This window comes from Kribbella sp. NPDC050820 (assembly GCF_040653975.1).
Taxonomy (GTDB): Bacteria; Actinomycetota; Actinomycetes; order Propionibacteriales; family Kribbellaceae; genus Kribbella.
The window spans coordinates 1-46739 of record NZ_JBFAHB010000073.1 but is presented as its reverse complement, the minus strand read 5'-3'; the positions used below and the strand labels follow the sequence as shown (position 1 = coordinate 46739).

The window sequence follows — 46739 nt, the reverse complement described above, 5'->3', positions numbered from 1 at the left end:
TCGGAGGGATATCCGTTCGAGTTGTGGGTTCTCCTCTCGTCTGCGAGGGGAGAACCCACAAGCGAAGGGGCTATCCCCTCCCGCGGCGAGGGTGGGGGAGCTGAGGCGGGGCGGTCATGGCTGGGCTGGGTGGGGTTAGTTGAGGAGGCGGAGGGCGGTGAGGGTGTAGGTGCGGGTGGCGGTTAGTAGGTCGGCGATGGGGACTGACTCGTCGGCGCGGTGGGCTTGGGCGGTGACTGAGCCGGGGCCTAGGACGACGACGGGTACGGCGAGGTCTCGGGCGACGTAGCCGCCGTCGCAGGCGGCGGTCCAGCCGGCCAGGGGTACGTCGGGACCGCCGGCGTCGACGCGGGCCGCCTCGACCACCCGGACGAGGTCCGCGTCCGCAGGCGTCTCGAAGGCGGGCATCTCCATCGGCATGTCGAGGTCGACCGACAAGCCGCGGTCCTCGAGCCGCAATGCCGCCACGCGGGCGCGCAGATCGGAGAGTACGGCGGCCGGCGACTCACCCGGCAGCAGCCGCCGATCCGCCACGATCACGCACTCGGCGGGCACGATCGAGCCACCCGTACCGCCGTTGATCTGACCGACGCTCCACGTCGCCGGACCGAGCAACGGATGCGGGTCGGCAGCAAGCGACGTATGCAGCCGCTCGATCTCGGCCACCACCGCGGCGGCGCCGTAGATCGCGTTCGCCCCGTCGTCCGGGTTGCCCGCGTGACAGGCCCGTCCGTGGATCGCGACGCGCAGGTACGAGTCGCCGCGCGCCGCGATGATCGTCTGCAAATCCGTCGGCTCGGCAGTGACGCAGCCGGCAAACGCCCGCGGCCCACGCGCGACGTACGACCGGATCCCCTTGCCGGTCTCCTCCTCGTCGACCACCGCCGCGAGCTCGACCGGACCGCTCAGCCCGGCGCCGCGAAGGGCGGCCATCGCGACCAACGCAGCCGCCAGACCGCCCTTCATGTCCGACGCGCCGCGCCCGTAGATGCGGCCGTCCTTCACGACACCGCCGTACGGGTCGACGGTCCAGCCATCGCCTACCGGTACGACGTCGGTGTGTCCGAGGATCAGCAACCCCGGACCGTTGCCCCCGGCAAGCGTGATGCTGAGGTTGTCCCGCCCGGGCTCGACCGTCGAGGTGACCACGTCGAGCCCGAGGTCACGCCCCGCCGCCGCGAGTACTGCGACGGTCGCGGCCTCCCCGCCGGGTGGGTTCTGTCCGGTTGCCTGCAGCAACTGACAGGTGAGCCGTACCAGCAGCTCCTCGTCGATCCGGTCGAGCACACTCTGTTCGGCGGGCGTCATGAGGACCAAGCTTAGGGCGACCCCGAAGCCAGGTACGCGCGCCAGCCGCCAAAGCTAGTGATGTCATGCGTCGGGTCCGCGGCATCCGCCGTACACACGAATCCTAGGATCCAGCGCCCGTCCGACAGCTCGAGTGGCCCGATCGCCAGCGGCGGCTCGATCGTCTGCGCGAACCCACCGAGCTCCGCCGCGGGCAGGCTCCACACCTCCACTTCGATCCCGGGACCGGTCTCACGGGAAGGCGTCAGCCCGGGCCGCGGCCCTTCGACCAGATACATCCGGTACGACGAGGCCGTCCGCGCATTGAAGGCTAGCCGGGCGCCACGTCGTACCAGCTCCGCATTCAGAGGCTGGCCCGACAGATGAGCACCGGCTACCGCCAGCAGCACCTCGTCGTCGGCCGGCTCGGGTGGCGCGGTCTCCTCGCCGCACCACACGGCGGCGAGGTCGATCAGCACCCGATCGTGACCCGCCGGCGCGAGCAACTGGATGCCGAACGGCAGCCCGTCGGCCCGATCCGGCCCTGGGAAGGCGACCGCGCACAGGTCGAGCAGGTTGACCATGTTGGTGAACCGCCCGAGCCGGCTGTTCACGCCGATCGGGTCCGCCGCCACCTCGGCCAGTGTCGGATGTCCGTACGTCACCGGCAGCAACAACGCGTCGAGCTGCGTCCACAGGTGCTCGCTGGCCCGAGCGAGCGTGGCGAGTCGATCGAAGCCGGCGAAGGCGTCCGCCGCGGTCAGGATTGCCCCATTGTTGACAATCGACCGCACGGTCGGGTCCACCGCCGGATCGTCGTCCAGCTTGTCCCCGAACGCGAGCCACCGCTCAGCCAGCCACGGCCCGGAGTACAGCAACTCCGCCGCCTCGAGCAGCGGCCGCACATCCACCTTCACCACGTCCCCGAGCCGATCGACCTGACCGAGCGTCTCCTGCCACGCGGCCTCATGCAGCGGCTCCAGATCCAGATCCAAATCCGGTACGCCGATCACCGCGCGACCCAACGCCCGTCCGGAGACAACACCGGCCGACCGTGGCCCCAAGCGTGCAGCAGGCAGTGAAGGGGCACGCCGCGACCACGGGTCGTCCGGGTCGAAGGACACCATCACGTCGAAGGCGGCCCGCGCCGTACTGACCGTTCGCGCCATCACCGTGACGCAGTCGAGCGATCGGCACGCCGGTACGACGCCACGCGCCGACACGAGACCACGCGATGGTTTGATGCCGACAATCCGATTGAAGGCAACCGGCACCCGCCCGCTCCCGGCCGTGTCGGTGCCGAGCGCGAAGTCCACCTGCCCCGACGCCACCGCGACTGCACTGCCAGAGCTCGACCCACCCGACACGTGCTCCTCCGAGAACACCGAGTGACAAGCGCCGTACGGCGACCGCGTGCCGACCAACCCGGTCGCGTACTGGTCGAGATTCGTCTTCCCCAACGGAACGGCGCCCGCCTCGATCAACCGGTCGACCACGAATGCGTTCCGCTCGGCCGGCTGATCGTTGCGCGGATCGCCGGCAGTCGTCGGCACCCCGGCAAGGTCGATGTTGTCCTTCAGCGCGAACGTCAGGCCGTGCAGCTGTCCCGGCGCCGGCGCGACCGGGTCGACCCGGGTGATCCAGACGTTCACGCACCCCACCTCGCCCGCTCCGCCTCGAACGCGGCCCGCCGTCGGGCCCGCACTGTCGCGATATCCACAGGTGCCTCCTGTTCGATCCGGCGTACGTCGGCGATCGAGAAGGTCGCCGGGCTGACCCGCAGGTCGGCCCGCCCGGCCGCGAGCTCGGCCCGCTCGTGAGCAAGCTGCTCCGCACTCACCGGAGTGAATCTGATCAAGTCGAACTGCCGCAGCAACCACGGCTGCTCGTCGGCAGGCGACAACCGCCACACCGGGACGGTGCGCCCGACCAACTGGTACCCACCCGGCCCTTCCATCCCGTACACGCACAGGTAGATCCCGCCGATGCCGACCGCGTTCTGCGGCGTCCAGGTCCGGGCCGGGTTGTACTTCGTCGTCACCAGCCGGTGCCGCGGATCGATCGGTACGGCGACCGGCGCGCCGAGGTAGACGTCGCCCAGCCCGACCACCAGGTACGTCGCGGCCTGGACGATCTCGAACACCTCATCACGCTCGCCCAGATCGTTGACCCGCCGGATGAACTCCACGTTGTCCGGGCACCACGGCGCGTCCGGCCGCACCGACGTCGCGTACCGCCGCATCGCCTCGTGCGCCTCCGGGTGGTCGAACGCGATCGGCAGGATCACCTCGCGCGCAGGCAGCACCACCGTCTCCGGATCCGCCAGCCCGGCCGCGAGGAACGCGAGCCGCTCGGCCAGTTCGACCAGGCCGAGTCGATCCGAGTCCACGGCGACGAGGAGCGATCGCACACCCTCGACGATCTCGGCAACGCCCGCCGGCCGATCGTCCCGCAACGCCTGTGCCAGCAGGTGAATCCACACCCGCACAGTCAGGTCGAGCTCAGCCGGTCCGGCCTCGACCAGCAGATGCCGTTCGCCCGCACACCTGATGGTGTACGGCGGTACGCCGTCCGACCGATGCAGCACGTCCGGCCGCGCAGACCCACTGACTGGAGCCACCGCAGGCGCCGGTGTCTGACGGAGATCGGCCAGCCAAGCACGCCGTACGGCGATCGCCTCGGCGGCCGCATCCATAGACACGGGCACCAGCCGGACGGAGTCGCCGGCGCGCAGCTGACCGAGCATCCAGCGATCGGCCTCGATCACCACCGCGGGTACGACGAAGCCGCCGAGCGAAGGTCCGTCCTTGCCGACGATGACCGGGGTATCGCCGGACAGCATGATGCCGCCGACCGGGTATGCGGAGTCGTGCACGTTGGACGGGTGCAGACCCGCCTCGCCGCCGTCGGTCCGGGCCCATTGCGGTATCGGGCCGACGAGCCTGATCCCGGTGCGGTCCGAGCGATGGTCGACAATCCACTCGGTCCCGAAGAACACCTCGACGCCTTCGTCGGTCAGGTGGTCCGGAGCACCGTGTGGACCGGGGATCACCCGCATCTCCCAGCTGTTCGAGATGGTCGGCAGTTCGACCGAGATCGGGCTGAGCAGGTTCTCCCGTCGGCCCAGCGGTAGGTTGTCGCCGGCCGCGAGCGGTCGGCCCTCGTGACCGCCGAAACCGCCGAGCACAAAGGTGGATCGGCTACCCAGTACGCGCGGAACGTCCAGACCGCCTTCGATCGCGAGGTAGCCGCGCGTCCCAGGCCCGTCAAGCGGGCCGACATCCAGGACCGCGCCGGCCGGGAGCCGGACGACCATGCCGGGCCGCACGCGCAGGCCGTCGATTGTCGCATTGTTGACAGCGCCGCCGACGCAGACGAGTCGGTCCTCGTCGCACGTGAGTACCGGCCCGGCCAGGACGCACTCCAGACCTGCTGCGTTGTCGGGATTGCCGACTGCGGCGTTGATCAGCGCGAAGCTGAGTTCATCGGCCGCGCCGGAAGGCGGTACGCCGACATCCCACAGCCCGGGGCGGCCGGCTCGGTCCTGGACGGTCGTCTGGATTCCCGGGCTGGAGATCGTGATGATCGCCAACGTCACCACCAGCCCAGGAGCTGCACCGGCGTCGGGTTCCAGCCGTTGCAAGGATTGTTGACCTGCGGACAATTGCTGATCAGCACCAGGATGTCCCGGCTCGCGGTGATCTCGACGTACCTGCCCGGGGCGGACAGGCCGTCGTCGAACTTCAGGTCGCCGGCCGAGGTGACCGGCACGTTCATGAAGAAGTTGACGTTGTGCGTGAGTTGGCGCTGGCCGATGCCGGCCTTCATGCCGTAGTACAGGAAGGTCTGGCGGCAGGCGTGCTGGTGTCGGGTGTGCTCGCCGTACCGGATGACGTTGCTCTCCTGCGAGCAGGCGCCGCCGACGGTGTCGTGCCGGCCGCAGGTGTCGCCGGTGATGACTGCGAGCTCGTCGAGCCTGGTCGAGAGCAGGCGGGATCCGGTCGTGAGGTAGACGGCGCGCTGTTCGCGGATCGTGTCGAAGGCGGAGTAGCGGTTGTCGATGTCGTGCGCGTCGTAGAACAGAGTGTCGACGGCCTGATTGCCGTGCAGGTCGACAATCCGCAACCGGCCGCCGGCCGGGACGGTGACGAGCGCGCCGTCGCCTGGTTGGACGACGGTGTCGAGCCCGGTGGTCGTGACCTCGCTGGTGGTCGTGTCGAGGACGGTCATGCGATCAACTCCCGGGTCAGCTCGAGTGCCCGCACTGCTTCTTCCCGCAACGGCGGGTCCGTCTGGTCAGCTGTGCCGAGCTGTACGGCGATCGCGCCGGACGGGCCGTCGGACATCGGGTGTGGCGCGGTGCAGATGAACACCAGGAGGTCCTGATCGGCCCGCAGTACGACGGTGTCCCCGGCTCGTGCGTGGTCGGGGACGAGTGTCAGCGAGGCGCGGTGGTCGTCGGCGATGGCCACCTTGGAGAAGAAGTTGATGCAGGCATGCAGGTCGGCCGGCCCGAGGCCGTGCTTCGCGAGCTCGATGAGCAGCAGCCGGTCGGGGAGCACCCCGGTCAAGCAGTCATGCCAATCGAGGCTGGACTCGACCACGGTCGCGAGGGCGAGACCGCGGTCGGACATCAGTACCATGCCGGCCCGAATCCGCGCCGACATCTGCGCCTTCAACGTGTCCGGAATGTTCAACCGATCAAGCCGATCGGCCCCCACAACAAGCAAGGACGCATTCGCCCCATCAGCAAGCGCAGTCAGCCTGAGACTGCGCCCCGCACGAACCGGAACCGACCACACCGCCCCACCGGGAACCTCACGGTTTGCCCGAGCGGGAGTCTCGCGGCTGGTGTCAGAGGAGTCCTCCTGGCCCGTGCCGGCGAGAGTTTCGTGGGTCATGCGCCGGCTCTTTCCGTCTCGGCGACGGCGGTGGGAGTCGCGGCCGGCACGTGGAGGCCGATGGAGGCGTGGTACGCCGTGCGCTGGGTGCGGTAGGCGATGACGCCGCCTACAGCGACGATGGTGAGGACGATCAGTGGGAGGTAGTGCAGGTACCAGCCCTCGCCTGCCGGGTCGTAGACCTCGGCGCGCGGCCAGCCCAGGTTGATTGCCATGGCAAGCCCGTAGGTGACCGCGATGATGTTGACAATCAGACCGAATCGGCCGAGCGAGAACAGTGGCTTCCCGTTCTCGTCGACGCCGGATGCGAGTCCGTTGCCGGTCAAGCGCCGTACCAGCAAGGGTGCGGTGACCATCAGGTACGCGACGTACAGCAGCATGATGCAGACGCTCGCGAGACCGAGGAACAGACCGGCGTTCCCCACGTTCACCAGCAGGCACACAGCGGCGAGAACCCCGGGCACGATCGTCGCGGCAACGGGGGTGCCGGTACGACGGGACACCTGACGCAGCAGCTCCGAAGCGGGCAGCACATTGTCGCGCGCCATCGAGAAGATCATCCGGGCCGCCGCGGTCTGGATCGCCAGCGTGCACACGCACACCGCGATCGCCACATCGAGCAGCAGCAGCTTCCCCGGCGCCGTGCCGAGCCGGCTGGTCAGCACGTACGGGAGCCCCTGGGTGGCAAGGTCGCCGTCAGTCAGCGACGGCGCGGCCATCAACGCCGCGACGATCAGGAACGCACCGCCGATCCCGGACGCGACGACCGCCCGGATGATCGTCCGTGGCGTGGTCGCGCGCGGCTTGTGCGTCTCCTCCGACAACTCACCCGCGCTGTCGAACCCGACCAGCACGTACGCCGCCATCAACGCCGAGATCAGCAGCGGTACGACGTAGCCGGTGCTGCTGTCGAGGCCCGTCGTGTGCAGTACGACGGACGGCCCGCGCTCGGCGTGCATTGTCAACAACACGACAATCAACACGACACCGACGAGCTCACACGTCACGCCGGCCGAGTTGACGATCGCGGTGATCCGCACGCTCGTCGCGTTGAGTAGTGTGGTCGCCGCGAGCAGCAGACATCCGAGTACGACGGCATTCGCAGCGCCATCGCGCGACGCGAGAGTGGAGTCGGTCCCGATCAGCTGGAAGCCGGACCAGACCGCGGGCAGCACGACCTGCAAAGCAATCGCGGCCGCGGCCAGCGTGATGATCTGCGCGATCACCATCGTCCAACCGGCGATCCAGCCGACGATCGCCCCGCCGAGGCGCCGCGCCCACTGGTAGATCGCGCCGGACAGGGGATAGCGCGCGGCCAGTTCGGCGAAGCACAGCGCGACCATCAGCTGGCCGGCCAGAACCGCGGGCCAGGTCCAGAAGAACGCCGTACCGCCGAAGCCGAAACCCAGCCCGAACAGCTGGAACACCGTGGTCAGGATCGACACGAACGAGAAGCCGGCAGCGAACGACGCGTAGCTGCCGACCCGGCGCGAGAGCTGCTGGGTGTAGCCGAAGCGGCCCAGGTCCTCTGCGCTTGGTGAGGTCAGTGTTTCAGGGGTGGCTGACATTCCGGCCTCCGTCGGATCGGCCCGGAATGCACACGGCAACCCGGGGCCTTCAAGGCCTCCCGGGCTTTTGTCCCGCCGTGGAACGGCGCCGTCGCGAACAGCGCCGCCTCCCCTCTCGGACCAGTCCTGCCGGTGCCGGCAGCGGAACCCTAGGGGCGCCCCGCCAACGTCGGCGGGTCCCGTTCAGTTCAGGGCGTGCGGGTTTCAGCGGCGCGCGTGGTGTGTAACACCTGCGTAAACGAATCCTCTCAGTCGCCCTGGCCTGTTGAGAGAACTGCGTGAGGAGTTGCCTAGGGCAACAGTTTGTCGGCGGCGCGGCGCAGGCGAGCGACGCCCTCGTGGATGCGGTCTGGTGGCGTGGAGGCGAAGCACAGCCGGAGGGCGTCGGTGAAGCGTCCGGTGGGGGAGAAGGCCGGGCCGGGGATGAACGCGACGCCTTCGGCGAGCGCGATCTCGAACAACTCCGCGGTGTTGACGCCGTTCTCGAGCGTCACCCAGAGGAAGAAGCCGCCCTCGGGATCGGTCCACCGGGCGATGTCGCCGAAGTGTTCCTGCAGTGCCGCGTGCATCGCTTCCTTGCGTCGCTTGTACTGCGCGCGCTGCGTGACCAGGTGCTCCTCGAGATGCCCGCCCTGCAGGAACCCGGCGAGCAGCCGCTGGGCCGGCAGGTTCGTGCAGGTGTCCATCGCCTGCTTCGCGTTGATCAGCAGCGGCTGGAGCTCGGGATCGGTGTCGACCCACCCCACTCGTAGTCCGGGCGCGACGATCTTTGAGAACGTGCGTACGGCGAACACCAGCGGATCGCCGGCCGCGAGTTGTCGGATTGTCGGCAATGGATCGCCGGCGAACCGCAGCAGTCCGTACGGATCGTCGTCGATCACCATCGAGCCCCAGGAACGGGCCAGCTCGAGGAGCCGGTGACGTCGCTCGAGGGAGAGGGTTGCGCCGGACGGGTTCTGGAACGTCGGGATGGTGTAGATCGCCTTCGGCCGGCGTCCGTCGAGGAGCCGTTCGAGGTCGTCGACCATCATGCCGTCGTCGTCGACCGGGATCTCCAGCAGTTCGGCGCCGTACGAGAGTGCGGTCGCGCTGCCGTTCGTGTACGTCGGCGACTCGACGACGACCAGGTCGCCGGGGTCGACGAAGAGCTTGCAGAACAGGTCGAGGCCCTGCATCCCGCCGGCGGTGATGGTGAGGCGGTCGGCGGTGGTCTCGTCGCTGGTGCCGCGGAGCGTCTCCAGGAGTGCCTCGTGGAGCGGCGGGTCCCCTTCGGTGGCGGCGTAGTCGTACGCGTCGGCGCGGCTGAGTTGGTCGGCGGCGATGCCGGCGAGGATTGCCGACGGAACGGCCTCGGCGGCGGGGGAGCCCATGGCGAACCGGACGATGTCGTGGGTCTGCTTGTGCAGCAGCGACGTGCTCGAGTCGATCACCGAGCCGACGAGTCCGGTGACGCGCTCGGCGTACGGGAGAGTCTTCACTGCATCGCCACGGGTTTCCTGCGTCACCTGGCTACCTCCTGATCGTCAGTTCGTGGGACAGGCCGGCCAGTCGCTCGACGCCGTCGTCGGTGACCACGATCGGCTCGGACAGCTCGTATCCCCAGCCGTCCATCCACATCCCGAGAATCACGTGGAACGCCATCCCGGCCTGGAGCACGGTGCTCTCGCCGGGGCGCAGGCTCACCGTGCGCTCACCCCAGTCGGGCGGGTAGCCGATGCCGATCGAGTACCCGATCCGCGAGTCCTTCACCAACCCGTGCGCGGCGATCACGTCGTTGAAGGCGGCGTGTACGACGCTGCCGGTGACACCTGGTCGGATTGTCGACAACGTGGCGCGCATCCCGTCGGCCACGACCTTCGCCGTCTCGCGCAACCGCTGGGGTGGGTCGCCGAGCATCACCGTGCGGGCGAGCGGAGCGTGGTAGCGGCCGAACACGCCGGCCAGTTCGATCGTGGTCGCCTCGCCGGCGTGGAACGGGCGGTCGGTCCAGGTGAGATGCGGCGTACCGGCTGCTTCACCGGTGGGCAGCATCGGGACGATCGCCGGGTAGTCGCCGCCGTGTTCCGGGGTGCCGATCGCCTGGGCGGCCATGATCTCGGCGACCAGGTCGCATTGCCGGCGGCCGGGGCGGAGTTGCTCGAGGGCGATCCGCATCGCCTGCTCGGCGATCGAACCGGCGATCCGGAGTTGGCGCAGTTCGTGCGGGGACTTGACCAGCCGGATCCAGTTCACCAGCTCGGCCGAGTCGACCAGCCGGTGCCCGGGCAGACCGTTGCCGAGGGCAAGGTATGCGCGGGCGGAGAAGCAGTGCGCGTCACCCTCGATGCCGACGTCGCCGCCAGGCTGGATGAGCTCGCGGATGCCGACGGCGATCCAGTCGTAGGGGTGGACGTCGGGTCGGTGGACGAGGTCCTCCGGGTAGCCGTGGATCTGGTCCGCGCGCAGGTTGCAGGTGTACGCCGCCCCCGCCGCGTCCATCGCTCGCGCGAACAGTTGCGGCTCTCCGTCGGCCGGCACGAGGAGGCACTGCGGGGTGTAGAACGACCAAGCGTCGTACCCGGTCAGGTAGAAGAGGTTCGCCGGGTCGCTGACCACCAGGGCTGCGAGGCCCCGCTCACCCATCGCCGCCCGAACCCGCCGCAGCCGGCCGGCGTACTCACCCGGCTCGACCGCCTGCTCCAGCAGGTCCGGCACACCCTCACCCCTGTCGATTGCAGATTGTCAACAATACGACGGAGCTTAACCGCAGATGCGGGGGAGAAGAAGCCCCGAATGGCCGGTTGCTGCCACGACCCAGCGCGATGCGGTTGGCGAACCAGACTGGGGCGATGGCGACGTGTGACTTCTGCAATGAGAAGACCGACGCGGGGACCCGGTACGCGGCCCGCGCGGTGCAGCAGGCGGCCGTGAGCGGGTTCCGTCCGTCCGGGCTGGCCGGAATGGATGCCGTGGCTCGAAACCTGGGGCTGACCAACCTCGATCCTGCTCGCGAGTGGGTCACCCAAGTAGTGGCCGACCGCACAGACTGGCTCGCCTGCCCAACCTGCGCCGGGCAATTGGAGCAGTACCTGACCGCGGGAGGACACCCTGGGGCACCGTCGCCGTCGTCCGTGCGGTCGTCGGGGGCCTCGCGGGCTGACGTGGGGGCGGGGGCAGGTCTGTCCGGGGACGGCAGCGGGGTTCCGGGGGTCGGCGAGGTGCCCGGGAGGTGGGGGAGGGTTGTTGGGTGGGTGGCGGCTTTGGTTGTGGTCGGGGCGACGGTTTGGTTCTTGCTGGTCAGGTGAGGAGGCTTTGGCCGGGGCCTATGGGGGTGTGGGCGGTTAGGGAGAGGGCGGACCACATGGTGACTTGGTTGGCGGTGAGGACTGGTTTGCCGAGGAGGGCCTCGAGGCCGGAGATGACGTCGTACGTGGGGAGGTTGGTGCAGCTGATGAAGATTGCCTCGGCGGAGCTCGTGTCGATGCTGCGGACGAGTTCGACGATCGCCTCGTAGGGGACGGTCCAGATCTGGGCGATGAGGCCGAGGCTCGCGGTGGCGACCACCTCGACTCCGGCTTCGGCGAGGAAGGCGGTCAGGAGGGCGGTGAGGTCGTCCGTGTACGGCGTGACCGTCGCGATCCGGTTGATGCCGAGGTGACGCAAGGCGTGCAGCAGCGCGCCACTCGTCGTCACCGCAGCCGGCGCACCCGCGGCGACCATTGCGTCGACGAGCGCGACCTCCCCGGCGAGCCCACCGACGAAACTGCCCGAGGTGCAGGCGTAGGCAACAGCGAGCGGCGCCACCGGCAGGATGTCGGTCGCGGCGCGCGCGATCAGCTCCGGATCCGAGATGTGCACGGCCATCTCGAGGGTCGCGGCGAGCGGTGCGTACGGCGTCCGGGTGAGATGCAGCGTGACGTCGTCCGGGACCCATCGCCACAGCTCGCGATCGAGCGCGAAGTCGTACGGCGCGACCACGCCGATGCCCGTCTGCAGCAGCGGAGGCGTCGACGCCGGCAGCGGGTGGGTGGAGGGGCGGAGCGTCATGAGAGTCAGTGTGCGACCGGGGCGGCCAGGACAGCAAGAGATTGTTGACAATCCTACGGTTCGGTTCCTAGCCTCGATGGGTGCCTGCCCCCACTGAGCGTCCTGTCGTCACGGTGCTCTGCGAGCAGGCCACCGACCGGCCGCCCGGGCTGGAGGACCTAGATGGGGTCGAGTTCCGGTACTGCGATGCGGAGGGGCTGCGGGAGGCGGTTCGAGGGGCGAGGGGCTTGCTGCTGTGGGACTACTTCTCGACGGCTGTCCGCGAGGTCTGGGACGACGCAGGCACGCTGGAGTGGATCCATGTGACTGCGGCTGGCGTGGACACGTTGTTGTTCGACGAACTGCGCGACTCTGATGTGGTTGTCACCAATGCGCACGGGGTGTTCGATCGGCCGATTGCGGAGTACGTGCTTGGTGCGGTGATCGCCCATGCGAAGGACAGTCGGACGAGCTTCGAGCTGCAAAGCCGGCACGAGTGGCGGCACCGCGAGACACGAAGCGTGCGCGGCGCCAAAGCGCTGGTCGTCGGCACCGGCGGCATCGGCCGCGAGATCGCCCGCCTACTCAAAGCCGTAGATGTCGAGGTCCGCGGCGCCGGCCGAGTAGCCCGCACACCCCACCCCGACTTCGGTCAGGTGGTTGCCAGTAGCAACCTCGCTCAAGAGGTCGCCGACGTCGACTACCTCGTGCTCGCGGCACCCCTGACCACCGCCACCCGCGGGCTCGTCGGCGCGGAGGTGCTTGCTGCGATGAAGGAGGGCGCGCATCTGATCAATGTTGCGAGGGGGCCGATTGTGGATGAGGCGGCACTGCTGAAAGCCTTGCAGGACGGGCGGATCACCGCGACGCTTGATGTCTTCGACCGCGAGCCGCTGCCACCAGAGCACCCGCTCTGGGACGCGCCCGGCGTCACGATCACCGCGCACATGTCCGGCGACGTGCTCGGCTGGCGGGAGACGCTCGCAAACCAGTTCGCCGCCAACCTGCACCGCTGGCTCGCCGGCGACCAACTGCTCAACGTGGTGGACAAGAAGCTCGGCTACATCCCCTCGGGAGCCCGATGACCCAGCCAGACAACTTCACCCCGGCCACCGACCTGCTCGAAGGCTTCCGCGCCGGCACGATCTCCCCGGTGGAGGCCACCCAAGCCGCCCTCCAAGCCATCGACCGGTACGACGAAGACGTCAACGCCTTCGTCCTCGTCGACGCCGAAGGCGCGCTCGCCGCGGCCAAGGAGTCGGAGGTCAGGTGGCACCGAGGCGAGCCGCTCGGCCCGGGCGACGGAGTCCCCACGTCGATCAAGGACGCGTTGTGGACCAAGGGCTGGCCGACGCTTCGCGGCAGCACGATGATCGACGAGGCCGGCCCGTGGGACGAGGACGCTCCCGCAGTGGCGCGCCTCCGCGAGACCGGCGCCGTGATCCTCGGCAAAACGACGACCCCCGAGTATTCCTGGAAGGGCGTCACCGACTCCCACAAGTACGGCGCGACCGGCAACCCCTGGGATCCGTCGAAGACCTCCGGCGGCTCGAGCGGGGGTTCGGCGACCGCGGTCGGGCTCGGCATGGGCGCGTGGTCGCTCGGCACCGACGGCGGCGGCTCCGTCCGGATCCCCGCCGCGTTCACGGGCACCGTTGCGCTCAAACCGACGTACGGGCTGATTCCGCTGTTCCCGCCGAGTGCGTTCGGCACGTTGTCGCATGCCGGACCGATGACGCGGACCGTCCGGGACAACGCCGCGCTGCTCGATGTCGTGTCCGGATTCGATGCGCGTGACTGGTCGGCGATGCCGACACCGAGTACGTCGTTCCTGTCCGGGATCGACGACGGGGTTGCCGGATTGAAGATTGCCTTCTCGTCCGATCTTGGGTTTGTCGACAATCAGACGGAAGTCGAGTCACTGGTCCGGGCTGCCGTCGACGTGCTCGCCGACGCCGGAGCCGAGGTGACCGAGGTCGATCCCGGCTTCGCGGATCCGGTCGACGCGTTCAACGTGTTGTGGTGGTCGGGTGCGGCCAAGGTGCTGTCGGCGTACACGGTCGACGACCGGGTCGATCCCGGACTGCGCCGGGTCGCCGAGCTCGGGTCGTCGTACTCGGCGTCCGACTTCCTCGATGCGACCGCGGCCCGGATGGAGCTCGGGCTGCTGATGGGCCGGTTCCACGAGCAGTACGACGTACTCATCACGCCGACCCTCCCGATCACGGCGTTCCTCATCGGACAGGACGTGCCCGACGGCTGGTCGTCACCGGACTGGACGAGCTGGACGCCGTACACCTATCCGTTCAACCTCACCCAGCAGCCGGCGCTCAGCGTGCCCTGCGGGTTCACGTCGGCCGGGCTGCCGGTCGGCCTGCAGGTGGTCGCGCCTCGGCACCAGGACGCGCTCACGCTGCGAGTCGGCCAGGCATACCAGGCGGCCACCGATTGGCACACGCGGACACCGACCTTGGAGGCACGTTGAGCAGGTTCGTCACCGTCCGTCTGGACAAGCGCGGCGTGAGTTGTATGGCCAAACTGCTCGACGACGTCGCACCGCGGACCTGCGCGGCCGTGTGGGATGCGTTGCCGTTGTCGGCGCCTGTCTTCCACGGCAAGTACGCCCGGAACGAGATCTACACGTTGCTGCCCGCCTTCGCGTCGGCGGACCCGGGGAAGGAGAACACCACGGTCACCCCGATCCCCGGGGACCTGTGCTGGTTCTCGTTCGACTCCGACGATCTGGGCAATCCGGCGTACGGGTACGAGAACAGCACCGGGACCGGGACGACCGGGGCGATCGTCGACCTCGCGGTGTTCTACGGGCGGAACAACCTGCTGATCAACGGTGATCAGGGCTGGGTGCCCGGCAACGTCTTCGGCGCCGTCACCGAGAACCTCGAGGAGTTCGCCGCGGCCTGCCAGGACCTGTGGATGGGCGGAGCCCGCGGCGAAACCCTCACCTTCACCCGCCTCGACTGAGCGAGTGGCCGGCCGGCGACCTGCCCGGCCTAGAGGCCCTTCCGGAAGCCTTCCCGCCAGGAGGCGTACCCCGGCTCCCAGTCGAAGGTCTTCTGGGCCAGCGTGTTGTCCACGCCCCGGATCGTCGTGAACGCAGCCACCCCGGTGTCACCGATCGCCAGCCGCGCCAGCCACACCGGGATCCGCCGCGGCGGCTTCGCGCCGAGAATCCGAGCGAACTCGGGCAGCCACACCGAAGCCGCAGCCGGGTCGTCGTCGGCGATCTGGTAGATCCCCGTCGCGTCGCTCTCGATCGCCTTCACCGTCACGTCGGCCGCGTCGTCGTAGTGGATGAACGACCAGACCCCGGCGCCGTTGCCGACCAGCGGCAGCTTGCGCTTCCGGATCATCTCGACGATCGACCCGCCCTTGCCGATGTCGCCGGTCGGCCCGTAGAAGGCGGCGTACCGCAGGGCGACCCCTTCGATCCCGTCGGCTGAAGTGACGGCCGACTCGAGGTGCTTGATCCCGGCCATCGTCTGCCGTTGCGCCGGCACCGGGTCGGGGTCGAGCGGGTCCGCCTCGGTCTTCGTCGCGGATCCTTCTTGGAGCATGTTCCAGCCGGCGTACGACTGGACGACGAACCGTCGTACGCCGGCAGCCTGGGAGGCGGCGAGGAGGTGGTCGGTGCCCTCGGTGCGCAGCCGGTTCGTCAGCGCGAAGCTCTGGTCGAACTTCTTGAAGTCGATCCCGCCCTTGAGCGCCGTCATCTGGTGTACGACGACCTCCGGCCGGACCGCATCCACGGCTGCCATCACCGCGGCCGCGTCGAGTCCGTCGGCCAGGACGACGTCTGCGCCCTGTGCACGCACGCCCGCCGCGCCCGACTCCGACCGGATCATCCCGGTCACCTCGTGCCCGGCCGCGATCAGCTTCGGTACCAGCGATCGGCCCAGTCCGCCGGTCGCACCTGCCACCAACACCTTCATGAGATTCCTCCGTTATTCGTCGTCAACCCGGAGGACACGCGCACCCGCCGGGTTGTGACTGTGACGGAGGTCACTCCGATTGCAGCGTGAACGAAGTCGGTCCGAAGGAGACGTTCAGTTCGACGTCGAGGGTCATCGAGTCGCCGCTCTCGCGGCAGGTCGCGGTAGCGACGAACGGGGTGTCGAGCCAGCGGAAGGTCGCGACGAACGCGTCGCCGTCGCCGTACGCGCTGGTCACGATCCGCTGCCCCGGCTCGGCGCCCCGAGATGGGCTCCGCTGCTCACGCCACTCACCGGCCGCGCACACAACCTCATGCGGGGCATCGGAATCGAAGGTGAACGTCCCAGTCCCGTCCGGGTCGAGCCGGATCGTGGTCAGGCCGGCGTCGTTCTTCGCGAAGCGGTAGGTCTGTCCGCTCCCGCCGCGCGGCGCCGGGCCGGCCGGCGGCAGCAACGCCAGCCGCGAAGGCCGAGCCGCCGGCGTGACCTCCTTGCCCTCGAGCACCGGAAGCAAGTGCTCCCAGACCGTGTCCAGGACGGCCTGCATGTCGAACGTCGCACCCGTGACGATGAGCGCCGCGTCGTACGACGGGAAGATCAAGCAGAACTGGCCGAACGCGCCGTCGCCACGATAGGTGCCGTGCCGGCCGCGCCAGAACTGGAAGCCGTACCCCTGCTTCCAGTCCGGGTTCTCCTCGGTGTCGTTGGCAACCTGCCTCGACGTCGCGGCCTCGAACCACTCGGCCGGGACCAGCTGCTTGCCTTCCCAGACGCCGTGCTGCAGCAGCAGCTGCCCGAAGCCGGCCAACGACTCGGTGTTGAGGGACAGGCCCCAACCGCCGGTGGTGATGTCCTCCGCCGACACCTGCCAGGTCGCCTCAGTCGCGCCGAGCGGCTCGAACAGCCGCGGCTTCAGGTAGTCGACCAGCTTCTCGCCGGTCAGCCGTTGCAGGATCGCGGACAGCATGTACGTCGCGCCGCTGTTGTAGACGAACACCGTGCCCGGCTCGTGCTCGACGTCGAGGCCGAGAAAGATCTTCACCATCCGGCGGTCCCGGGTGAGCGCCTCGACGGTGTCCTGGCCGTGGCCGGACGTCATGGTCAGCAGGTGCCGGACCTTCATCGCGGCCAGGTTGTCGCTGATCGTCTCCGGCAGCTCGTCGGCGTCGAAGAACGAGATCACCGGGTCGTCGAGCGACAGCAGCCCGGCGTCGATCGCGAGCCCGACCGCGGTCGAGGTGAAGCTCTTCGACACCGAGAACAACGCGTGCGGATCGCTCAGCCGGTACGGCGACCACTCCTCCTCGAGGACCACGTGACCGTGCCGCAGCAGCATCACGGTCTGGATCTCCTGGGCGGACGAGTCCAGCGCGGCGACGAATGTGTCGAGAGCGGTGCTGGATAGTCCCTGGGTTTCTGGGGTACTCCGTGGAAGGCTGCTCACTCCGAGCACGCTATCCCCCCGAACGGACAAAATCAGGTGAGTTCCGCCCGTCGAGCAGCTGTCATCCTCAACCCGGTGAAAGTGCCGGACGTCGAGGAGTTCCGTCGTACCGTCGACCAGGCGCTCACCGAGCGCGGGTTCGACGACTCGCTGTGGCTCGAGACCACCGAGGACGACGCCGGGTCGACGATGGCCAAGCGTGCGATCGACGAGACCGCCGACCTGGTCGTCGTGGCCGGCGGGGACGGCACGGTGCGCGTGGTCTGCGCCGAGCTGGCCCGCAGCGGGATCCCGGTGGCGGTGCTGCCGGCCGGGACCGGCAACCTGCTGGCCCGCAACCTCGGCATCTCACTCGACCTCGAGATCGCACTGACCGAGCTGCTCGGCGGCAACGAGCAGCGGATCGACAGCGTCGAGATCGAAGGCGACGAGCTGCCGACGGACCGCTTCGTGGTGATGGCCGGCCTCGGGCTGGACGCCGCGATCATCGCGGACGCACCCGACCAGCTGAAGAAGCGGGTCGGGTGGGCCGCGTACGTCGTCGCGACGCTGAAGAACCTCAACCACCCGTTCGTCCGGGTCGAGATCATCGTCGACGGCGAGCCGCCGGTACGGCGCCGCGCGCGGACCGTGGTGATCGGCAACGTCGGGACCCTGCAGGCGAACATCCCGCTGCTGCCGGACGCCGTACCGGACGACGGGCTGATCGACGCCGTCGTCCTCGCGCCGCGCCGGATCAGCCAGTGGCCGCGGCTCGCGGCGAGCCTGGTGGTGAAGCGCCTGCGTGAACGCCACGTCGAGCGCTTCACCGGCAAGCGGATCCAGGTGACGGCCGCCAAGACCGTACGACGCCAACTCGACGGCGACACGATCGCCGACGGCCGCACCCTGAGCGCCTCGGTCGACCCCGAGGCCCTGATCGTCCGCATCCCCTGAGGGACTTTCCGGCCTCGTGAAAAGGTGGGGCATGCAGAGGTTTCTCGATTCACTGGTGGAGGAAGGCGCGGCCGGGGTGCTTCTGCACTCTCGGTCGCCGGAGCGGACCTGGGTCGGCTCGAGTGGAGTCGCGGAGCTCGGGACGGATCGCCCGGTCGATCCTGACGGGTGGTTCCGGGCCGGCAGTCTCACCAAGACCTTCACCGCCGTCGTCGTTCTGCAGCTTGTCGGAGAGGGCAAGCTGCAGCTGGATGCGCCCGCGCGGGACTGGTTGCCGGAGGTGCCGGCTGGGATCTCGGTTCGGCAGCTGCTCAACCACACCAGCGGGCTACACAACTACACCGACGACCTTCCGGACGCGGCGGGAGTCTTCCGGGACCGCCACCTGCACAGGGATTCCCGCGAGACGCTCCGGGTCGCGGTCGGCAAGCCGCGCCAGTTCGAACCGGGCGGCTCATGGTCCTACTGCAACACGAACTACATCGCCCTCGGCCTGCTGATCGAAGCGGTCACCGGAGGCGCATACGGCGATCAGGTGCGCGAGCGGATCCTGGACCCGGCCGGACTTCGCCGGACCGTGCTGCCGGGAGACGACGTGGAGCTGCCGGAGCCGCACGCCCACGCCTACCTGAACATCGACGACGAGTACGTCGACATCGCCCGGTGCAACGCCTCGCAGGCCTGGGCGGCCGGCGAAGTGGTGTCGACGGCGGCCGATCTCAACCGGTTCTACGCGGCCGTCCTGGGTGGCGAGTTGCTTGCGGAGGCCGAGCTGGAGGCGATGCTGACCGTCGTGGAGGCGGACGACTCGTTCGGGTACGGCCTAGGAATCGTGCGGCGGCGACTGCCGGACGGACAGGTCGTCTGGGGCCACCACGGCGGGTTCCTCAACTACCTGACGATCAGCTTCCACTCGGCAGACCTGTCCACGCAGCTCACCTTGTCCGCCACGGGCAGCAAGTCGGGCCAGCCGGAGACCGACCAATGGCTGGTCGGTCTCCTGACCTGACTACTTCTGCACGAGTACGGCGACCGTGCGGGCCGGAACTGTGACGGTGCCGGACGCCGCGGTCCAGGTCGTCTGCTTCACCACCGGGTCCGATCCGGCGGCCTGAACCGGGGACAGGGACAGGTTGGCGCCGGCCAGGCCTGGGACCTGTTGCGTGACGGCCGAGCCGGTCGAGTTGAAGACGACCAGGACACCCTTGAGTGCCGGGTCGACGTTCGGGCCGACGGTGTCGTCGATCCGCATCGTGATCACGCCGGGATTGGCGCCGCTCAACGGGAAGCTGAGCTTCGCGTTGATCAGGTCGGCCGACCCGAGCCGGAACAACGGCGTCGAGAAGCGGAGCTTCAGCAGGTCCTGCGCTGCCGCTGACGCCGTGCCGACCTCCGTTGCGGTCGGCTTCAGGGCCGGGTCGGCCAGCAGCGGCTTCATGAACGACCACTTGGCCTCGTTGTCCGGCTTCGGCGGCAGGCCGTGGCCGAAGCCGTTGTCGGCGCCGGTCCAGTCGAGCGTGTTGAACCAGTCGCCGGAGTCATAGGAGTTCCGGTCCAGCGACTTGCTCCGCAGCAGGTCGGCGCCCGCGTGCCAGAACGACGGGGTCTGGGCCAGGGCGGTGGTCGCCAGCGACACCGTGTTCATCCGGATCCGGTCCGACATGGTCAGTGCCGTCGGCAACTTGTAGGTCAGCGCGTCCCACAACGTCTCGTTGTCGTGCGCGTCGACGTACGTGACCACCTCGTCCGGCTGGTCGGCGTACCCGGCCGGGTTGCCGTTGTAGTCGACCGCGTCGCCGCGGACGACCGCGCCGGTCTCGGCGGAGCGGAACGAGAAGCTCCGCAGGTTCGCCGCGAGCCCGAGCTGGATCAGGTCGGTGTCGTGGGCGAGCCGCTTCGCGCGCTCTGCCGGGGTGCCGTTGACCGCGTCGCCGTTCGGGTCGCTCGCGGCGCCGGACCCGAAGCCCTGGATCCGCGGGTTCTCGTCGAACGGGCCGCCGCCGCGGACCCCGTCGCGCAGCCGGTCGGAGAACGTGCCGATGCCGGTGCCGCCGAGGTTGCCCTGCCGGGCCTGCACGAACAGCGCGTCGTCCGCGACCTCGCCGAAGTTCCAGCCCTCGCCGTACACGTAGACCTTCTTGCCGTCGACGCCGTCCTTGGCCAGGGTCAGCTTGTCGAGCGCGGCCCGGACCTTGAGCATGTTCGCCTTGCTGTGGTGGCCCATCAGGTCGAACCGGAACCCGTCGACCCGGTAGTTCCTGGCCCAGCTGACGGTGCCGTCGACCATGATCTTCTCGGCCATCGCGTGCTCGGTGGCGATGTTGCTGCAGCACGTCGACGTCTCGACCTTGCCGGTCGCGTTCAGCCGCTGGTAGTAGCCGGGCACGACCTTGTCCAGCACCGACGTCGGCGCCTGGCCGGCCGACGGCGTGTGGTTGAAGACCTGGTCCAGTACGACGCGCAGCCCGGACTTGTGCAGTCCGCCGACCATCGTGCGGAACTCGGCGACCCGGGCCAGCCCGTCACGCTGGGTCGCGTAGGAGCCTTCCGGCGCGAGCCAGTGGAACGGGTCGTACCCCCAGTTGAAGCCGTCCTTCGCCGCGACCGCGGTGACGCAGGCCTGCTGCTGCTCGGAGTCGGGCGGGAACGACTTGAGGTCACACGCCGGCGACTGCTGACCGGTCTCCGGGATCGACGCGATATCGAACGTCGGCAGCAGGTGGACCGTGTTCAGCCCGGCGGCCGCCAGCGCGCGCAGATGCTCCGTCCCGTTGCCCTCGTCGGCGAAGGCGAGGTACGTGCCGCGGTGGGCGGCCGGAACCGTGGTGTCGTTGATCGAGAAGTCCCGGACGTGCAGCTCGTAGATCGTCGAGTCGACCGACCTTGCCAGCTTCGGCGTCGGCGTGTCCGACCACAGGGCGGGCTTCCCGGTCGGATCGTCGAGGTCGACCGCGACCGAGTGCGTCGAGTCGGTCGTGAGCGCGACCGAGTACGGGTCGGTGACGACGTTCGTCTCCACCTTGCCGGTCGACGGCGCGAACACGGTGACCTCGTAGCGGTACGGCGCGTTCTTCCACGACTGTGGTCCGGAAGCCGTCCACGAGCCGTCGTCGTTGCGGCGCATCGGGACGGTGGACGATCCGATCAGTAGCTTGACGTTCTGCGCTGTCGGAGCCCAGAGGGTGAAGGTCGGCTGACCCTTCCAAGTGACTCCGTACGAGCGCCCGGTCGCGCTCCCGTAGACGTCGTCGAGGACACCGGGTATCTGGACGCCGGTCGCGTCGAGCAGTCGCCCGGCGTCGTCGTACTGCGCCAGGCCGAGCTGGCCGGTGAGGATCTTCTTCACATCGGCATGGTCGAGCCGCAGCGTCGTGTACCCGGGACGGACCTCGCGGGTGTCGTAGCGCAGACCGGCCGACGAGCCGCCGATGTCGTCCGCGTCGACCTTGAGGGAGCCGTCGTACGACCAGTGCAGCCGCCAGCGGAACCGCTCCGGGTGCGCGACCGCCGGTACGGCGAGGGTGTCCTTGCTGAGCCAGTACGCCTTGGCCTGGCTGAGGTCCGGCTGGGCGCCCGGTGTGGACGTGGTGACCGTCAGCACGTGCGTCGCAAGGACGTAGTTGAACGTGACGACCAGGCCGTCCGCGGGCACGGTGATCGGAATGTTGTTGGCCGGGTAGCTCTCGTCCCAGGACAGGTTGTGCGCGACCTTGGCCTCATAGCTCCCCGCTCCGATCTCCGTCGTCGACCAGGTGTACGTGCCGTCGCCGTCCTGGTCTGTCAGCCAGGGTCGCATGCAGGCCGGATCCCAGTCGTTCGTGCAGCCGAGCGCCTTCTGGAAGGTGCCGGGCACGGTGATGAGCGGGCCCTCGGCACTCGACGTGACGTAGTGGCGGCCGTGCTCGTAGTAGAAGCTGACCGGGCCGTTCGGTGCGATGTAGGAGATGTTCGCGCCGTTCTGGTTACCGCCGGCGCCGTAGTTCTCGTCCCAGGTCTTGTTGATCGCGGCCTTGTAGGCGTGCTCACCGGCCGGGATCGTGTACGTGCCCTTCCAGACCTTGTCCTGCGGGTCCAGCGTCAGCTGCGCCTGGTCGCAGTCCGGAGACCAGTCGGCCGGGCAGCCCATCTCGCTGTTGTGGTCGCCGGGCACGCTCACGTTGGCCGGCTGGACGACCGGTCCGGTCCCGCCACCGCCGCCACCGGGCTTCGGTGCGTCGCCGACCACGCCGTACGAACCGGACACCGAGTAGTTGCCGGACACATCCTTCAGTACGGCGCGGTACTCGAGCAGAGTGCCCTTCGGCAGCGCGGACACGTCCTGGAAGACCCGGTACGGCGCGTTGTCGTCGGAGCCGAGTCGCTGCCAGGCCGTCGTACCCACCGGGCGGTAGCCGAAGGTCACGGTCACCGGGGTGTTCTCCGGCACCTCGGCGCCGATCTCGGCCCGCCCACCGACCGTCGCGCCCAGCTCGGGCGAGCTCATGTAGACGGCAGGCGCCTTGCTGCGGTTCGGGACCTTGTTCGCGGCCTGGTACACGGTCACCGACAGCGGTGGCTGGCTGATCACGACGCGGCCTTCGCGGTCGGTCTTGACGGCCTGCGAGCCGCCGTAGACCGGCTTCAGCCAGGTGTTCGGACCGTACGTCGGGATGGTTGCCGATTGTGCAGTTGTCGCATTGTTGGCAATCACCACGTACTCGACGTTGTCGGCGCCGAGGCGGCTGAACGCGTACAGCCCGCCGGAGTTCGACGAGTACCGGTGGACCTGGCGGCCGTCGGCGAGGGCCGGATACTTCGCCCGTAGCTTCTGCAACGCCGCGATGTGCTTGTACATCGGCGCGTCGACGTCGTACCGGTCCTGGCTGCCGATCGTCGTCGTCCCCGTGCCGTCGACGATCTCGTCGTCCTTGTAGTCCGTGGTCTGCGTCGCGAACATGTCCTGCCGCGCGTCCTTGTCACCGCCGGGACCGGTGAAGCCTTGCTCGTCGCCGTAGTAGATGACGGGCTGACCGCGGGTGAGGAACATCAGCGAGTGCGCCAACTTGTCGCGGGCCAGCAGCTCCTGGCCGGCGGCGCCGCCCTGCTTGAGGAAGGTGCCGACCCGGCCCATGTCGTGGTTCCCGAGGAAGGTCGGCAGCTGGTACGCGTTCGAGTCCGCGTCGGTGTAGTAGTCGTCGTTCGCGTAGAGGTCGCGCAGCTTGGTGCCGGGGTCGCCCTTGGCGAACGCGACCGCGTTCTGCTGGAAGCCGAAGTCCAGCGTCGCCTGCAGCGCGCCCTGGGTGGTGTAGGTCGACATGAACTTCGGGTCGGCGTCGAAGACCTCGCCGAACATGAAGAAGTCCTTCGACCCCGCGCCCTGCGCCGCCGCCAGGATCTGCGGCGAGAACTTCTGCCAGAACTCCATGTTGACGTGCTTGACGGTGTCGATCCGGAACCCGTCGATGCCGAACTCGGCCCACGTCCTGTAGACGTCGATCATCCCGTCGCGGACCTTCGGTTGCTCGGTGAACAGGTCGTCCAGCCCGACGAAGTCGCCGTACTCGGCCGACTCACCGGCGAAGGTCGAGTCGCCGCGGTTGTGGTACAGCGTGGGGTCGTTCAGCCAGGCCGGGACCTTGACGGTCTCGTCGGCCGGGGTCCGGAACACCGGGACGTTCGGGAACGAGGTGTTGCGGTCCAGCGGCGGGAAGGTGTCACCGGCGGCGTAGTCCTTGTCGTCGAAGACGGTGCCCGACGCGTCCTTGTACGGCGACGTCGCCTTGGAGATGTAGCCGTACTGCCCGGACTGGTAAGCGATCACGTCCGCGGTGTGGTTGGTGATGATGTCGAAGAAGACCTTCATCCCCTTGGCGTGGGCGAGGCTGATCAGCCGCTTCATGTCCTCGTTCGTGCCCAGGTGCGGGTCGATCTGGGTGAAGTCGGTGATCCAGTAGCCGTGGTACCCGGCGCTGACGTCGCTGCCGGCGCCCTGCACCGGCCGGTTCTTGAACGACGGGGTGAGCCAGAGCGACGTCGTACCCAGGGACTTGATGTAGTCGAGCTTCTCGATCACGCCGGCCAGGTCGCCGCCGTGGTAGAAGCCCTTGTCGGTCGGGTCGAGGCCGGTGGCGAGGCGGTCGCCGGTCAGTCCGCCGGCGTCGTTGGACGTGTCCCCGTTGGCGAACCGGTCCGCCATCACGAAGTAGAACCGTTCCTTGGTCAGGTCCTGCCGCAGGCTCGGTGTCGACAGCGCCTTGTCCGCCGGCGTCACGGTCGACCCGGCCAGGTCGACGGGCTTCACCGAGACGACATGGCTGGTGTCGTCGTAGCTGAAGACCAGCTTGGCCGGGCCCTCGATCCGCAGCGGGATGTTCGGGCCGTTCAGGACACCGCCGGCGCCGTAGTTCTCGTCCCAGCTGCCGTTGACGGTGACCTTGTACTCGTACGAGCCGGCCGGGACGTCGAACGTCTTCGCGTACGGCGCCGCCGTACCGAGGCTCGTCGCCGGACACGCGGGATCCCAGTCACCCGGGCACCCCAGCTCGCTCTGCAGCGACCCCGCCAACGTGATCACCCGATCCGCTGCCGACTGGGCCGGCGCCGGCGTCGCCGTACCGAGCCCGAGCACGATCACCGCAGCCGCGGTGAACCCCGCCGTCCATCGCCTGACCCCACGCATCACGGTCCCCTCCCGTTGATCCTGCCGCGGACGCTAACCCGCCCGATTCCCCCTGAGGAGACCTCAAAGATCACGGAACGGTCACTCCACCCCCACGCCTGGGCCGTCGAGTCGTCAAAAATGGCGCCGCCGAGCCAGAAATCCCAACCAAATTCGACAACTCGCCGCCCCGACTAGCACCCTCCCGCAGCGGAGCCCGCGAAACCACACCCGCGTCGTACCGCCAACCCACAACCCGCGCTCACCCCAAGCCTCAGCCGAGGAGCCCCGGGAGCGTCGTCTCGATCGGGGTGTGTAGGACGGTGGTCGCCTGCTCGTCGTACGGCGTGGGCTCGGCGTTGAGGATGATGAGGGGCTTGCCGAGGCCGAGGGCGATGTCGCACAGGCCGGCCGCCGGGTAGACCTGCAGCGACGTGCCGACGGCCAGGAACAGGTCGGCGGCCTCCGTGGCGGCGACGGCCGCGTCGAGGACGCGCTGGTCGAGCGATTGACCGAAGGAGACCGTGGCGGACTTCAGGATGCCACCGCAGACCTCGCACCCCGGGTCTTCCTCACCGGCGTCGAGGCGGGGGAGTACGTCGGCCATCGGAACCCGCCGGCCACACTCGAGGCAGTCGACGAACCAGATCGTGCCGTGCAGCTCGTGGACGATCTCGGGGGAGGACCCGGCCTTCTGATGCAGGCCGTCGACGTTCTGGGTGATCAGGCCGGTGAGCCGGCCCCGGCGTTCCAGGTCGACCAAGGCAAGGTGGCCCGGGTTCGGCTCGGCGGTCCAGGCGGGCGCGGCCAGCCGGTGCTTCCAGGCCTCCACGCGGACCGCCCGCGAGGCGACGTACTCGTCGATGTCGAACATCGCCGCCGCGGCCGGATTCTTCGTCCACAGGCCTTGCGGCCCGCGGAAGTCGGGGATCCCGGACGCGGTGGAGATCCCGGCCCCGGTCAGTACGGCAATGCGCTCGGCGTGGATCACGCGTCAGAGATTAGCTTTCCACTCCGGTGCCAGGACCGACATCACGATCGAGTCGACCCACTCGCCGTCCCAGTAGAGCTCGTCGCGGAGCCGGCCCTCGACGACGAAACCGGCCTTCTCGTACGCGCGCTGGGCCCGCGGGTTGAACGCGTACACGCCGAGGCTGATCCGGTGCAGCCCGATCTCCTCGATGCCGTAGCCGACGATCAGCTTCGTGGCCTCGGTGCCGAGCCCACGACCCTGGCCGGACGGGCCGATCAGGATCCGGAAGTTGCAGGACCGGTTGTCCGGGTCCCACTCGTTCAGCACCGCCTCGCCGACGGTCGCGCCGGTCGCCTTGTCCACGATCGCCAGGTCGAGGCGGTCGGTCTGGTCGTTCCGGGTCCGGTACCACTGCCGGGCCTTCTCCTCACCGATCTCCCCATGGCTCCCGGTCAGCCTGGTCACGTCCGGGTCCGCCATCGCCTCGGCGAGTGCTTCGTAGTCGGCCTCGTCCACGGGACGCAGGATCACGAGCTCACCGGTCAGCGTGGGCTTGTACGAGAAGTCGGTCACGGACCGCAGTGTGCCAACGGAGCCGACGGCACCGCGAGAGGTTTTAGCCAAGTCGTCGTACGACGCTGTGCTCAATTGAGACGTCGTACGACGTAGTGCGGGGAGTCTGCGGAGACGAGCTCCTGGCCGCGGAGGCGGCACCAGGCCGGGATGTCGGTGGCGGCGGCCGGGTCGTCGGCGAGCACGGTGATCGTGTCGCCGATCTCGATCGTCGGCAGCAGTTTCGCCAGCTTGATCACAGGCAGTGGGCAAAGCAGGCCGAGGCAGTCGAGGTCGGTGTTCACAGGCCGACCTCCGCCCGGATCCGCTGCACGATGCCCGGCAGGACGGTGGCGAACCGGTCGATGTCGCCGTACGTCGTGCTCCGGCTGAGCGAGACGCGGACGTTGCCGTGGGTGAGGACGCCCATCGCGGCCAGGACGTGGGACGGTCGCAGCGTGCTCGACGTACAGGCCGAGCCGCTCGAGACGGAGAAGCCCTCCGCGTCCAGAGCGGTCACGAGGGCCTCGCCGTCGACGTACAGGCAGGAGAAGGTGAGCACGTGCGGGAGCCGGTCGTCCGGGTCGCCGACCACCTCGACGTCCGGGACGCCCGCGGCGACGCGGTGCCGGAGCTCGTCGATCCAGGCCCGGTGCTGCTTGTTCAGGTCCTCGGCCTCGGCGAGCCGGGCCTGCAGGGCGGCCGCGGCGGCCAGGGTGTTCGGGACGTCCGGGAACCCGGGGGAGAGGCCGTCCTCCCGCTCGTCCATCGGCCAGGCCGGCGCCAGCCGGGTCCCTTTACGGACGGCGAGCAGCCCGACACCGGCCGGTCCACCCCACTTGTGCGCACTCGCGGCCAGCGCCGACCACCCGGCCGGTACGGCGTCGTGCCCGATCGAAGCGGACGCGTCCACGAACAGGGGTACGTCGCCACACGCCTCAGCCGCCGCCTCGACCGGCTGCCGCGTGCCGACCTCGTGGTTGGCGGACTGCAGCGCGGCCACCGCGACTCCCGGCTTGCCCACCTCAGCCTTGAACGCGTCCAGGTCGACCCGGCCGACGCTGTCCACACCCACCTCGACCCCGTCGCTCGAGGCCGTGTGCAGTACGGCGGAATGCTCGACGGCGCTGTGGACAACCGCGGTACCGACGCGCCTGCGGGCGGCCCGGATGGCGGTCAGCCCGGCGTGGACGGCCGCCGTACCGGAGGTGGTCAGGAAAAGCTCGTCCGGCCGCACTCCGACCGCGTCCGCAAGCACCGCTCGGGCGTTGTCCAGCAGCAGCCGCGCAGTCCGTCCCTCGTGGTGCAGCCGGACCGGATCGGCCCAGCCGGAATCGACTGCCGAGAGCAACATTTCCCGCGCCGCCGGATGCAGAGCCTCCGCCGACGCAGCGTCCAGGTATGCACGCTCGCTCACACGGGAAACGCTAGAGCATGTCTGCCCCTCCGGTGCCGTCGCGAGGAGGTGCTCGGTGGAGTGGCTCGGTGTGCTGGAGTGAGGGGCTCGATGCGGAGCATCGTGACCTTTGCTCCAGTGCAGCGAGACGCCCACCGAGTGCCCCGCAGCAGGCAGCGGAGGGGCAGACATGCTCTCGGCCCTACCTATGCGCAGGACGCCGGAAGGTGTCCAGTAGTGTTTGGTCGTCAGTCTCACTTGGGAAGGGAAAGGCGCCCCGTGGGTTCGAACGGCACGCCCGGAGTGGACGAGCGCGCGGCATATCCTGCCGACGCCACACGTCCGGGAAAGCGACGCCTGCTGGTCGGTACGGGAGTGGTGCTCGGCACCCTGCTGCTGACCGGTTGTTCGTCGGAAACCACTGAGCAGTGGAAACGACTCGGGCTTCCCGAGGGCGCATCGGACCGGACCGAGGCTGTCCGCAGCCTCTGGATCGGCGCCTGGATCGCCGCCCTGATCGTCGGCGTGATGGTCTGGGCCCTGATCCTGTGGGTCGTCGTGCGGTACCGCAAGCGCACCGACGACGCTCCCAAGCAGGTGCGGTACAACCTGCCGCTCGAGGTGCTGTACACACTGGCGCCGTTCGCGATCATCGGTGTGCTCTTCTACTACACCGTCGAGCACGGCAACCAGATCACCGCGATGTCGAACCAGTCGCAGCACAACATCAACGTGGTCGGCCAGCAGTGGCAGTGGACGTTCAACTACAAGGAGAACGTCGACGGGCAGGAGGGCGTCTGGGAGACCGGCACGCTGGACAAGCCTGCCGAGCTGTGGCTCCCGGTGAACGAGTCGGTCCAGTTCGACCTGACCTCGCCGGACGTCATCCACTCCTTCTGGGTCCCGTCCTTCTACTTCAAGCTGGACGTCATCCCGGGCCGGACCAACAAGTTCGAGCTGACCCCGACCAAGACCGGGACGTTCGCCGGCAAGTGCGCGGAGCTCTGCGGGCTCTACCACAGCCGGATGATCTTCTCCGTCAAGGTCGTCACCCGCTCCGAGTACGACGCGCACCTGCGGGACCTGGCCGCCAAGGGCCAGACCGGCGCCGCGACCGGTGGCCAGGACGCCACCACCATTCCTGGTCATGGGCCAGAGGAGGGCGAGAAGTGACCGACTTCGCCGAGCGCACCGGCGCTATCGGTGCTACTACCGCACTGCCCCGGCGGCGCAGCAAAGGCCAGCTCGCGGTCAAGTGGTTGACCACCACCGACCACAAGCTGATCGGGCACATGTACCTGATCGTCTCGTTCGCGTTCTTCCTGATCGGCGGTGTGATGGCGCTGGTCATCCGCGCCGAGCTGGCCAAGCCGGGCCTGCAGATCGTGAACGAAGAGGTGTACAACCAGCTCTTCACCATGCACGGCACGATCATGCTGCTGCTGTTCGCGACGCCGCTGTTCGTCGGGTTCGCGAACGTGATCATGCCGGTCCAGATCGGCGCCCCGGACGTCGCGTTCCCGCGGCTGAACATGTTCAGCTTCTGGCTGTTCCTGTTCGGCGGCCTGATCACGATCAGCGGGTTCTTCACCCCGGGCGGCGCGGCCGACTTCGGCTGGTTCGCCTACGCTCCGCTGTCGAACGCGGTCCGTTCGCCGGGCGTCGGCGGTGACCTGTGGATCATGGGCCTGTGGATGGCCGGTCTGGGCACCATCCTCGGTGCGGTCAACTTCGTCACCACGATCATCACGATGCGGGCGCCGGGCATGACGATGTTCCGGATGCCGATCTTCACCTGGAACATCCTGGTGACCTCGATCCTGGTGCTGATCGCCTTCCCGATCCTGGCCGGCGCGCTGCTGATGCTGGAGGCGGATCGAGCCCTGGGGGCTCACGTCTTCGACGCCGCGAACGGCGGGCCACTGCTGTGGCAACACCTGTTCTGGTTCTTCGGGCATCCCGAGGTGTACATCATCGCCTTGCCGTTCTTCGGCATCATCACCGAGATCCTGCCGGTCTTCAGCCGCAAGCCGGTCTTCGGCTACATCGGCCTGGTCTGCGCGACGCTGGGTATCGCGGTGCTGTCGGTGGCGGTGTGGGCGCACCACATGTTCGTCACCGGCGCGGTGAACCTGCCGTTCTTCTCGTTCATGACGTTCCTGATCGCAGTCCCGACCGGGGTGAAGTTCTTCAACTGGATCGGCACGATGTGGGGCGGGTCGGTGTCGTTCGACACGCCGATGCTCTGGTCGGTGGGCTTCCTGACCACCTTCCTGTTCGGCGGCCTGACCGGCATCATCCTGGCTTCGCCGGCGCTGGACTACCAGCTGTCCGACTCGTACTTCGTGGTCGCGCACTTCCACTACGTGGTGTTCGGCACCGTGGTGTTCGCGATGTTCGCCGGGTTCTACTTCTGGTGGCCGAAGATGACCGGCCGGATGCTCGACGAGCGGCTCGGCAAGCTGCACTTCTGGCTGCTGTTCATCGGCTTCCACACCACGTTCCTGGTGCAGCACTGGCTCGGCGTCGAGGGCATGCCGCGGCGCTACGCCTCGTACGGCGCCAACGAGGGCTTCACCACGCTGAACGAGGTGTCCAGCATCGGCGCCTTCGTGCTCGGCCTGTCGATGCTGCCGTTCTTCTACAACGTCTACAAGTCGCGCAAGGCGCCGCTGGTGGGCGTGGACGACCCGTGGGGCTGGGGCCGCTCGCTGGAGTGGGCGACCAGCTCGCCGCCGCCGCGGCACAACTTCGACCGGCTGCCGCGGATCCGGTCCGAGAGCCCCGCGTTCGACCTGCACCACGCAGACCTCGCGCTGGCCGAGTACCCGGACAACCGGGCGCCGAAGGACAACCTGCTCGACGCCGGTGAGGACGAGGGCCGGGTCGAGCACCTGGAGCGGCAGGCCGCGACGAGCGAGACCGAGGGGAAGGACAAGGCGTGAAGGTCGAAGCCTGGGTCTTCGGGATTCTGAGCGTGTTCGTGCTGGTCGTCACGCCGATCTACTGGCTGATGTCGGAGGACCCGACCGGCACCACAGCGCTGGTGATGACGTTCTTCCTGTCGCTGCTGGTGGCGTTCTACCTGAGCATCACCGCGCGCCGGATGGACGCCCGGCCGGAGGACCGCAAGGAAGCGGAGATCGTCGAGGGGGCCGGTGAGCTCGGCTTCTTTCCGCCGTACTCGTGGTGGCCGCTGTGGTGCGGGCTGACCCTGTCGGTCGTGGTGCTGGGTGTCGTGTTCGGCTGGTGGCTGTTCATCGCCGGCTGCGGGATCGGCATCGTGACGCTGTCGGGGTTCATCTTCGAGTACTACCGAGGTGACCACGCTCACTAGCTGAGCGCCGTACGGGCGCCATCCGGAAGCCAACCGGATGGCGCCTTCGTGCGTCTTAGGGGGTGCCACCCGGAGTACGGTCCGTTGTGGTCCGTACCACTTGAGTGGCGATGCGTTGCCGGGATCTGTCGGTTCGGCGGGTTACTCTGGGCGGCGGTTGGTTTGAACAGGGGAGAGCTGGGGAATGGTGATCGGTTCGGTGCGGAAGCACGGCCTTGCCGTGGCGGGGATCTGCGCGATGCTGCTGGTCGGCACCGCGTGCAGTGACACCGAGGCGGGCGGCTCGCCGTCGACGACCGGCGCGACCCAGAGCAGTGGTACGCCGGGGGCGTCGACCACTCCTGGTGCGTCCACCACGCCGACCCAGGACCCGGCCGCGGCCAGCGTGTCCGTGGTCCCGGCCAAGGGCGCGAGCTCGGTCAAGCCGGACACCGAAGTGACCGTGAAGACCTCGGTCGGCACGCTGAAGGACGTCACCCTCGAGGATGACGACGGCGACAAGGTGGCCGGCAGCTTCAACACCGACAAGAACGAGTGGACCGCCGTACCGCAGCTGAAGCCGGGTGCGACGTACACGCTGACCGGCTCCGCCGAGGGCACCGACGGCGCCAGCGTGCCGATCAGCTCCACCTTCAAGACCCTGAAGGCCGCCAAGAGCCTGAAGGCCTCGGTCGCTCCGCTGAACGGTGAGACCGTCGGCGTCGCGATGCCGATCCAGATCTACTGGAACAACCCGGTCACCGACCGGGCCGCGGTCGAGAAGCGGCTGAAGGTGACCACCTCAGTCCCGGTCGACGGCAGCTGGCACTGGGTGAACAGCAAGCAGGTCAACTACCGGCCGAAGAACTACTGGCCGGCCGGCACCAAGGTCACGGTCAGTATCGACACGCAGGGCGTGAACGCCGGCAAGAACACCTGGGGCGCGGCCGGACGGAAGATCTCGTTCGCGATCGGCAAGTCCGTGGTCACCAGGATCGACGTCAAGCGGCACACGATGTCCGTCGTCATCAACGGCAAGCTGGCCCGGACCATCCCGATCACGGCCGGCAAGTCCGGCTTCACCACCCGCAGCGGGGTGAAGGTGATCATGGAGAAGTTCCCGGTCAAGCGGATGGACGCCCGGACCGTGGGCATCAAGCCCGGCGACCCGGAGTACTACGACATCCACGACGTGAAGTGGGCCCAGCGAGTCACCAGCTCCGGTGAGTTCATCCACGGCGCCCCGTGGTCGGCCGGCAGCCAGGGCAGCGAGAACGTCAGCCACGGCTGCGTCGGCATGAGCCTCGCGAACGGCCAGTGGTACTTCCAGCAGACCCTCCGCGGCGACCCGGTCATCGTCACCGGCACGACCCGCACGATGGAGCCCGGCAACGGTTGGACCGACTGGAACACCACCTGGGCCAACTACAAGGCCGGCTCCGCCCTGTCCTGAGCCCGGCGCCAGTACTGGTAGGTGAGGGCCGCCAGGAGGGGGCCCCAGGCCATCATCGGGGCGTAGGCGAGTAGTTGGACTGTGGTGGCTGGACCTGGGGTCATGGTGGTGTCGAAGGTGCGTTCGTAAGGGCTGCGGCTGGGACGCCGATGGTCCAGATGGCGGTGAGGGCCAAGGAGCTCGCTGCGGCTGGGATGACGGCTATGAGGCGGGGGAGTGGGCGGCCGGCGAAGCGGGTCGGGAGCCAGTCGGGGTAGGTGTCGCCCCAGCGTTGGATGAGGCCGAAGGCGAGGAGAGCGAGGGCCTCGCTGAGGACGCAGAGGAACAGCAGGTAGAGCGCTCCGTGCAGGGTGTTCAGCTCGGAGCGCTCGATCCAGCCCTCGTCGTACCCGGCGGGGAAGCGGACGATGATGCCGATCCGCCAGACGGCCGACGGGATCGTGCAGAGGGCGATGACGTGGGCGGCGGCCGGGGCCCAGGACGGTACGCCGGGCGCCAGCTGAGTCCAGCGGGATTTGGTGTCGGTGTGCATGGATCGACCGTCTCGTGACCGGCGGACCCGGCCCAGGTGCCGATCGGCACATCTTCAGGACGGTGGGCGACGTTGCGACCAGACCGCGGCAGCGATTCCGACCCGGTTCCGGACGTCGAGCTTGCGCTGGATGCTGGCCAGGTGGTTCTTCACGGTGCCGGGGGAGAGCACGAGTTGCTCGGCGATGTCGGCGTTCGTGCCGCCGTCGGCGACCAGTTCGGCGACCTCCTTCTCCCGTTCGGTCAGCGAGGACCATCGTGGTCGGCAGGTACGTCGCGAAGTCGGCTCAAGAGTCGCGTGGTCAGTTGGGGGCTGACCAGCGTGTCACCGGCGACGGCCGCGCGGATCGCCTCGACCAGGAGCGCGGGACCGGACCGCTTGAGGATGAAGCCGGCGGCGCCGTACTGCAGAGCCGTGTGCAGGTACTCGTCCAGGTCGAAGGTTGTCACCACGACCACCACGGTCATGTCCGGCTGGGCGTCGACCACCGCCCGGAACGCCTGCCGGATCGCGGCCTGATCGTCGGCCAGCAACACCCGAATGGTCATCGCGGCACCACCAGCTCGACCCGCCATCCGCCGGCGCTCGGGCCTGCAGTCAGGGTGCCGCCAAGCGCTTCGGCCCACTCGGTCAGCATCCGCAACCCGCCCTCGGAGCCTGTCGCTGTTGCCGCCGACCCGTCGTCGGCGACCGTCACCACCACACCCTCGCCTTCGGACCGGATCGTGATCCTGACCTCCTGCGCGTCCGCCGCGTGCTTGCGCAGGTTGGTCAGGCACTCGGTCACCATCCGGTACACCAACGCCGACCCCTCCGCAGACGGCTCGACGACCTCAGGAGCCACCAGTACGGCGCGCGGCCCAGGCGTCCCGTTGAAGCGCTCGACCAGCCCCGGCAACGCCTCCAGATCCCGCCCGGCTCCCTCCGGCACACCGTCGATCCGCAAGGCCCGCACTGTCGCCTCCAGCGACTCCAGCGACCGGACCCCAGCCTGCTCGACCCGCTCGAGCTCCTCAGCCCCACCACCCAGGTACCGGGCCGCCTGCACTCGCGCCACGACCTCACTCAGGTCATGCGCCACGAAGTCGTGCAACTCGGCCGCCACCGCCAGCCGCCGCCGGTAGGCCTCCGCCTGTCGAGCAGCCGCCCGCGCACGCTCCAGGCCGCGCAGGCCCCAGCCGAGCAACCCCGCCGCAGCACCCGCAGCACCCCAGAGCCCGACCGCCAGAGCCTTGCCCCCAGCATCAAGCGCCGGAGCCTCGGAGTACCGCAGCACCATCATCGCCAGCGCCACCACGACGACCAGGGCTCCCACGACTAGCCGCTCCGCCCACCGAGCGATGCCAAACGCCAGCCCGAGCAGCACTATCGGCTCAACCAACGCCGCCACATCCGGCCCACCCACCACCGGCCGCACGACCAGAGTGACCAGCACAGACCCAAGCCCGGCCACCGCACCCACCGGCCCCAGCCACCGCGCAGCCACCCTCCGCATGCGACCAGATCCTAGGGGCCCGCACCTGCCGTCAGGCTGACAGCGCCTTGAGCACCTCGTCTGCGTGCAGTGCCGGCAGCGAGTGGTGGGTGGCGTCGTCGATCTGTACGACGGTCGCGCCGGCGGTGGTCGCTCGTTGCGCGAGCTGGCCTGGGTCGTGGGTCTTGCTGCGGCCGGCAACCGCCACGACGAGGTCGGTCGTCAGATCCTGGAGGTTCGACGGGCGGCGGGGGCGTACTGGGCGAGTGGTGGGCTCCAGCGTTGCCAGGGCGGAGAGCTCGACCCACATGGGGTCCAGGGGCAGTCCTTGGGTCTCCCAACGCAGGAAGGACTTGTAGCGGGCTGGGGAGGGCTTCACGAGCAGGGGGAGGGCTCGGGCGACGTACGGGAGGCGGAGGCCGGTGAAGCAGTCGGTGGGGTCGAGCAGGGCCAGGCGGCTGACGCGGTCCGGGTTCTGGAGGGTGTACGTGAGGGCGATCCAGGCGCCGTACGAATGACCGACGAGCATCGGGCGCTCGAGGTCCTCGAGTACGGCGGCCAGCCAGGTCATCAGGTCGTCCACAGAGCGCGGTGGAGTGGCGGTCGAGCGGCCGGCGTCGCCGGGGAGGTCGACGGCGTAGACGCGATGCCCTTCGGCGAGGCGGGGTGCGACGGCGAACCACACCGGTGAGGTCGCGCCGTGACCGGCGAGGAGGACCACGGGCGGGGCGTCGACCGGGCCGCACGCGTTCACGTGAGTGCCGCGGATGTCGAGCTGCTCCACCGGGACATCCCACCGCTCGAGCATGGCGTCGTACGCGTCCTGAAAGCTCATGACGCGAGAATAGCTCACTGAGTGAGATAAATTGTAGGGCATGCGTGAAGGAGTGATGCCGGCGGACCCCGAGCGGGCGGCCGCACTGGAGCTGATCCACCGGCTGCGAGAGGTGGCGCTGCGGTTGGAGCTGGCGATCGGGGAGTTCGCGCGTACGGCGGGACTGCACGCGACCGACGTACGCGCGCTGATCCGCCTCCTCGACGCCGAGCGGGCCGGCCTGGAGGCAACACCGGGATGGCTCGCTGGACAGCTCGGAATGACCTCTCAGGCGACGACGGCGGTCATCCACCGGTTGGAGGCCGCCGGGCACATCGAACGCCTCAGAAGCCGCTCAGACGGCCGCAGCTCCCGGCTCCAGGTCTCCGACAGCGCGGTCGCCCTCGGCTGGCAGTTCTTCGGGCCCCTGCTCGAGCGCCTGATCACCACCACCGAGGCCCTCACCCACGACCAGCAAACGGTCCTCAGCGACTACCTGACCACCGTCGCCGAAGCAATCGACTGAACCACCGCTGATAGCACCTCGACCGGGATAACCTCAGCCGCTGCTTCGACGTGCGAGGTGAAGGCGGCGGACGCAGCTGCACCGGGCAACCTGGTCGGCCGATCGACCCGGCCGAGACTGCGGTGACCGCGACCGGGACGTTCATCGTCTCGGCGGAGTACATGGCGCCGGAGCGATTGCGCGGTTCGGACACCCCGGCGGGCGCGCCAGCAGGTACCAGCTCGACGATGAGACCCGAAGGGCGGCCTGCAAGCGGGTTGTGACGATGGATCCCTCCGGCTCGGAGGTCTTCAAGCTGAAGGACTCCAAGTCCGTGGTGTGCGTCGGACCTCGGTAACGCAAGAAGCCCCGGCGGGGGCCGGGGCTTCTTGACGGTGCTGCTGATCAGGACCTGTCGCTGGTGACCTCGCGATAGGTGTCCGTCTCGGACAGGTCTTGGATCTCGTCCGTGTCGTGCGCGTGCTCGTGTGCCGCCTCGAGCTCGTGCGTCGTCGGCTTCTGCACCGCGTCCGCGTAGTAGAAGCGCGACAGCCGGGCGCGGAGCTTGTTCAGGGCCCGGCGCGGGGCGCGGACGCCGTTGTCGTCGGTCTCCGGACCGATTTCGAGCGGAACGACCCGGTCCCGAGCGGTGAGCTCGTAGGCCTCGTAGGTCCCGATCGGCTGGTGCTTCTCGGAGTACTTGCCCTCGGGGGAGCGGACGATGACGCCGGTCTCCAGGCCGTGCAGGATCCGCTCGTTGTCGGCGCGCTGCAGCGAGATCGCGATCCGCCGGGTGATCCAGAACGCCAGGATCGGGCCGAGGATGACCGCGAACCGCAGGAACCAGGTCACGTTGTTCAGCGAGATCCCGAAGTGGGTGGCGATCAGGTCGTTACCGCCACCGACCCAGAGCAGGCCGTAGAACGTCATGAACGCGACACCGATACCGGTCCGGGTCGGGACGTTGCGCGGCCGGTCCAGCAGGTGGTGCTCGCGCTTGTCACCGGTGATCCAGCCCTCGATGAACGGGTAGAGCGCGACCAGCGTGACGAAGGCGGGCGGGATGATCAGCGCCGGGATGATCAGGTTCCAGCTCAGCGTGATACCCCAGAAGCTCGACTCGAAGCCGGGGAATATTCGGACCGAGCCTTCCAGCCAGCCCATGTACCAGTCCGGCTGGGATCCCGCCGTCACCTCCGCCGGGTTGTACGGGCCGTACAGCCAGACCGGGTTGATCTGCATCAGGGCGCCCATCAGAGCGGTGATGCCGAACACGACGAAGAAGAAGCCGCCGGCCTTGGCGGTGTAGACCGGCCACAGCGGGTAACCGACCACGTTGTTGTTGGTCCGGCCAGGGCCCTGGTACTGCGTGTGCTTGTGGTACACGACCAGGAACAGGTGGACCGTGACCAGGGCCAGGATCAACCCCGGGATCAGCAGCACGTGCACGATGAAGAACCGCGGCACCATGTCGTCGCCGGGGAACTCACCGCCGAAGATGAAGAAGTTCATGTACGTGCCGATCACCGGCGAGGCCTGGATCATGCCCTGGGTGATGCGTAGACCGGTTCCGGAGAGCAGGTCGTCGGGGAGGCCGTAGCCGATGAAGCCCTCGATGATGCCGAGGAACAGCATCGTGAAGCCGATCACCCAGTTCAGCTCACGCGGCTTGCGGAACGCGCCGGTGAAGAAGATGCGGAGCAGGTGCACCATCATCGCGGCGATGAACAGCACCGCCGCCCAGTGGTGGATCTGCCGCATCAGTAGGCCGCCGCGGACGTCGAACGAGATGTCCAGCGTGGAGGCGTACGCCTCGGACATGTGCAGGCCCTTGAGCAGGCTGTACGAGCCCTGGTACTCGATCTCGGCCATCGACGGCTTGAACCAGAACGTGAGGAAGATGCCGGTGAGGATCAGGATGATGAAGCTGTACAGCGCGATCTCGCCGAGCATGAACGACCAGTGGTCCGGGAACACCTTGCGCAGGTTCTTCCGGCCGATCTTCGCAATGCCGAGCCGGTCGTCGACCCATTTGACCGGTGGCGGGAAATCCTTGTCAGACATCGCGGTCACCCTCGTTCGAAGAAGCTCGGACCGACTGGCTCGGTGAAGTCGCTCTGCGCGACCAGGTAGCCCTCGGAGTCCACTGCCAACGGTAGCTGAGGCAGCGGCCGGGCCGCAGGCCCGAACACGACCTTCGCGGCGTCGGCCAGGTCGAAGGTCGACTGGTGGCACGGGCACAGCACGTGGTGGGTGGTCTGCTCGTACAGCGAGATCGGGCAGCCGACGTGGGTGCAGATCTTGGAGTAGCAGAGGATCCCGTCGACACCCCAGTTCTCCCGGCCGGGAGGCGTCCGGATCTCGCTCGGCTTGATCCGGACCACGATCACCGCGGCCTTCGCCTTGGCGTTCTGGTACTCGACCGGGCTCTCCTCCTGGATCGGGGCCAGGTTGGCGGGCGCGGCGTTCACCAGCTGGCCGACGATCATGTCGGACGGCTTGATCGGGCGCAGCGTGACGTCGTTGACGACGCGGATGCCCTTGGCCCAGATCGTGTGGAACAGCGCCCGGCCCGGCAGCGGGCCCAGGTCGCGCAGGAACACGATGGCCGGCAGGCCGAGCACGGCGAGCGCGCCGATCATCGAACGGCGGATCATCTTGCGCCGGGTGAAGCCGGACTCAGCCACTCCCTGCTGGAAGGCGTCGGTGATGTCGGCCTTCTGCTCCAGCGTGGAGTGCGCGGGGTGCCGCTCCTCGACGATCTCCTCGTCGACCATCAGCTTCTTGGCCCACTGGATCGCGCCGGCGCCGATCAGGAACAGCGCCAGGCCGATGCACAGGCCGAGCGTCATGTTGTTGGCGTTGCCGGACAGCGGGCCGAAGACCAGTTCGGCGTCCCGCGGGATGGCGAAGTACGCCACACAGGCGCCGAGCACGAGCAGCGTGGCCAGGCCGAACATCGTCGACACCTGGCGCTCGACCCGGTCGGCCGCCTTCGGGTCGATGTCGGTGATCCGGTACTCGTGCGGCTCCAGCCCCGGGTCCGGGATCGGCTCCGACACCGCGACCGGACCCGGTTCCTCTTCTCCCTTTACTGCGGGCAGCTTCTCGTCACTCATTCGCGTCCTCGCTTCGCTCCGGACGCGAATGAGCGTCGAGAGTCACTGCTCTGCTTGATGGTGAGTTCGCTTCGCTCACTCACTTGCCTTCGCTCCCTTGGCCTTGACACCCTTGGCGCCGATCCAGACTGCGATGCAGACCAGGACGCCGATACCGACCAGCCAGCCCCACAGGCCCTCGGAGACCGGGCCGAGGCGGCCGAGACCGAAGCCACCCGGGTCCTTCTGGGTCTCCAGCGCCTTCAGGTAGGCGATGATGTCGCGCTTGTCCTCCGGCTGCAGCACCTGGTCGGAGAAGACCGGCATCTGCTGCGGTCCGGTCAGCATCGCCTCGTAGATGTGCTTCTCACTGACGCCCATCAGCGACGGCGCGTAGCGGCCGTTCGGCAGCGCGCCGCCCTTGCCGGCGAAGTTGTGGCACGCCGTGCAGTTGGTGCGGAACAGTTCGCCACCGCGCGTGACCTGCTCGTCGGTGGCCTTGCTGACGTCGTACGACTCCTGCGCCGGAACCGCCGGGCCGGGGGCCAGCGAGGCGACGTAGGCGGCCAGCGCCTCGATCTCCTCCTGGGTGTAGGCCGGGGTCTTGCGGGGCACCTGGGCGCCGGGCTGCATGGCCGGCATCCGTCCGGTGCCGACCTGGAAGTCGACGGCGGCCGCGCCGACACCGATCAGCGACGGTCCGGCCATCTCGCCCTCACCGTTGCCGCCGCCCTCGGCGTTCAGGCCGTGGCAGCTGGCGCAGCCGACCGCGAAGAGCTTCTTGCCCTCTTCGATCTGCTGGGACTGGGCCGAGTTGTCCGCGACCGCGTTGTCAGGGGCGAAGGCGGCGTACGCCGAACCCACTGCCAACAGGCCGAACAGGAGCACGACGAGGCCGGCTGACCGGTGCCGTCGTCGCGCGGAGAGAAAGCGCGCCGGTGACAAGGAAAGTCTCTTCTCACTCATTTGAGCAGGTAGATGGTCGCGAACAGGGCGATCCAGACCACGTCGACGAAGTGCCAGTAGTACGACACGACGATCGCCGAGACGGCCTGTTCGTGGGTGAACTTACGAGCCATGTACGTCCTGGCCAGGACGTACACGAAAGCGATGAGACCGCCGGTCACGTGCAGACCGTGGAACCCGGTGGTCAGGTAGAAGACCGACCCGTACGGCGACGACGAGATCGACAGGCCCTCGTGCAGCAGGGCCGCGTACTCGGTCACCTGGCCGGCGATGAAGACCGCGCCCATGATGTACGTGAGGATGAACCACTCACGCATACCCCACTGGCGGACGTTCAGCAGCGAGCCGGTCCGGCCCACCTTGCCGTGCTCGGCGGCGAACACACCGGCCTGGCAGGTGAACGACGACGCGACCAGGATGAACGTGTTCACCGAGGCGAACGGCACGTTCAGCATCTCGGTGGACGCCTGCCACAGCGTCTCCGTACCCGGAGCGGCGGCAGCGGTCGTCACCGACCGGATCGTGAAGTACGCCGCGAACAAGGCGGCGAAGAACATCAGTTCGCTCGAGAGCCAGACGATCGTGCCGACACTGACCATGCTGGGACGGTCGTGGTGTCCGTGTTCACGAGACGCTGGGAGCGCGGTTGCAGTGGCCACGCGGTCATTATGTCGGTCGGCGAATCAGTTGCCACGACCACCCCCATGCATGTCGCAGACTCACGCTTTCTACTGTTGAAGCGTGCTTCCCCTCCACGCCACGCCGGGCGACCAGATCGCACCGCTCACGCCGGTCCGGCTGCTGACGGCCTGGACGTTCGAACCGGTGTTACTCGGCGTGATCGTCGTACTGGCTGCGCTCTACCTGTACGGCGTCCACCGGCTCCGCGCGCGGGGTGACAAATGGTCCCGCGGACGGACGTTCGCGTTCGTCGGACTGGGCCTGGGAAGCGCCGTGATCGCCACCCAGTCAGCGCTCGGCACGTACGACACGGTGCTGCTGAGCGTCCACATGGCTCAGCACATGGTCCTGTCGATGCTGACGCCGCTGATGATGGCGCTCGGCGCGCCGGTGACGCTGGCCCTGCGGACGCTGCCGCCCCAGCCGCGGAAATGGTTGCTCTCCGTGTTGCACTCGCGGTTCGCGAAGGTGATGTGCTTCCCGCTGATCGGCTTCACGCTGTTCGTCCTGAGCCCGTGGGCGCTCTACTTCAGCGGCTGGTACGACGCCACGCTGCGATCGACCGCGCTGCACGACCTGCTCCACGTGCACTTCATCCTGGTCGGCGCACTGTTCTTCTGGCCGCTGCTCGGGCTCGACCCGGTGCCTGGCCGGGTGATCTATCCGTTCCGGCTGATCATGACGTTTCTCACGCTGCCGTTCCACGCCTTCCTCGGCATCACGATCATGTCCGCGAGCACCCTGATCGCCGAGGACTGGTACACCAGCTTCGACCGGGCCTGGTCGCCGTCGCCGCTGCGCGACCAGTACATCGCCGGCGGTCTGCTGTGGGGCTCCGGCGACATCGTCGGGCTGATCTTCTTCGGGGTGCTTTTCGTCCAGTGGGTGAAGGAGTCGCAGCGTGAGGCACGCCGCGAGGACCGCCGGCTGGACCGGTTGGAGGAACAGGCTCGCCGGAGTGGACAGGCGCCCCGGTAGCATTCGCGGTGTTGTTCGCTTGTCCACTGGTCACTGACACACAGCTTGGGATGGATCGATGAGTTCAGAGCGTCCGCTGAAGGTGCTCGTCTACAGCGACGACCGTACGACCCGGGAATCCGTCCGGCTGGCGCTCGGCAAGCGGCCGGCCGCCGACCTGCCCGTCGTCGAGTACGTCGAGTGCGCGACCGAGCCGGCCGTGATCAAGACCATGGACAAAGGCGGGATCGACCTGGCCATCCTGGACGGCGAGGCAGTGCCGGCCGGCGGGATGGGCATCGCCCGGCAGTTGAAGGACGAGATCTTCCAGTGCCCGCCGGTGCTGGTCATCACCGGCCGCCCGCAGGACGCCTGGCTGGCCACCTGGTCCCGGGCGGAGGCCGCGGTCTCGCACCCGATCGACCCGGTCCGGATGGCCGAGGTCACCGCGGACCTGCTCCGGCAGCGGCTGGCCACGCTGCCCGCCACGACCGCCTGATCCTCCATGGCCGCGTACAGCTGGCCCCAGGTGCTCAACCCGCTGCTGCGGCGCGAGGACCTGGACGCCTCCGCCACAGCTTGGGCGATGGAGCAGATTCTGTCCGGCGCGGCCTCGCCGGCCCAGCTCGCCGGGTTCGTGATCGCGCTGCGGTCCAAGGGCGAGACGGTCAGCGAGGTTGAGGGCCTGGTCGCGACCATGCGCGACTTCGCCACCAAGATCACGGTCCCGGGCCGCACCCTCGATGTCGTCGGCACCGGCGGTGACCAGGCCCACACTGTGAACATCAGCACGATGTCCGCGATCGTCGCGGCCGGCGCCGGGGCCAAGGTGCTCAAGCACGGCAACCGCGCGGCCTCGTCGGCGTGTGGTGCGGCCGACGTTCTCGAGGAGCTCGGCGTACCGCTCGACCTGACCGCGGCACAGGTGGCCGAGGTGGGGGAGCGGGCCGGGATCACGTTCTGCTTCGCGCCGGCGTTCCACCCTGCGTTGCGGCATGCCGCCGTACCGCGGCGTGAGCTGGGGGTACCGACCACGTTCAACTTCCTCGGCCCGCTGGCCAACCCGGGCAATCCGTCCGCGCAGGCGGTCGGCGTCGGCGACGGCCGGATCGCCGGGCTGATGGCCGGGGTGCTGGCGCGGCGCGGGATCGACGCGCTGGTGTTCCACGGCGACGACGGCCTCGACGAGCTGACCACGCGGACGACGTCGCAGGTATGGACGGTCGGCGGGGGAGCGGTGGAAGGGCCTTTCACGCTGGATCCGCGGGAGCTCGGGATCGAGCCGGTGTCCGCGGACGCGTTGAAGGGTGCCGACGCTGCATTCAACGCGAAGGTCGTACGGGCGTTGCTCGACGGCGAGCCGGGGGCGGTGCGGGACGTCGTACTGCTGAACGCCGGTGCGGCGCTGGCGGCGTACGCGCCGACGGACGAGCCGCTGGTCAGCCGGATCCGGGCCGGGATGTCCAAGGCCGCGGAGGCGATCGACTCCGGTGCCGCGAAGGGCGTGCTGGACCGCTGGATCGCTGCCTGCGCTTCGGTGCGGTAGGTCTTTGATTGATCAGGGCCGGCGGGATGGTTCCCGCCGGCCCTTCTCGTCTACTGGCTGATCTTGATCTGGCTGACCTTGTAGCGCCAGACGTTCTGCCACGCCGGAGTGGAGCCGGCGATGTCCGCGATCGAGACGGCCGCGGTCTTGTTGTCGCCGCGGTCGATCACCGCGATCATGATCGTCGAGAACGTCTCCTTCAGCGGCGGCTGGTTGACCGCGATCCGGGCGGTGATCTCGTGGCCCGGGTGCCCGTCGACGGTGATCGGCTTGTGCGTCACCGCGGAGATCTTGGCGTTCTTGTCGTACAGGTTGATGACCGCCCGCGAACCCGCCTGGCTCGCCGCCTCCTTGCGGCCGGCCGCGGTGTTCACGTACTTGATCGTCGGCGCCAGCTGGCCGAACGTGACCAGGTTGCCCCAGCTGTTCTTCTTGCCGTCGTAGTTGGCGTGCACGGTGAACCAGACCGCGGTCCCACCCCACAGCCCGGTCCGGTCGTACTCGCCGGTCCACGCCGAGCTCATGACCGGCATCATGTCGCCGTTCCCGGCCCGCATCTCGGTCCCGAGCACCTTGCCGGTCGGCGTCGGCGTCTCGGACGGCTTGGCCGGCGGATCAACCGTCTCCATCGGCGTCTGCCCACCCTGCGGCAACGCGACCGGCGTCACCGCATCAGCCTTCGTCCAGATCCACCCGACACTGATCCCAGTAGTAGCCAACGCAGCCACCACCAGCACCAACGCCCCCACCAACCGAGCCCGCATCCCCTCGACCCCGGCCTTACCAGGCCCCCCACCATCGCCCCCCGGCACCCGCTGCCCGCGCCCACCACGACCGCCGGCCCCAGCCTGCCGCCCAAATGAGCCCTGGCCCGCCATTCCCTGCCGCGCACCAGCCTGCTGCCCGTACGCCGCCTGCCCGCCCTGCTGTGCGTACGCCGGCTGTCCGGCCTGCTGTCCCTGCGACGCCTGCCCGGCCTGCTGTCCCTGCGACGCCTGCCCGGCCTGATGTCCCTGCGACACCTGCCCGGCCTGCCGCGCGTACCCCGCCTGCTGCGCCGCCGACATCTGCCCGGCCTGCTGCCCGTAAACCGGCTGCCCAGCCTGCTGCCCCTGAGTCGGCTGCCCAGGCGCGTATGACGGCTGTCCTGGCTGGTGCACGCCGGGCGGCCCCTGCGGCTGTCCGCCGTGCGGGGCCTGCCCCTGACTGCCGTACGGGCGCTGTCCCTGGCCCGGCGCGTAGTTGCCTCCAGGCTGCCCGCCCTGCGGTGACCCGTGCGGCGGCGCCGCGTGCAGTGGCCCACCGTGCTGCCCCTGCTGAGCCCCACCACCCGGCTGCTGCCCATACAGCCCCTGCCCAGCCTGCTGCGCCTGCCCCAGCTGCTGCCCGTGCTGTGCCTGACCGGCCTGCGGCGGGTGCCCGTACTGCGCCTGCTGCGGCTGTCCGTGCTGCGGCTGTCCGTGCGGAGCCTGCGCGTGCTGCGCCTCTCCCGGCTGTGCCTGCCCACGCTGCGGAGCCTGTCCGGGCTGCTGCGCCCGCGGCTGTTGCCCCGGCTGCTGTTGGCTCAACTGCTGCTGCGCCCACGACTGCTGTCCCTGTGGCTGCTGAGGCCGTTGACCTTGCGGCTGCCCTTGCTGCCCGCCAGCCTGCTGCGCGCCGAATTGCTGCGCACCCTGCTGTTGCGAAGCCTGCTGCTGGGCAATCTGCTGCTGCGCCCAGGACTGCTGCTGACCCTGCGGTGCCGAGTGCTGCGGATCCTGCTGCTGATACGGGTTCGCCTGTCCCCGCCGCTGCCCAGGACCCCCGTCGGAGCTCGCCGACGGCGAAGGCGGCGGCGCAGGAGCCGGCGACTGCCCAAACAACGCATCCGACGACCCACCCGCCTGCTGCCCGGTCACTTGCTGCTGCCCGGTCACCCGCGAGTCACCCGGCGTTGACCCGGCAGCTCTCCGGGCACCGACGTCCTGTCCCGCCACAGGCGAGTCACCAGTCGCCGACCCGGCAGCACCCAGGCTGCCGGCACCCTGTGCCGCCGTACGCGGGTCGCCGGTCGCCGCTCCGGCCGCACCCAGGCCGTCGGCACCGCGTCCCGGCGTACGCGCGCCAGGTGTCGAGTCGGCGGCAGTCCAGTCGGCTGTGGACTGGTGCGGCGTACCTGAGTCGGCGCTGGGCGCCTCGGGGGTGGGCCAGGTGGTTGGGGCTGGTGGGGCTTGGGGGGTGCCGGCCAGGGGGTCGGCTGGGGGTTGGTCGGGTGGGTACGCCTGTGGGCCCGGCGGCTGGTGCGGGGGTGCACTGTGCCGCGCCGGGGGCCGCTGGGGCGGTTGGGGGGTCTGGTCTTCGTTCTCAGCCAACGTTGATTCCCTTGTAGGCCTGGCTCTCGGCCGCCCTCAGATCCGGCCGGTTGGTGGGGATGTCGCTGATGTACGCGACTGCTGTGCCGTCACCGAGGTCGAAAACGGCCACCGTCAGGGTAAGCACCCGGGCGGTCAACTTCGGCGACTTCGCGGTCACAAGCTGCTGGAAGTACCAGCCCGACTTGTCCGACCGCTTCACCGCGCCGTTGCTGACGGTCTTGAACGTCACCGGGATGTCTCCGTACATCGAGGTCCGCAACTGGATCGACAGCGCCGCCGCGGTCGCCTTCGGGTCGCCGTTGAACCCGGAGCCGGTGCCGAGCGCGCCGACGAAGATGTCGGCGTACCAGTCGTTCTTGCCGTCGAAGTTCTCCTGCAGCAGCACGTACTGGCCGCTGGAGTTGAGCAGCTGTGAGACGAGCCGCTTGCGATCGGACCACGGCGGGTTGCGGCGCGAGAACGAGATCGCGTCGGAGGAGATCCGGGCGCCCTCGTGGAGCTTCGGGTTCTTCGACTGGCCCGGCTTCGTGCTGCTCTCGCCGGACGGCTGGGTGGTCGGCTGGCTCCCGGTCGGCTGACTCGTCGGCGTGGTGTTGCCCGGGCCCGCCTCGTCGTCACCGGGCGAGGTGATCAAGAACACGGCCGCCACGATCAACATCACCAACGCCACAGCCCCCGCCACAACCAGCGGCGTCCGTCCCCCTAGCCCTCCACCCCCACCGCTCGTCTTCGTGCCCTTCCCCGGGCCTTTCTTCCCCTTGCCGCCCTTGCTCCCCCCACGCGTGTCAACCCGCTGCTCGCCCCAAGCAGCCCCCTGCTCACCCCAAGCACCACCTGCAGCCCCCTGCTGCCGCTGCCCCCACCCACCAGACTCCTGCCGCACCTCACCCAGTTGCTCCCCCCAAGCCCCACCCTGCTGCTGCCCCCCATGCAACCCAACCCACGGATCAGCCGCCCCCTGCGACTCACCCGCCTGCTCACCCCATCCAGCACCCGCACCCTGCTGCTGGCCCCCTTGCTGCTCACCCCACGGGCCGGCTGCGCCCTGCTGCTCGGCCCATGCGGTAGCCGCGCCTTGCTGCTGGGCGCCTTGCTGTTCGCCCCATGGGCTGGCGGTGCCTTGCTGCTCGGCAGTCTGCTCGCCCCACGAACTGGCTGCACCTTGCTGCTGACCCGCCTGCTCACCCCATCCAGCAGCCGCGCCCTGCTGCCCGGCGCCTCCTTGCGCACCCCATGCGCTGGTCGTCCCCTGCTGGTCGGCAGTCTGCTCGCCCCATGCGGTTGCTGCGCCCTGTTGCTGGGCGCCTTGCTGTTCACCCCATGGGCTGGCTGCGCCTTGCTGCTCGGTCGCCTGCTCACCCCATGCGGTAGACGCTCCAAGATGCTGGGAGACT

40 protein-coding genes, 1 pseudogene and 1 riboswitch are annotated in these 46739 nt (G+C 68.8%); of the genes and pseudogenes, 15 read left to right on the top strand and 26 right to left on the bottom strand.

Annotated features, from left to right (window positions below):
* Window positions 1–135 precede the first annotated feature (135 nt).
* The 9 genes from AB0H36_RS39115 to AB0H36_RS39075 form a co-directional block, all read right to left on the bottom strand.
* Window positions 136–1308 carry a M20 family metallopeptidase gene (locus AB0H36_RS39115; RefSeq protein WP_360535510.1) on the bottom strand — a complete coding sequence of 391 codons (1173 nt, stop codon included), beginning with the start codon at window positions 1306–1308 and terminating at the stop codon, window positions 136–138.
* Between the two features lie 11 nt (window positions 1309–1319).
* Window positions 1320–2939 carry an allophanate hydrolase gene (gene atzF, locus AB0H36_RS39110; RefSeq protein WP_360535508.1) on the bottom strand — a complete coding sequence of 540 codons (1620 nt, stop codon included), beginning with the start codon at window positions 2937–2939 and terminating at the stop codon, window positions 1320–1322.
* Window positions 2936–4930 (bottom strand): 5-oxoprolinase/urea amidolyase family protein, encoded by a 1995-nt coding sequence (locus tag AB0H36_RS39105; protein ID WP_360535506.1) that lies wholly within the window; start codon window positions 4928–4930, stop codon window positions 2936–2938. Before AB0H36_RS39105 ends, atzF begins: the two co-directional genes overlap by 4 nt.
* Entirely contained in the window at window positions 4882–5517 is a 636-nt protein-coding gene (locus tag AB0H36_RS39100) for an urea amidolyase associated protein UAAP2 (protein ID WP_360535504.1), read from the bottom strand. Before AB0H36_RS39100 ends, AB0H36_RS39105 begins: the two co-directional genes overlap by 49 nt.
* A complete protein-coding gene (locus AB0H36_RS39095; protein WP_360535502.1) occupies window positions 5514–6188 on the bottom strand; it encodes a DUF1989 domain-containing protein in 675 nt (224 codons plus the stop codon). The genes AB0H36_RS39100 and AB0H36_RS39095 overlap by 4 nt, the downstream gene beginning before the upstream one ends.
* Entirely contained in the window at window positions 6185–7756 is a 1572-nt protein-coding gene (locus AB0H36_RS39090; protein WP_360535500.1) for an amino acid permease, read from the bottom strand. The genes AB0H36_RS39095 and AB0H36_RS39090 overlap by 4 nt, the downstream gene beginning before the upstream one ends.
* A gap of 54 nt (window positions 7757–7810) precedes the next feature.
* Window positions 7811–7920: riboswitch (guanidine-I (ykkC/yxkD leader) on the bottom strand.
* 126 nt (window positions 7921–8046) lie between these two features.
* Complete coding sequence (locus tag AB0H36_RS39085) at window positions 8047–9261, bottom strand: PLP-dependent aminotransferase family protein (RefSeq protein ID WP_360535498.1); 1215 nt, start codon at window positions 9259–9261, stop codon at window positions 8047–8049.
* Between the two features lie 4 nt (window positions 9262–9265).
* Window positions 9266–10450, bottom strand: coding sequence for a M24 family metallopeptidase (locus tag AB0H36_RS39080; protein WP_360535496.1), 1185 nt, complete (start codon window positions 10448–10450; stop codon window positions 9266–9268).
* A gap of 582 nt (window positions 10451–11032) precedes the next feature.
* On the bottom strand, window positions 11033–11782 hold the full coding sequence (locus AB0H36_RS39075; protein ID WP_360535494.1) for an Asp/Glu racemase: 750 nt from the start codon (window positions 11780–11782) through the stop codon (window positions 11033–11035).
* A gap of 80 nt (window positions 11783–11862) precedes the next feature.
* Between AB0H36_RS39075 and AB0H36_RS39070 the strand changes: the two genes are divergently transcribed.
* From AB0H36_RS39070 to AB0H36_RS39060, 3 genes are read left to right on the top strand one after another with little or no spacing between them, the layout of a single operon-like run.
* On the top strand, window positions 11863–12846 hold the full coding sequence (locus tag AB0H36_RS39070) for a D-2-hydroxyacid dehydrogenase (protein ID WP_360535492.1): 984 nt from the start codon (window positions 11863–11865) through the stop codon (window positions 12844–12846).
* The gene (locus tag AB0H36_RS39065; RefSeq protein WP_360535490.1) at window positions 12843–14246 is read left to right on the top strand and encodes an amidase; all 1404 of its coding nucleotides are present in this window, start codon (window positions 12843–12845) and stop codon (window positions 14244–14246) included. Before AB0H36_RS39070 ends, AB0H36_RS39065 begins: the two co-directional genes overlap by 4 nt.
* Window positions 14243–14743, top strand: a complete 501-nt coding sequence (locus AB0H36_RS39060; RefSeq protein WP_360535488.1) for a DUF3830 family protein — start codon at window positions 14243–14245, stop codon at window positions 14741–14743. Before AB0H36_RS39065 ends, AB0H36_RS39060 begins: the two co-directional genes overlap by 4 nt.
* A gap of 29 nt (window positions 14744–14772) precedes the next feature.
* On the opposite strand, the gene AB0H36_RS39055 is transcribed toward AB0H36_RS39060, so the two are convergent.
* Complete coding sequence (locus tag AB0H36_RS39055) at window positions 14773–15711, bottom strand: NAD(P)-dependent oxidoreductase (protein WP_360535486.1); 939 nt, start codon at window positions 15709–15711, stop codon at window positions 14773–14775.
* 70 nt (window positions 15712–15781) lie between these two features.
* A complete protein-coding gene (locus AB0H36_RS39050; protein WP_360535484.1) occupies window positions 15782–17155 on the bottom strand; it encodes a serine hydrolase in 1374 nt (457 codons plus the stop codon).
* A gap of 75 nt (window positions 17156–17230) precedes the next feature.
* Between AB0H36_RS39050 and AB0H36_RS39045 the strand changes: the two genes are divergently transcribed.
* Together AB0H36_RS39045 and AB0H36_RS39040 are read left to right on the top strand one after the other, a co-directional pair.
* On the top strand, window positions 17231–18091 hold the full coding sequence (locus tag AB0H36_RS39045; protein ID WP_360535482.1) for a diacylglycerol kinase family protein: 861 nt from the start codon (window positions 17231–17233) through the stop codon (window positions 18089–18091).
* 31 nt (window positions 18092–18122) lie between these two features.
* The gene (locus tag AB0H36_RS39040; RefSeq protein WP_360535480.1) at window positions 18123–19100 is read left to right on the top strand and encodes a serine hydrolase domain-containing protein; all 978 of its coding nucleotides are present in this window, start codon (window positions 18123–18125) and stop codon (window positions 19098–19100) included.
* Here the strand turns inward: AB0H36_RS39040 and pulA are convergent, their stop codons facing one another.
* The 5 genes from pulA to AB0H36_RS39015 form a co-directional block, all read right to left on the bottom strand.
* Window positions 19101–24749, bottom strand: coding sequence for a pullulanase-type alpha-1,6-glucosidase (pulA, locus tag AB0H36_RS39035; protein WP_360535478.1), 5649 nt, complete (start codon window positions 24747–24749; stop codon window positions 19101–19103).
* A 253-nt stretch (window positions 24750–25002) separates the two neighbouring features.
* Window positions 25003–25719 carry a Sir2 family NAD-dependent protein deacetylase gene (locus AB0H36_RS39030; RefSeq protein WP_360535476.1) on the bottom strand — a complete coding sequence of 239 codons (717 nt, stop codon included), beginning with the start codon at window positions 25717–25719 and terminating at the stop codon, window positions 25003–25005.
* Between the two features lie 3 nt (window positions 25720–25722).
* Window positions 25723–26274, bottom strand: coding sequence for a GNAT family protein (locus AB0H36_RS39025; protein WP_360535475.1), 552 nt, complete (start codon window positions 26272–26274; stop codon window positions 25723–25725).
* Between the two features lie 71 nt (window positions 26275–26345).
* A complete protein-coding gene (locus AB0H36_RS39020) occupies window positions 26346–26558 on the bottom strand; it encodes a sulfurtransferase TusA family protein (protein ID WP_360535473.1) in 213 nt (70 codons plus the stop codon).
* A complete protein-coding gene (locus tag AB0H36_RS39015; RefSeq protein ID WP_360535471.1) occupies window positions 26555–27670 on the bottom strand; it encodes an aminotransferase class V-fold PLP-dependent enzyme in 1116 nt (371 codons plus the stop codon). The genes AB0H36_RS39020 and AB0H36_RS39015 overlap by 4 nt, the downstream gene beginning before the upstream one ends.
* 258 nt (window positions 27671–27928) lie before the next feature.
* On the opposite strand from AB0H36_RS39015, the gene coxB reads away from it, so the two are divergent.
* The 4 genes from coxB to AB0H36_RS38995 all read left to right on the top strand — a co-directional run bounded on the left by coxB (window position 27929) and on the right by AB0H36_RS38995 (window position 32418).
* The gene (coxB, locus tag AB0H36_RS39010) at window positions 27929–28822 is read left to right on the top strand and encodes a cytochrome c oxidase subunit II (RefSeq protein WP_360535469.1); all 894 of its coding nucleotides are present in this window, start codon (window positions 27929–27931) and stop codon (window positions 28820–28822) included.
* A gap of 26 nt (window positions 28823–28848) precedes the next feature.
* Window positions 28849–30594, top strand: coding sequence for a cytochrome c oxidase subunit I (gene ctaD / locus AB0H36_RS39005; protein WP_360535512.1), 1746 nt, complete (start codon window positions 28849–28851; stop codon window positions 30592–30594).
* The gene (locus tag AB0H36_RS39000) at window positions 30591–30986 is read left to right on the top strand and encodes a cytochrome c oxidase subunit 4 (RefSeq protein ID WP_360535467.1); all 396 of its coding nucleotides are present in this window, start codon (window positions 30591–30593) and stop codon (window positions 30984–30986) included. The genes ctaD and AB0H36_RS39000 overlap by 4 nt, the downstream gene beginning before the upstream one ends.
* Window positions 30987–31170: 184 nt before the next feature.
* Window positions 31171–32418, top strand: a complete 1248-nt coding sequence (locus AB0H36_RS38995) for an Ig-like domain-containing protein (protein WP_360535465.1) — start codon at window positions 31171–31173, stop codon at window positions 32416–32418.
* A 100-nt stretch (window positions 32419–32518) separates the two neighbouring features.
* Here the strand turns inward: AB0H36_RS38995 and AB0H36_RS38990 are convergent, their stop codons facing one another.
* The 4 genes and pseudogenes from AB0H36_RS38990 to AB0H36_RS38975 all read right to left on the bottom strand — a co-directional run bounded on the left by AB0H36_RS38990 (window position 32519) and on the right by AB0H36_RS38975 (window position 35259).
* Window positions 32519–32950 carry a hypothetical protein gene (locus AB0H36_RS38990; RefSeq protein WP_360535463.1) on the bottom strand — a complete coding sequence of 144 codons (432 nt, stop codon included), beginning with the start codon at window positions 32948–32950 and terminating at the stop codon, window positions 32519–32521.
* Between the two features lie 54 nt (window positions 32951–33004).
* Window positions 33005–33498: pseudogene (locus tag AB0H36_RS38985) on the bottom strand (response regulator transcription factor).
* Window positions 33495–34445, bottom strand: coding sequence for an ATP-binding protein (locus AB0H36_RS38980; RefSeq protein WP_360535458.1), 951 nt, complete (start codon window positions 34443–34445; stop codon window positions 33495–33497). Before AB0H36_RS38980 ends, AB0H36_RS38985 begins: the two are co-directional and overlap by 4 nt.
* 31 nt (window positions 34446–34476) lie before the next feature.
* The gene (locus AB0H36_RS38975; protein WP_360535456.1) at window positions 34477–35259 is read right to left on the bottom strand and encodes an alpha/beta fold hydrolase; all 783 of its coding nucleotides are present in this window, start codon (window positions 35257–35259) and stop codon (window positions 34477–34479) included.
* A gap of 40 nt (window positions 35260–35299) precedes the next feature.
* On the opposite strand from AB0H36_RS38975, the gene AB0H36_RS38970 reads away from it, so the two are divergent.
* Window positions 35300–35764, top strand: a complete 465-nt coding sequence (locus AB0H36_RS38970) for a helix-turn-helix domain-containing protein (RefSeq protein WP_360535454.1) — start codon at window positions 35300–35302, stop codon at window positions 35762–35764.
* A gap of 384 nt (window positions 35765–36148) precedes the next feature.
* Here AB0H36_RS38970 and AB0H36_RS38965 read toward each other — a convergent pair whose 3' ends face one another.
* The 4 genes from AB0H36_RS38965 to AB0H36_RS38950 form a co-directional block, all read right to left on the bottom strand.
* Window positions 36149–37807 carry a cytochrome bc complex cytochrome b subunit gene (locus AB0H36_RS38965; protein ID WP_360535452.1) on the bottom strand — a complete coding sequence of 553 codons (1659 nt, stop codon included), beginning with the start codon at window positions 37805–37807 and terminating at the stop codon, window positions 36149–36151.
* Window positions 37808–37812: 5 nt separating this feature from the next.
* Window positions 37813–38862 (bottom strand): Rieske 2Fe-2S domain-containing protein, encoded by a 1050-nt coding sequence (locus AB0H36_RS38960; RefSeq protein WP_360535450.1) that lies wholly within the window; start codon window positions 38860–38862, stop codon window positions 37813–37815.
* 75 nt (window positions 38863–38937) lie between these two features.
* A complete protein-coding gene (locus AB0H36_RS38955; RefSeq protein ID WP_360535448.1) occupies window positions 38938–39807 on the bottom strand; it encodes a cytochrome c in 870 nt (289 codons plus the stop codon).
* On the bottom strand, window positions 39804–40466 hold the full coding sequence (locus tag AB0H36_RS38950) for a heme-copper oxidase subunit III (protein ID WP_360535446.1): 663 nt from the start codon (window positions 40464–40466) through the stop codon (window positions 39804–39806). Before AB0H36_RS38950 ends, AB0H36_RS38955 begins: the two co-directional genes overlap by 4 nt.
* A gap of 82 nt (window positions 40467–40548) precedes the next feature.
* Here AB0H36_RS38950 and AB0H36_RS38945 point away from each other — a divergent pair, with 82 nt between their 5' ends.
* From AB0H36_RS38945 to trpD, 3 genes are read left to right on the top strand one after another with little or no spacing between them, the layout of a single operon-like run.
* Window positions 40549–41466: a cytochrome c oxidase assembly protein gene (locus AB0H36_RS38945; protein ID WP_360535444.1), complete on the top strand. Its 918-nt coding sequence runs from the start codon at window positions 40549–40551 to the stop codon at window positions 41464–41466.
* A 58-nt stretch (window positions 41467–41524) separates the two neighbouring features.
* Window positions 41525–41944 carry a hypothetical protein gene (locus tag AB0H36_RS38940; RefSeq protein WP_360535442.1) on the top strand — a complete coding sequence of 140 codons (420 nt, stop codon included), beginning with the start codon at window positions 41525–41527 and terminating at the stop codon, window positions 41942–41944.
* 6 nt (window positions 41945–41950) lie between these two features.
* Window positions 41951–42991, top strand: a complete 1041-nt coding sequence (trpD, locus tag AB0H36_RS38935) for an anthranilate phosphoribosyltransferase (RefSeq protein WP_360535440.1) — start codon at window positions 41951–41953, stop codon at window positions 42989–42991.
* A 50-nt stretch (window positions 42992–43041) separates the two neighbouring features.
* Here trpD and AB0H36_RS38930 read toward each other — a convergent pair whose 3' ends face one another.
* Window positions 43042–44058 carry a hypothetical protein gene (locus AB0H36_RS38930; RefSeq protein WP_360535438.1) on the bottom strand — a complete coding sequence of 339 codons (1017 nt, stop codon included), beginning with the start codon at window positions 44056–44058 and terminating at the stop codon, window positions 43042–43044.
* 237 nt (window positions 44059–44295) lie between these two features.
* On the opposite strand from AB0H36_RS38930, the gene AB0H36_RS38925 reads away from it, so the two are divergent.
* A complete protein-coding gene (locus AB0H36_RS38925; RefSeq protein WP_360535435.1) occupies window positions 44296–44928 on the top strand; it encodes a hypothetical protein in 633 nt (210 codons plus the stop codon).
* A gap of 406 nt (window positions 44929–45334) precedes the next feature.
* On the opposite strand, the gene AB0H36_RS38920 is transcribed toward AB0H36_RS38925, so the two are convergent.
* Complete coding sequence (locus tag AB0H36_RS38920; RefSeq protein WP_360535433.1) at window positions 45335–46003, bottom strand: hypothetical protein; 669 nt, start codon at window positions 46001–46003, stop codon at window positions 45335–45337.
* Between the two features lie 270 nt (window positions 46004–46273).
* Here AB0H36_RS38920 and AB0H36_RS38915 point away from each other — a divergent pair.
* Window positions 46274–46739 (top strand): hypothetical protein (locus AB0H36_RS38915; RefSeq protein ID WP_360535431.1); only part of this gene is annotated, 466 nt, incomplete at its 3' end.

Coding starts and splice junctions, on each gene's coding strand:
- AB0H36_RS39115 (WP_360535510.1), bottom strand. CDS start 1,308: ATGACGCCCGCCGAACAGAGTGTGCTCGACCGGATCGACGAGGAGCTG.
- AB0H36_RS39100 (WP_360535504.1), bottom strand. CDS start 5,517: ATGACCGTCCTCGACACGACCACCAGCGAGGTCACGACCACCGGGCTC.
- AB0H36_RS39095 (WP_360535502.1), bottom strand. CDS start 6,188: ATGACCCACGAAACTCTCGCCGGCACGGGCCAGGAGGACTCCTCTGAC.
- AB0H36_RS39090 (WP_360535500.1), bottom strand. CDS start 7,756: ATGTCAGCCACCCCTGAAACACTGACCTCACCAAGCGCAGAGGACCTG.
- AB0H36_RS39075 (WP_360535494.1), bottom strand. CDS start 11,782: ATGACGCTCCGCCCCTCCACCCACCCGCTGCCGGCGTCGACGCCTCCG.
- AB0H36_RS39065 (WP_360535490.1), top strand. CDS start 12,843: ATGACCCAGCCAGACAACTTCACCCCGGCCACCGACCTGCTCGAAGGC.
- AB0H36_RS39055 (WP_360535486.1), bottom strand. CDS start 15,711: ATGAAGGTGTTGGTGGCAGGTGCGACCGGCGGACTGGGCCGATCGCTG.
- AB0H36_RS39040 (WP_360535480.1), top strand. CDS start 18,123: ATGCAGAGGTTTCTCGATTCACTGGTGGAGGAAGGCGCGGCCGGGGTG.
- pulA (WP_360535478.1), bottom strand. CDS start 24,749: ATGCGTGGGGTCAGGCGATGGACGGCGGGGTTCACCGCGGCTGCGGTG.
- AB0H36_RS38995 (WP_360535465.1), top strand. CDS start 31,171: ATGGTGATCGGTTCGGTGCGGAAGCACGGCCTTGCCGTGGCGGGGATC.
- AB0H36_RS38990 (WP_360535463.1), bottom strand. CDS start 32,950: ATGCACACCGACACCAAATCCCGCTGGACTCAGCTGGCGCCCGGCGTA.
- AB0H36_RS38980 (WP_360535458.1), bottom strand. CDS start 34,445: ATGCGGAGGGTGGCTGCGCGGTGGCTGGGGCCGGTGGGTGCGGTGGCC.
- AB0H36_RS38975 (WP_360535456.1), bottom strand. CDS start 35,259: ATGAGCTTTCAGGACGCGTACGACGCCATGCTCGAGCGGTGGGATGTC.
- AB0H36_RS38970 (WP_360535454.1), top strand. CDS start 35,300: ATGCGTGAAGGAGTGATGCCGGCGGACCCCGAGCGGGCGGCCGCACTG.
- AB0H36_RS38965 (WP_360535452.1), bottom strand. CDS start 37,807: ATGTCTGACAAGGATTTCCCGCCACCGGTCAAATGGGTCGACGACCGG.
- AB0H36_RS38960 (WP_360535450.1), bottom strand. CDS start 38,862: ATGAGTGACGAGAAGCTGCCCGCAGTAAAGGGAGAAGAGGAACCGGGT.
- AB0H36_RS38955 (WP_360535448.1), bottom strand. CDS start 39,807: ATGAGTGAGAAGAGACTTTCCTTGTCACCGGCGCGCTTTCTCTCCGCG.
- AB0H36_RS38940 (WP_360535442.1), top strand. CDS start 41,525: ATGAGTTCAGAGCGTCCGCTGAAGGTGCTCGTCTACAGCGACGACCGT.
- trpD (WP_360535440.1), top strand. CDS start 41,951: ATGGCCGCGTACAGCTGGCCCCAGGTGCTCAACCCGCTGCTGCGGCGC.
- AB0H36_RS38930 (WP_360535438.1), bottom strand. CDS start 44,058: ATGTCGGCGGCGCAGCAGGCGGGGTACGCGCGGCAGGCCGGGCAGGTG.
- AB0H36_RS38920 (WP_360535433.1), bottom strand. CDS start 46,003: ATGTTGATCGTGGCGGCCGTGTTCTTGATCACCTCGCCCGGTGACGAC.